The 45734-nt window shown below is 72.4% G+C and carries 36 protein-coding genes, 1 tRNA gene and 1 pseudogene; 25 read left to right on the top strand and 13 right to left on the bottom strand.

Features of this window, described 5'->3' with window-relative positions; translation table 11 throughout:
- Window positions 1-173 precede the first annotated feature (173 nt).
- Window positions 174-836, top strand: coding sequence for a DegT/DnrJ/EryC1/StrS family aminotransferase (locus tag ACFOSY_RS11730; RefSeq protein ID WP_394306708.1), 663 nt, complete (start codon window positions 174-176; stop codon window positions 834-836).
- Window positions 837-910: 74 nt separating this feature from the next.
- Window positions 911-983: transfer RNA gene (locus ACFOSY_RS11725), tRNA-Thr, on the top strand.
- A gap of 73 nt (window positions 984-1056) precedes the next feature.
- Here ACFOSY_RS11725 and ACFOSY_RS11720 read toward each other — a convergent pair.
- Window positions 1057-3810 carry a SpoIIE family protein phosphatase gene (locus tag ACFOSY_RS11720; protein WP_394306693.1) on the bottom strand — a complete coding sequence of 918 codons (2754 nt, stop codon included), beginning with the start codon at window positions 3808-3810 and terminating at the stop codon, window positions 1057-1059.
- Between the two features lie 415 nt (window positions 3811-4225).
- Here ACFOSY_RS11720 and ACFOSY_RS11715 point away from each other — a divergent pair, with 415 nt between their 5' ends.
- From ACFOSY_RS11715 to ACFOSY_RS11670, 10 genes are all read left to right on the top strand, one after another.
- Entirely contained in the window at window positions 4226-9703 is a 5478-nt protein-coding gene (locus ACFOSY_RS11715; protein WP_394306692.1) for a HAMP domain-containing protein, read from the top strand.
- Window positions 9704-10010: 307 nt separating this feature from the next.
- Entirely contained in the window at window positions 10011-10688 is a 678-nt protein-coding gene (locus tag ACFOSY_RS11710) for a response regulator (protein ID WP_006130052.1), read from the top strand.
- A gap of 173 nt (window positions 10689-10861) precedes the next feature.
- Window positions 10862-13636: a DNA translocase FtsK gene (locus tag ACFOSY_RS11705; RefSeq protein ID WP_394306691.1), complete on the top strand. Its 2775-nt coding sequence runs from the start codon at window positions 10862-10864 to the stop codon at window positions 13634-13636.
- Between the two features lie 252 nt (window positions 13637-13888).
- Window positions 13889-14731 carry a helix-turn-helix domain-containing protein gene (locus tag ACFOSY_RS11700; protein ID WP_394306690.1) on the top strand — a complete coding sequence of 281 codons (843 nt, stop codon included), beginning with the start codon at window positions 13889-13891 and terminating at the stop codon, window positions 14729-14731.
- Window positions 14732-14824: 93 nt separating this feature from the next.
- Window positions 14825-16300 (top strand): 30S ribosomal protein S12 methylthiotransferase RimO, encoded by a 1476-nt coding sequence (gene rimO, locus ACFOSY_RS11695; RefSeq protein WP_394306689.1) that lies wholly within the window; start codon window positions 14825-14827, stop codon window positions 16298-16300.
- Window positions 16297-17232, top strand: a complete 936-nt coding sequence (gene pgsA, locus ACFOSY_RS11690) for a CDP-diacylglycerol--glycerol-3-phosphate 3-phosphatidyltransferase (RefSeq protein ID WP_394306688.1) — start codon at window positions 16297-16299, stop codon at window positions 17230-17232. The genes rimO and pgsA overlap by 4 nt, the downstream gene beginning before the upstream one ends.
- Entirely contained in the window at window positions 17229-17774 is a 546-nt protein-coding gene (locus ACFOSY_RS11685) for a CinA family protein (RefSeq protein WP_394306687.1), read from the top strand. Before pgsA ends, ACFOSY_RS11685 begins: the two co-directional genes overlap by 4 nt.
- A 109-nt stretch (window positions 17775-17883) precedes the next feature.
- Entirely contained in the window at window positions 17884-18264 is a 381-nt protein-coding gene (locus ACFOSY_RS11680; protein WP_003993396.1) for a helix-turn-helix domain-containing protein, read from the top strand.
- Between the two features lie 200 nt (window positions 18265-18464).
- Window positions 18465-18935, top strand: a complete 471-nt coding sequence (locus ACFOSY_RS11675) for a Dps family protein (protein WP_394306686.1) — start codon at window positions 18465-18467, stop codon at window positions 18933-18935.
- A gap of 86 nt (window positions 18936-19021) precedes the next feature.
- Complete coding sequence (locus ACFOSY_RS11670; RefSeq protein WP_394306685.1) at window positions 19022-19270, top strand: hypothetical protein; 249 nt, start codon at window positions 19022-19024, stop codon at window positions 19268-19270.
- A gap of 22 nt (window positions 19271-19292) precedes the next feature.
- Here the strand turns inward: ACFOSY_RS11670 and ACFOSY_RS11665 are convergent, their stop codons facing one another.
- Together ACFOSY_RS11665 and ACFOSY_RS11660 are read right to left on the bottom strand one after the other, a co-directional pair.
- On the bottom strand, window positions 19293-20126 hold the full coding sequence (locus tag ACFOSY_RS11665) for an Fpg/Nei family DNA glycosylase (protein WP_394306684.1): 834 nt from the start codon (window positions 20124-20126) through the stop codon (window positions 19293-19295).
- Between the two features lie 33 nt (window positions 20127-20159).
- Complete coding sequence (locus ACFOSY_RS11660) at window positions 20160-25013, bottom strand: ATP-dependent helicase (RefSeq protein WP_394306683.1); 4854 nt, start codon at window positions 25011-25013, stop codon at window positions 20160-20162.
- 73 nt (window positions 25014-25086) lie between these two features.
- On the opposite strand from ACFOSY_RS11660, the pseudogene ACFOSY_RS11655 reads away from it, so the two are divergent.
- The 3 genes and pseudogenes from ACFOSY_RS11655 to ACFOSY_RS11645 all read left to right on the top strand — a co-directional run.
- Window positions 25087-26106, top strand: a pseudogene (locus ACFOSY_RS11655) (AraC family transcriptional regulator); the annotation flags it as partial.
- On the top strand, window positions 25992-26729 hold the full coding sequence (locus tag ACFOSY_RS11650; RefSeq protein WP_394306707.1) for an AzlC family ABC transporter permease: 738 nt from the start codon (window positions 25992-25994) through the stop codon (window positions 26727-26729). The pseudogene ACFOSY_RS11655 and the gene ACFOSY_RS11650, both read left to right, overlap by 115 nt.
- Window positions 26726-27034 carry an AzlD domain-containing protein gene (locus ACFOSY_RS11645; protein ID WP_006130040.1) on the top strand — a complete coding sequence of 103 codons (309 nt, stop codon included), beginning with the start codon at window positions 26726-26728 and terminating at the stop codon, window positions 27032-27034. Before ACFOSY_RS11650 ends, ACFOSY_RS11645 begins: the two co-directional genes overlap by 4 nt.
- Window positions 27035-27080: 46 nt before the next feature.
- Here the strand turns inward: ACFOSY_RS11645 and ACFOSY_RS11640 are convergent, their stop codons facing one another.
- The gene (locus ACFOSY_RS11640; RefSeq protein WP_394306682.1) at window positions 27081-28040 is read right to left on the bottom strand and encodes a hypothetical protein; all 960 of its coding nucleotides are present in this window, start codon (window positions 28038-28040) and stop codon (window positions 27081-27083) included.
- Between the two features lie 80 nt (window positions 28041-28120).
- Between ACFOSY_RS11640 and ACFOSY_RS11635 the strand changes: the two genes are divergently transcribed.
- From ACFOSY_RS11635 to recX, 4 genes are all read left to right on the top strand, one after another.
- Window positions 28121-28315, top strand: coding sequence for a DUF3046 domain-containing protein (locus ACFOSY_RS11635; protein WP_006130038.1), 195 nt, complete (start codon window positions 28121-28123; stop codon window positions 28313-28315).
- Between the two features lie 59 nt (window positions 28316-28374).
- Window positions 28375-29700 (top strand): AI-2E family transporter, encoded by a 1326-nt coding sequence (locus ACFOSY_RS11630; protein ID WP_394306681.1) that lies wholly within the window; start codon window positions 28375-28377, stop codon window positions 29698-29700.
- 242 nt (window positions 29701-29942) lie between these two features.
- Window positions 29943-31055: a recombinase RecA gene (gene recA, locus ACFOSY_RS11625; RefSeq protein ID WP_394306680.1), complete on the top strand. Its 1113-nt coding sequence runs from the start codon at window positions 29943-29945 to the stop codon at window positions 31053-31055.
- Window positions 31056-31058: 3 nt separating this feature from the next.
- Entirely contained in the window at window positions 31059-31895 is an 837-nt protein-coding gene (gene recX / locus ACFOSY_RS11620; protein ID WP_394306679.1) for a recombination regulator RecX, read from the top strand.
- A 44-nt stretch (window positions 31896-31939) separates the two neighbouring features.
- On the opposite strand, the gene ACFOSY_RS11615 is transcribed toward recX, so the two are convergent.
- The 8 genes from ACFOSY_RS11615 to ACFOSY_RS11580 form a co-directional block, all read right to left on the bottom strand.
- Window positions 31940-32377 carry a rhodanese-like domain-containing protein gene (locus ACFOSY_RS11615; protein ID WP_394306678.1) on the bottom strand — a complete coding sequence of 146 codons (438 nt, stop codon included), beginning with the start codon at window positions 32375-32377 and terminating at the stop codon, window positions 31940-31942.
- On the bottom strand, window positions 32374-32919 hold the full coding sequence (locus ACFOSY_RS11610) for a cysteine dioxygenase (protein ID WP_394306677.1): 546 nt from the start codon (window positions 32917-32919) through the stop codon (window positions 32374-32376). The genes ACFOSY_RS11615 and ACFOSY_RS11610 overlap by 4 nt, the downstream gene beginning before the upstream one ends.
- A gap of 98 nt (window positions 32920-33017) precedes the next feature.
- Window positions 33018-33104 carry a putative leader peptide gene (locus tag ACFOSY_RS11605; protein ID WP_323807142.1) on the bottom strand — a complete coding sequence of 29 codons (87 nt, stop codon included), beginning with the start codon at window positions 33102-33104 and terminating at the stop codon, window positions 33018-33020.
- A 164-nt stretch (window positions 33105-33268) separates the two neighbouring features.
- Window positions 33269-34918, bottom strand: a complete 1650-nt coding sequence (locus ACFOSY_RS11600) for an FAD-dependent monooxygenase (protein ID WP_394306676.1) — start codon at window positions 34916-34918, stop codon at window positions 33269-33271.
- 290 nt (window positions 34919-35208) lie between these two features.
- On the bottom strand, window positions 35209-36114 hold the full coding sequence (locus ACFOSY_RS11595) for an amino acid ABC transporter permease (protein WP_394306675.1): 906 nt from the start codon (window positions 36112-36114) through the stop codon (window positions 35209-35211).
- Window positions 36111-36776, bottom strand: coding sequence for an amino acid ABC transporter permease (locus tag ACFOSY_RS11590; RefSeq protein WP_394306674.1), 666 nt, complete (start codon window positions 36774-36776; stop codon window positions 36111-36113). The genes ACFOSY_RS11595 and ACFOSY_RS11590 overlap by 4 nt, the downstream gene beginning before the upstream one ends.
- Before the next feature lie 84 nt (window positions 36777-36860).
- Window positions 36861-37700, bottom strand: a complete 840-nt coding sequence (locus ACFOSY_RS11585) for a glutamate ABC transporter substrate-binding protein (RefSeq protein ID WP_394306673.1) — start codon at window positions 37698-37700, stop codon at window positions 36861-36863.
- An 82-nt stretch (window positions 37701-37782) separates the two neighbouring features.
- The gene (locus ACFOSY_RS11580) at window positions 37783-38559 is read right to left on the bottom strand and encodes an amino acid ABC transporter ATP-binding protein (RefSeq protein ID WP_031022847.1); all 777 of its coding nucleotides are present in this window, start codon (window positions 38557-38559) and stop codon (window positions 37783-37785) included.
- Between the two features lie 298 nt (window positions 38560-38857).
- Between ACFOSY_RS11580 and ACFOSY_RS11575 the strand changes: the two genes are divergently transcribed.
- Together ACFOSY_RS11575 and ACFOSY_RS11570 are read left to right on the top strand one after the other, a co-directional pair.
- Entirely contained in the window at window positions 38858-39544 is a 687-nt protein-coding gene (locus ACFOSY_RS11575) for a response regulator transcription factor (protein WP_394306672.1), read from the top strand.
- Window positions 39545-39553: 9 nt separating this feature from the next.
- Entirely contained in the window at window positions 39554-40987 is a 1434-nt protein-coding gene (locus ACFOSY_RS11570) for a HAMP domain-containing sensor histidine kinase (protein WP_394306671.1), read from the top strand.
- Here the strand turns inward: ACFOSY_RS11570 and ACFOSY_RS11565 are convergent.
- A complete protein-coding gene (locus ACFOSY_RS11565) occupies window positions 40966-41961 on the bottom strand; it encodes a TAXI family TRAP transporter solute-binding subunit (protein ID WP_394306670.1) in 996 nt (331 codons plus the stop codon). The genes ACFOSY_RS11570 and ACFOSY_RS11565 overlap by 22 nt on opposite strands.
- 92 nt (window positions 41962-42053) lie before the next feature.
- Here ACFOSY_RS11565 and ACFOSY_RS11560 point away from each other — a divergent pair, with 92 nt between their 5' ends.
- From ACFOSY_RS11560 to ACFOSY_RS11545, 4 genes are all read left to right on the top strand, one after another.
- Entirely contained in the window at window positions 42054-42455 is a 402-nt protein-coding gene (locus ACFOSY_RS11560; RefSeq protein WP_394306669.1) for a pyrophosphohydrolase domain-containing protein, read from the top strand.
- Window positions 42456-42521: 66 nt separating this feature from the next.
- Window positions 42522-43115, top strand: coding sequence for a hypothetical protein (locus tag ACFOSY_RS11555; RefSeq protein ID WP_394306668.1), 594 nt, complete (start codon window positions 42522-42524; stop codon window positions 43113-43115).
- Between the two features lie 72 nt (window positions 43116-43187).
- Window positions 43188-44714: a tRNA (N6-isopentenyl adenosine(37)-C2)-methylthiotransferase MiaB gene (miaB, locus tag ACFOSY_RS11550; RefSeq protein ID WP_394306667.1), complete on the top strand. Its 1527-nt coding sequence runs from the start codon at window positions 43188-43190 to the stop codon at window positions 44712-44714.
- 60 nt (window positions 44715-44774) lie between these two features.
- The gene (locus tag ACFOSY_RS11545) at window positions 44775-45512 is read left to right on the top strand and encodes a class III extradiol dioxygenase subunit B-like domain-containing protein (RefSeq protein ID WP_394306666.1); all 738 of its coding nucleotides are present in this window, start codon (window positions 44775-44777) and stop codon (window positions 45510-45512) included.
- Window positions 45513-45734: the final 222 nt, after the last annotated feature.

The following is a 45734-nucleotide window of genomic DNA, read 5'->3' as shown; positions in this document are numbered from 1 at the left end:
CTTACAGCGCCGATGGTACTGCAGGGGGGACCCTGTGGGAGAGTAGGACGCCGCCGAACAATTCTTACAAGGGTTGGTCCCTGAACTTCGGTTCAGGGACCAACCCTTTTTTGTTGTCGGTCACTTGACGTTCACGTTGCTTGCGGAGCATCCCCGGCATGGGAACTGCAGCTCTGCTCAGGGCGGCCGGCGTCGGAGCCGGTGACGAGGTCGTCGTACCGGCCTTCGGCAACGTGGAGGTCGCGCGGGCCGTGACACTCGCGGGTGCGCTGCCGGTGTTCGCCGACATAGACCCCGCGACGTACTGCCTCGACCCCTCCGCGGTCATCGCGATGCTGACTCCCCGTACCGCGGCGGTCGTTGTCGTCCACCGGTTCGGACGGCCCGCCGACATGGGGCAGTTGCACGCGCTCGGGCAGCGGCGCGGTCTTCTGGTGCTGGAGCACGCCGAGTCGGACGCCTCCCGCGACGATGCGGCGCGCCGACGGGAGCGGGCCGCCTACCTCGACGCGCGACTGCGTGGGGTGCGGACGCCCCAGGGAGGCGCCGGCCATGACTATCAGCAGTACGTCGTGCGGGTGCCGGGGAACGGGCGGCCCGACCGCGACGCCTTCGCACGGGCCGTACGGGCCAAGGGAGTCGAGTGCCGGATACCCGTGCCGACGCCCGTGCACCGGCTCCCCGAGTTCCGGCGCTGCGTGTCGCTGCCGGAGACCGAGCGGGCCGCCGACGAGACGCTCGCCCTGCCCGTCGACGCGTCTCTGACGAAGCGGGAGATGCACCGCATAGCGTCCGTGTGCAATGCGCTGGGAGGACTGCTCGCGCCGGCCCTCTGAGCGTGGTTGGGAGCACGGCTGTGTTCGGGGTATGATCTATTCCGTTGCCGCGCGGGAAACCGAAGCGACGACAGGCCCCTATAGCTCAGTCGGTAGAGCGTCTCCATGGTAAGGAGAAGGTCAACGGTTCGATTCCGTTTGGGGGCTCAGCCAGAAAGGCCCCGCCCGATTGGGCGGGGCCTTTCTCATGCCCTGGTTTCATGCCTGGCGCGGCGGCGGATCAGTCCTGCTGGAGGCCCGGCACGCGCATCGCGAGAATCGCCATGTCGTCGGACGGCGCGTCCGAGGCGAAGCGTTCCACCGCGCGCATGATGCGGGCCGCGACCGCGCCGGCCGTCAGCCCCGTACATGTCGTCAGCACCTCGGCGAGACCGTCGTCGCCCAGCATGCGGCTGCCCTCGCGGCGCTCGGTGACGCCGTCCGTGACGCAGAGCAGGACGTCGCCCGGGTCCAGGGTCACCGTCTCCTCGTGCAGCTCCAGGTCCTCCAGGACGCCGAGCAGCGGCTGCGGTTCGGCGGCCGGTTCGACCGTGCCGTCCTGGCGCAGGCGCAGCGGCAGGGGGTGGCCGGCGCAGACCACCTTCAGTTCCGCGCTGCCGTCCTCCTGTGGGCGCATCTCGCCGTACAGGAGGGTGAGGAAGCGGCTGCGCTCGCCCTCGTCGAGGATCGCGGAGTTCAGGCGCTCCAGGACCGACGGGCCGCTCAGGCCCTCCCGGGCCAGCAGGCGCAGCGCGTGCCGGGCGAGGCCGGTGACGGCCGCGGCGTTGGGGCCCGTGCCGCAGACGTCGCCGATGGCGAAGCCGTAGGCGCCGTCGCTGATCGGGAAGAGGTCGTAGAAGTCGCCGCCGACCTCGTTGCCCTCGCCGGCCGCGCGGTAGATGACCTCGACCTCGACGCCGTCGATCTGCGGCAGCTCGGGCGGCAGGAGGCTGCGCTGGAGCGACTGGCTGATGGCCGTGCGCTCCGAGTACAGGCGGGCGTTGTCCAGGGCCAGGGCGGCCCGGCGGGACAGGTCCTCGGCCAGTTCCAGGATCTCCTGGCGGAAGTGCTCGTCGGTGGGCTTGCCGAGGGTCAGCATGCCGATGACGCGGTTGCGGGCCACCAGTGGCAGGACCACCGTCTCGCCGCCGACCGCGGAGGCTGTGGCGAGGGTCGGGCCGATGCCGGTGGTGACGTGCCGGGTGGGGCCGCCGCTCAGGCCGAGGCTGCGCATGGAGGTGCGCAGGGCCGCCTGGTGGGCGACCTCCGCGGGCGCCGACCAGACGCGGGCGCCGGGGGTGGGGACCGGGTCCGGCGGGGGCATCTTGGACAGCAGGGACTTGATGCCGTCGATGAGCTCCTCGTCCTCGTGCAGCACGTAGGACAGGTCCGGCTCGGAGGACTGGTCGGCGATCGTGTAGACCGCGCACCAGGTGGCGAGCGTCGGGACGGTCATCTGGGCCATGAGGGCCAGGGTCTGGTCCCGGTCGAGGGTGCCGGCCAGCAGGTCGGAGGCCTCGACGAGGAAGCTGAGGGAGCCGCGGCGCAGCCGCTCCAGCTCGCCCAGGCGGGCGGATTCGACGGCCAGGGCGATGCGGTCCGCGGCGAACTGGAGGCGCAGTGCCTCCTCGTTGGAGTAGCGGCCGGGCGCCTCGGCGGCGACGCCGAGGGAGCCGGTGAGGCGGCCCTCGACCTTCAGGGGCACGGTGACGACCGAGCGCATGCCGGTGCCGTTGAGGAGCGGGACCGCGCCCGGGACGGCCGTGAGGTCCTCGTGGACGGCCGGCATGCGGGCGGAGCCGTAGCGGCCGGGGCCGCCCTCCACGGGGACGCGTGCGAAGCGCTGGCGGGCCGAGGGCAGGCCGGTGGAGGCGCGGACCTCCAGCTCGGTCTCGTCGTCGGTGGCGAGCAGCAGGAAGGCGGAGTCGCCGTCGAGCATGTCGCGGGCGCGCTCCACCGTGCGCTGGAGCAGGCCGTCGAGGTCGTCGGGGGCGGGGGAGCCGATGAAGACCTCGAACGGGTCGGCGCTCTGGCCGTCGGAGCCGCCGGAGGAGTCGGGCGCGGGGCCGCGCAGCGGGGTCTGGAGAACCGCCCGTTCGTGGTCGCGTACCAGGAGACACACGGTTGACGGTTCGCCGTCGGTGTCGCGGACGCGCAGGTGGGAGGCGTACACCGGGATGACGCGGCCGTGGGCGCCCCGGATGCCGTAGGAGCCCTCCCAGCGGGAGAGCTGGAGGGCGTCGGCGATGCCGGTGCCGGTGCCGGGGGTGTGCGGCCAGGCGGCGAGATCGGTGAGGGGCTTGCCCGTGACCTGCTCGGCGGTGTAGCCGAACAGCTCCTCCGCGTCCTCGTTCCAGGCGGTGATGGAGCCGGAGCGGTCGATCTGGACGACGGCGACGCGGACCCGGGTGTCGGCCAGCGGCAGCAGGTGGGCGGGGAGGGCGGGGCCCGCCGTGCGGGTGCCGACCGGGCGCTCGGGGAGGTCGAGCTGGAACCAGACGGTCTTGTGGGTGGGCGTGTAGTCGACGCCCCAGTGTCCGGCCAGGGCGGCGCAGAGCTGGAGGCCGCGTCCGCCCTCGCGGTCGGGGCTGCCCATGTCGACCGGGGAGCCCTGGAGGGGGATCTCACGCTCCGGATACCGGTCGGCCACCTCGATCCGGACGCCGTCCTCGCTGCGCAGGCAGAGCAGCTCGGCGGAGGTGCCCGCGTGCACGACGGCGTTGGTCACGAGTTCGCTGGTCAGCACCACGGCGTCGTCGACGATGTCGCCGAAGCCCCAGCCCTGGAGGGTGTCCCGGACGAAGGAGCGGGCGCTCGCGACGGATCGTCCGACGGGCTCGAAGCTGGCGGCCGCGCGCGCGGTGATCACAGAACTCCTCGACCGGTTCTCGACGGGCATGGCTCCCTGGCCGGCCGGATCGTGCCGCTGCTGCGGCAGGCCGTCCGTCGGCCGTGGGTCCGGGGGCTGTTCCCCCGGGATCAGTCCGGTGGTCATGTTGTGCGGCCGCCCCTCCGATGCCCGCTCGTTCTCGTGCCACCGCCCAGGCCGGACGCGCCGGCGTGGCTGGACAGCCGCATGCAAGGTTACTTACCTTCGCGGCACGAGCGGATGCCGGTCTGCAGTGTTTCCGTCCGAGGTGTTCGCCGTCCGGCGGGTGTGCGGACGATGTGCGAAGCTGCCGAACTGTTATGGCCTGGTTCCGCGGGGGTGAAACACTGGGCAGGCTTGTAGGGAAGGTCCGGGCAGGCAGTGTGGCGCCGGGGCCGGGTGGGCAGCAGCCCCCTGGCGGCGCCTCGGACGTCGGGCAGGGCATCTCGGTCCAACAGGAAAAGCATCAGGAGCAACGGGAGCACCCTGGACGGTGTGACCGGGTACAGCGGTAACGGTCGACCCCTGCGGGAGGGACACAGTGGAGTCTGGCGCAGCGACGCGGAGCACGAAGACGACGCGCGCGAAAGGCGGACAGTCCCTGAGCACGGCGGGGAAGGCCCGGGGCGGCACCGTGACGGTGGAGGCGGCGGCCATGAACCGGCTGCTGGGCGCCCTGGTGTCGATGCGGGACGGGAACTTCCGCAAACGCCTCACGGTGACCGGCGACGGCGTGATGGCGGAGATCGCCGCGGTCTTCAACGAGGTCGCCGACCGGAACCTGCACCTCACGGGCGAGCTGGCGCGGGTGCGCCGCATGGTGGGGCGTGAGGGGAAGCTCACGGAGCGGCTGGAGACGGGGCCCTCGGAGGGCTCCTGGGCGGCCGCGATCGACCATTCCAACGCCCTGGTGGACGACCTCGTACGGCCCGTCTCCGAGGTGAGCCGGGTGCTGTCGGCGGTGGCGGAGGGTGATCTGTCGCCGCGGATGGAGCTGCGGACGCAGGCGCCGGACGGGACCGGGCATCCGCTGCGGGGCGAGTTCCTGAAGGTCGCGCGGACCGTGAACAACCTGGTCGACCAGCTGTCGACGTTCACCGACGAGGTCACGCGCGTGGCCAGCGAGGTGGGCACCGAGGGCAAGCTGGGCGGTCAGGCGCAGGTGCGGGGCATGTCCGGGTCCTGGAAGGACCTGACGGACTCCGTGAACACGATGGCGGAGCGGCTGACGGCGCAGGTGCGCGACATCGCGCTGGTGACGACGGCCGTGGCGCGCGGTGACCTGTCCCGCAAGGTCACCGTGCACGTCGAGGGGGAGATGCTGGAGCTGAAGAACACCGTCAACACGATGGTGGACCAGCTCTCCGCGTTCTCCTCCGAGGTGACACGCGTCGCGCGCGAGGTGGGCACCGAGGGCGCGCTGGGCGGGCAGGCGCAGGTGCCGGGTGTGGACGGTGTGTGGAAGGAGCTCACCGACTCCGTCAACACCATGGCCGGGAATCTCACCGCGCAGGTGCGTGGGATCGCCGAGGTGACGACGGCGGTCGCCAACGGTGACCTGTCGCGGAAGGTGACGGTCCCGGCGCGCGGCGAGGTGGCGCAGCTGGCCGAGACGATCAACCAGATGACCGAGACGCTGCGGATCTTCGCGGACGAGGTCACGCGGGTCGCGAACGAGGTCGGCGCCGAGGGGCGGCTGGGCGGTCAGGCGAACGTGCCGGGTGCGGCGGGCACGTGGAAGGACCTGACGGACTCCGTCAACACGGTGTTCCGGAACCTGACCACCCAGGTGAGGGACATCGCGGCGGTCACCACGGCGGTCGCCAACGGTGACCTGTCGCAGAAGGTCACCGTGGACGTGGCCGGCGAGATGCTGGAGCTGAAGAACACCGTCAACACGATGGTGGACCAGCTGTCCGCGTTCGGCGCCGAGGTGACGCGGGTGGCGCGGGAGATCGGCGTCGAGGGCGAGCTGGGCGGTCAGGCGCAGGTGCCGGGTGCGGCGGGCACGTGGAAGGACCTGACGGACTCCGTCAACACCGCGTTCCGCAACCTCACCGGACAGGTGAGGAACATCGCCCAGGTGACGACGGCGGTGGCCAACGGCGATCTGTCGCAGAAGGTCACCGTGGACGTGTCCGGCGAGATGCTCCAGCTGAAGAACACCGTGAACACGATGGTGGACCAGCTGTCGAGCTTCGCCGACCAGGTCACGCGGATGGCCCGGGACGTGGGCACCGAGGGCCGGCTGGGCGGTCAGGCGCAGGTGCCCGGGGTGTCCGGCACCTGGAAGGAGCTCACCGACTCCGTCAACTCGATGGCCGGCAACCTCACCTCTCAGGTGCGCAACATCGCCCAGGTGACCACGGCCGTGGCGCGCGGTGACCTGTCGCAGAAGATCGACGTGGACGCGCGCGGGGAGATCCTGGAGCTGAAGAACACCATCAACACGATGGTGGACCAGCTGTCGTCGTTCGCCGACCAGGTGACCCGGGTGGCCCGCGAGGTGGGCACGGAGGGCCGGCTGGGCGGTCAGGCGCAGGTGCCCGGCGTGGCCGGCGTGTGGCGGGACCTGACGGACTCCGTGAACGGCATGGCGTCCAACCTGACCGGCCAGGTGCGCAACATCGCGCAGGTGGCGACGGCGGTGGCGCGCGGTGACCTGTCGCAGAAGATCACCGTCGACGCGCGCGGGGAGATCCTCGAGCTGAAGAACACCCTGAACACGATGGTGGACCAGCTGTCGTCGTTCGCGGAGGAGGTCACCCGGGTGGCCCGCGAGGTGGGCACCGAGGGCATTCTGGGCGGCCAGGCGGAGGTGCAGGGGGTTTCCGGCACCTGGAAGGACCTCACGCAGTCCGTGAACGGCATGGCGAACAACCTGACCCTTCAGGTGCGCAACATCGCCGAGGTCACCACGGCGGTCGCCAAGGGCGACCTGTCGAAGAAGATCACGGTGGACGCCAAGGGCGAGATCCTGGAGCTGGTGACCACCGTCAACACGATGGTGGACCAGCTGTCGTCGTTCGCGGAGCAGGTGACCCGGGTGGCCCGTGAGGTGGGCACCGAGGGCATCCTGGGCGGCCAGGCGCACGTGCCGGGCGTCACGGGCATCTGGAAGGACCTGAGCGACAACGTCAACCTGATGGCGAAGAACCTCACCACCCAGGTGCGGAACATCTCCCAGGTGTCCGCCGCGGTCGCCAACGGCGACCTGACGCGGCAGGTCAGCATCGAGGCGCGCGGCGAGGTGGCGCAGCTCGCGGACACCATCAACACGATGGTGAAGACGCTGAGCGCGTTCGCCGAGCAGGTCACCAAGGTGGCCCGTGAGGTGGGCACGGACGGCATCCTGGGCGGTCAGGCGCACGTGCCGGGTGTGGCGGGCACGTGGAAGGACCTCACCGAGTCGGTGAATCAGATGGCGTCCAACCTGACCGGTCAGGTGCGGAACATCGCCATGGTGACCACCGCCATCGCCAAGGGCGACCTGACGAAGAAGATCGACATCGACGCGCGCGGGGAGATCCTCGAGCTGAAGACCACCATCAACACGATGGTCGACCAGCTGTCGTCGTTCGCCGAGGAGGTCACGCGCGTGGCCCGTGAGGTGGGCACCGAGGGCCAGCTGGGCGGTCAGGCGCGGGTGCGGGACGTGGACGGCACCTGGCGGGACCTGACGGAGTCGGTGAACGAGATGGCCGGGAACCTCACCCGGCAGGTGCGTGCCATCGCGCGCGTGGCGACCGCGGTGACCCGCGGCGACCTGAACCTGAAGATCGACGTGGACGCGTCCGGGGAGATCCAGGAGCTCCAGGACTACATCAACAAGATGATCGCCAACCTGCGCGACACCACGATCGCGAACAAGGAGCAGGACTGGCTGAAGGGCAACCTGGCCCGTATCTCCGCGCTGATGCAGGGCAGGCGCGACCTGGAGGACGTCGCCTCGCTGATCATGAGCGAGCTGACGCCGGTGGTGTCCGCGCAGCACGGCGCGTTCTTCCTCGCCATGCCGCTGGTGGACGGCGAGGACCTGAGCGGGGCCGACGAGGAGCAGTTCGAGCTGCGGATGCTGGGCTCGTACGGCTATTCGATGGGGTCCATGCCGACGTCGTTCCAGCCCGGTGAGGGGCTGATCGGGACGGCCGCGATGGAGAAGCGCACGATCCTGGTGGACAGGGCGCCCAGCGGCTACCTGAAGATCTCCTCGGGGCTCGGGGAGGCGCCGCCGGCCCAGGTGATCGTGCTGCCGGTGGTGTTCGAGGGGAAGGTGCTCGGCGTCATCGAGCTGGCGTCGTTCACGCCGTTCACGGCGATCCAGAAGGACTTCCTCAACCAGATCGCCGAGATGATCGCGACGAGCGTCAACACCATCTCGGTCAACACCAAGACCGAGCATCTGCTGGCGCAGTCGCAGGAGCTGACCGAGCAACTGCGGGAGCGGTCGGCGGAGTTGGAGCAGCGGCAGAAGGCGCTCCAGGCGTCCAACGCCGAACTGGAGGAGAAGGCGGAGCTGCTGGCCCGTCAGAACCGCGACATCGAGGTGAAGAACACCGAGATCGAGGAGGCGCGGCAGGTCCTGGAGGAGCGCGCCGAGCAGCTCGCGGTGTCGATGCGCTACAAGAGCGAGTTCCTGGCGAACATGTCGCACGAGCTGCGCACGCCGCTCAACTCGCTGCTGATTCTGGCCAAGTTGCTCGCGGACAACGCGGAGGGGAACCTCTCGCCGAAGCAGGTGGAGTTCGCCGAGACGATCCACGGCGCAGGCTCGGACCTGTTGCAGCTCATCAACGACATCCTCGACCTGTCGAAGGTCGAGGCGGGCAAGATGGACGTCTCCCCGACGCGCATCGCGCTGGTGCAGCTCGTGGACTACGTGGAGGCCACGTTCCGGCCGCTGACGGCGGAGAAGGGCCTGGATTTGTCGGTGCGGATCTCGCCGGAGCTGCCGGCCACCCTGCACACCGACGAGCAGCGGCTGCTCCAGGTGCTGCGGAACCTGCTGTCCAACGCGGTGAAGTTCACCGACTCCGGGTCGGTCGAGCTGGTCATCCGGCCCGCCCGGGACGACGTCCCGCAGGCGATCCGGGAGCAGCTGCTGGAGGCCGGTTCGCTGACCGACCCGGACGCGGACCTGATCGCGTTCTCGGTGAGCGACACGGGCATCGGCATCGCGGCCAGCAAGATGCGGGTGATCTTCGAGGCGTTCAAGCAGGCCGACGGCACGACCAGCCGCAAGTACGGCGGCACCGGCCTGGGGCTGTCCATCTCGCGGGAGATCGCGCAGCTGCTCGGCGGTGAGATCCACGCGCAGAGCGAGCCGGGCCGCGGTTCGACGTTCACCCTGTACCTGCCGCTGCACCCGAGCGAGCTGCCGCCCAACGGCTACCAGCAGCCGCCCATGCCGGCGCTGGAGGCGGGGGACCTGGTGGCGTCGGCCGAGCTGGCCGCGCCGGAGGCCGAGACCCCGGCGGAGGTGTCCTCCTACCGGGAGGCGCGCAACGGTCCGGCGGCGCTGTTCCGGCGGCGGCGCCGGGTCTCGCTCCAGCAGGACCAGCGGCCCTCCGCGGAGCTGGAGGAGTGGCCGGCGCTGGAGCAGGAGCCGCAGGCGGCGCGCACGCCGCGCCGGGGCATCCGCTTCGCCGGGCAGAAGGTGCTGATCGTCGACGACGACATCCGCAACGTCTTCGCGCTGACCAGCGTCCTGGAGCAGCACGGCCTGTCCGTGCTGTACGCGGAGAACGGCCGCGAGGGCATCGAGGTGCTGGAGCAGCACGACGACGTGGCGGTCGTGCTGATGGACATCATGATGCCCGAGATGGACGGGTACGCGACGACCACGGCGATCCGGCGGATGCCGCAGTTCGCGGGGCTGCCGATCATCGCGCTCACCGCGAAGGCGATGAAGGGCGACCGGGAGAAGGCCATCGAGTCGGGCGCCTCCGACTACGTGACGAAGCCGGTCGACCCCGACCACCTGCTGACCGTGATGGAGCAGTGGATGAGGGGGGAGTGAGACCGGCGGCCGAAGAGCGTGCGAAGGTGACGGGAAGCTTCGAAGGACACGCGGAGTTGCCCACGCGTCGTGCGCGAAGTCGTGTAGAAGTGCGGTATACGGGGAACCTTCTGGTCTCCCGCGGCGTTTCCGCTACGTGCACAGTGACATCACGGTGACAGGGTGTGGCGACAGGCGGGGTGCGGCTACGATGACCGGCACAAGGACGGGCGGCGCAAGGGAGTCGCCCTCTGGGGCGGCACCCACCGGTGCTGTGCCAGGTCCTGCGGACAGGGAGGGCCCCAAGCCGGGGCGAGGAGGGCGGGCCATGGTGCAGAAGGCCAAGATCCTCCTGGTCGATGACCGGCCGGAGAATCTGCTGGCGCTCGAGGCGATCCTCTCGGCGCTCGATCAGACGCTGGTGCGGGCATCGTCCGGGGAGGAAGCGCTCAAAGCGCTGCTCACGGACGACTTCGCGGTCATTCTGCTGGACGTCCAGATGCCGGGCATGGACGGTTTCGAGACCGCCGCCCACATCAAGCGGCGGGAGCGGACCCGGGACATCCCGATCATCTTCCTCACCGCGATCAACCACGGCCCGCACCACACCTTCCGGGGTTACGCGGCGGGCGCGGTGGACTACATCTCCAAGCCGTTCGACCCGTGGGTGCTGCGCGCGAAGGTCTCGGTCTTCGTCGAGCTGTACATGAAGAACTGCCAGCTGCGGGAGCAGGCGTCGCTGCTGCGGCTCCAGCTCGAGGGCAGCGAGAAGGACGCGGGGGAGTCCAAGGAGTCCGCGGGGCTGCTCGCCGAGCTGTCGGCGCGGCTCGCGGCCGTCGAGGAGCAGGCCGAGGCGCTCACCAAGCAGCTGAACGACGAGTCGACCGACGCGGCCGCGGTCGCCACGGCGGCCCATCTGGAGCGGAAGCTCACGGGATTGCGGCGGGCGCTGGACGCCCTGGATCCCGGGACCGGGAGCGCGTCGTCGGTGTCCTCGCAGAACTGACCCCGTCCGCGCGGGCCTTGTCCGCCCCCGCAGGCGGGTCGGGTCCTGAGGGGGCGTCAACTTCGCGGTACTCGGGCACCGAGCGTCAGTTTCGCGCCGCGAAGCGGGCGACACGAACGGGTGAAGCATCCGCCACGCGTGTCACGTGCCGTCTCCCCCGGTAACCTCACCCCATGGCCTCACGTCCCTCCGCAGCCAAGAAGCCGCCCGCGAAGAAGGCGGCCGCTTCCGCGAAGGCTCCGGCGAAGAAGGCCGCCGCCAAAAAGGCCCCGGCGAAGAAGGCGCCCGCCCGGAAGGCCCCGGCGAAGAAGCCCGCCCCCGCGCCGGCCCCGAACCCGACCGGCGCCGTCTACCGGCTCGTCCGCGCCCTGTGGCTGGGCCTGGCGCACGCGGTGGGCGCCGTGTTCCGCGGCATAGGGCAGGGCGCCAGGAACCTCGACCCGGCCCACCGCAAGGACGGGCTCGCGCTGCTGCTGCTCGGCATCGCGCTGATCGTCGCCGCCGGCACCTGGGCCGACCTGGAAGGGCCCGTCGGCGACCTGGTGGAGATTCTGGTCACCGGCGCGTTCGGACGGCTCGACCTGCTGGTGCCGATCCTCGTCGCCGTCGTCGCCGTACGGTTCATCCGGCACCCGGAGAAGCCCGAGGCCAACGGGCGGATCGTGATCGGCCTGTCCGCCCTCGTCATCGGCGTCCTGGGGCAGATCCACATCGCCTGCGGCTCGCCCGCGCGCGGCGACGGCATGCAGGCCATAAGGGACGCCGGCGGGCTCATCGGCTGGGGCGCGGCCGCGCCGCTGTCGTCCACCATGACCGACGTGCTGGCCGTCCCCCTGCTGGCGCTGCTGACCGTCTTCGGTCTGCTGGTGGTCACGGCCACCCCGGTGAACGCGATCCCGCAGCGGCTGCGCCGGCTCGGCCAGCGGCTGGGACTGGTGCAGGAGGCGGAGCCGGAGGACTTCGCCGAGGACGACGTGCGCTACGAGGAGCAGTGGCGCGAGGCGCTGCCCCAGGGCCGCCGCAGGCGCCGCCCGGCGCCCCAGGAGTACGACCCGGAGCAGGCGGAGGAGGAGGCGCTGTCCCGGCGGCAGCGCCGCCCGCGCCGGTCCGCCGTGGCGCAGCCCGACGCGAACCGGCCGATGGACGCCGTGGACGTGGCCGCCGCCGCGGCCGCCGCGCTGGACGGCGCCGTGCTGCACGGCATGCCGCCCTCGCCCGTCGTCGCCGACCTCACCCAGGGCGTCAGCACGGGCGACTACGAGCCCACCACCCCGACGCCGGTCCCCGCGGCCCGCCCGCAGCAGGACGCGCCCAGGAAGGGCAAGGCCCGGCGGGAGGCGCCCGCCGGGACCGGGAGCGAGGGCGCCGAGCAGCGGGAGCGGCCGCCCGCGGGCGTGCTCGACATGACCAAGGCGCCGCCGCGCGAACCCCGCGACCTGCCGCCGCGCGCGGAGCAGCTGCAGCTCTCCGGCGACATCACCTACTCCCTGCCCTCGCTCGACCTGCTGCACCGCGGCGGGCCGGGCAAGGCGCGCAGCGCCGCCAACGACGCCATAGTGGACGCGCTGCGGAAGGTGTTCACCGAGTTCAAGGTGGACGCCGACGTCACCGGCTTCACGCGCGGCCCGACGGTCACCCGGTACGTCGTCGAACTCGGCCCGGCCGTGAAGGTCGAGCGGGTCACCGCGCTCACCAAGAACATCGCGTACGCCGTCGCCAGCCCGGACGTGCGGATCATCAGCCCGATCCCCGGCAAGTCCGCGGTCGGCATCGAGATCCCCAACACCGACCGGGAGATGGTGAACCTCGGCGACGTGCTGCGGCTCGCCGAGTCCGCCGAGGACGACGACCCGATGCTGGTCGCCTTCGGCAAGGACGTCGAGGGCGGCTACGTCATGGACTCGCTGGCGAAGATGCCGCACATGCTGGTCGCCGGCGCCACCGGCTCCGGCAAGTCGTCCTGCATCAACTGCCTGATCACCTCGGTCATGATGCGGGCGACCCCGGAGGACGTCCGGATGATCCTGGTCGACCCCAAGCGCGTCGAGCTGACCGCGTACGAGGGCATCCCGCACCTGATCACGCCGATCATCACCAACCCCAAGCGGGCCGCCGAGGCGCTCCAGTGGGTCGTGCGCGAGATGGACCTGCGCTACGACGACCTGGCGGCCTACGGCTACCGGCACATCGACGACTTCAACCGCGCGGTGCGCGAGGGCAAGGTCAAGCCGCCCGAGGGCAGCGAGCGCGAGCTCCAGCCGTACCCGTACCTGCTGGTGATCGTGGACGAGCTGGCCGACCTGATGATGGTCGCCCCGCGCGACGTCGAGGACGCCATCGTGCGCATCACCCAGCTCGCGCGGGCCGCCGGCATCCACCTGGTGCTGGCCACCCAGCGGCCCTCCGTCGACGTCGTCACCGGTCTGATCAAGGCGAACGTGCCGTCCCGGCTGGCGTTCGCCACGTCCTCGCTCGCCGACTCGCGGGTCATCCTCGACCAGGCCGGCGCGGAGAAGCTGATCGGCAAGGGCGACGGGCTGTTCCTGCCGATGGGCGCGAACAAGCCCACCCGTATGCAGGGCGCGTTCGTGACCGAGGAGGAGGTCGCGGCGGTCGTCCAGCACTGCAAGGACCAGATGGCGCCCGTCTTCCGGGACGACGTCGTCGTCGGCACCAAGCAGAAGAAGGAGATCGACGAGGACATCGGCGACGACCTCGACCTGCTGTGCCAGGCGGCCGAGCTGGTCGTCTCCACGCAGTTCGGGTCCACGTCGATGCTCCAGCGCAAACTGCGCGTCGGCTTCGCCAAGGCGGGCCGGCTGATGGACCTCATGGAGTCCCGTAACATCGTCGGACCGAGCGAAGGTTCGAAGGCTCGTGATGTTCTTGTGAAGCCTGATGAGCTGGACGGCGTGCTCGCGCTGATCCGCGGGGAGTCTGAAGGGTAGACGGCGGGTACACGGTCGTCGCGCCGGGAGGTCCGGCCGGGTGATCGTGACCCATCCGTAAGCGATCAACGAGCAACCGTTTCCCGTCGGCACACGTCAAGTTGAACGAAGTGTCAGACAGCAGGACGACCATCGGAATGTCGGGCCATTCCGATGGCGTACAAAGTACGAACGCCCGGTTGCCCCACCCCTTCGTACCCCACCTAGACTGAACATCCAGCACAGGCGGCTACACGCTCGAAAGGCGCCCCCGTGTCCATCGGCAACTCCCCTGAAGACGAGCGTCCGTTCGAAGACGTTTCCGAGGAAGACCGCCCTTCCGTCTCGGTCGGCCGCGCGCTGAAGCAGGCCCGCGTCGCCGCCGGGCTCACCGTCGACGACGTCAGTACCGCCACCCGTGTCCGCATCGCCATCGTCCACGCCATCGAGCGGGACGACTTCGCGCCCTGCGGCGGCGACGTGTACGCGCGCGGGCACATCCGCACGCTGGCCAAGGCCGTCAAGCTCGACCCCGCCCCGCTGCTCGCCCAGTACGAGGCGCAGCAGGGCGGCGGCCGCCCGGCGCCCACCCCGGCCGCGCCCCTCTTCGAGGCGGAGCGCATCCGACCCGAGCGACGCGGCCCCAACTGGACCGCCGCGATGGTCGCCGCGATCGTGGTCGTGATCGGCTTCGTCGGCTTCACCATGGTCAACGGCGGCGACGACGGCGAGGCGAACGTCGCCGGCGACACCGAGCCGACCGCGTCGCCCAAGCCCAGCCCCAGCACCAAGACCGCCAAGCCCGTCGTGCCCGCGCCGGAGCCGTCGGACAGCGCCATCGCCGCGGCCCCGCAGGACAAGGTGACCGTCAAGGTCGTCGCCGCCGACGGACCCAGCTGGATCTCCGCCAAGGACCACAACGGCAAGGTGCTCTTCGCCGAGCTGCTCAAGGAAGGCGAGGACAAGACCTTCCAGGACAACTCCAAGATCGACCTGGTCCTCGGCGACGCGGGCGCCCTCGACCTGTTCGTGAACGGCAAGAAGATCGAGGACGACTGGCAGCCGGGCGCCGTGGAGCGCCTCACCTACACCAAGGGCGACCCCCAGGCCGGGTGACCGGCTCCCCACGACGCGCTCACCACGGGGTTGGCCGGGTCCGGCCAACCCCGTCGACATGGGGCGTCGCCGGGACGAAGTAGTCTTGAGCCCATGCCTGAACGCCGTACCGTCGCACTGGTCACCCTTGGCTGCGCCCGTAACGAGGTGGACTCGGAGGAGCTCGCAGGCCGTTTGGAGGCGGACGGCTGGCAGCTCGTGGAGGACGCCGAGGACGCGGACGTCGCCGTCGTCAACACCTGTGGCTTCGTCGAGGCCGCCAAGAAGGACTCCGTCGACGCCCTCCTGGAGGCCAACGACCTCAAGGGACACGGGAGAACGCAGGCCGTCGTCGCCGTGGGCTGCATGGCCGAGCGGTACGGCAAGGAGCTCGCCGAAGCCCTCCCCGAGGCCGACGGCGTGCTCGGCTTCGACGACTACGCCGACATCTCCGACCGCCTCCAGACCATCCTGAACGGCGGCATCCACGCCTCCCACACCCCGCGCGACCGGCGCAAGCTGCTGCCCATCAGCCCGGCCGAGCGGCAGGAGTCCGCCGCCGCCGTCGCGCTGCCCGGGCACGGCCCGGCCGACCTGCCCGACGGCCTCGCCCCCGCCTCGGGCCCCCGCGCGCCCCTGCGACGCCGCCTGGACGGCTCCCCGGTGGCCTCCGTGAAGCTGGCCTCCGGCTGCGACCGGCGCTGCTCCTTCTGCGCCATCCCCTCCTTCCGCGGCTCCTTCATCTCCCGCCGCCCCAGCGACGTCCTCAACGAGACGCGGTGGCTGGCCGAGCAGGGCGTGAAGGAGATCATGCTGGTCTCCGAGAACAACACCTCCTACGGCAAGGACCTCGGCGACATCCGTCTGCTGGAGTCCCTGCTGCCCGAACTCGCCGAGGTCGACGGCCTGGAGCGGGTGCGCGTCAGCTACCTCCAGCCGGCCGAGATGCGGCCCGGCCTGATCGACGTGCTCACCTCCACGCCGAAGGTCGCCCCGTACTTCGACCTCTCCTTCCAGCACTCGGCGCCCGACGTGCTGCGCGCCATGCGCCGCTTCGGCGACACCGACCGCTTCCTGGAGCTGCTCGACACCATCCGGAGCAAGGCGCCCCAGGCCGGCGTGCGCTCCAACTTCATCGTCGGCTTCCCCGGCGAGTCCGCGTCCGACCTCGCCGAGCTGGAGCGGTTCCTCACCCACGCCCGGCTCGACGCCATCGGCGTGTTCGGCTACTCCGACGAGGAGGGCACCGAGGCGGCCGGCTACGACGGCAAGCTGGACGAGGACGTGGTCGCCGAGCGTCTGGCCCGCGTCTCCCGGCTGGCCGAGGAACTCGTCTCGCAGCGCGCCGACGAGCGGGTCGGCGAGACCGTGCACGTCCTGGTGGAGTCCGTCGACGACGAGGAGGGCGTGTACGGCCGTGCCGCGCACCAGGCTCCCGAGACGGACGGCCAGGTGCTGCTCACGAGCGGCGAGGGACTGAGCGTCGGCCGTATGGTCGAGGCGAAGGTGGTCGGCACGGAGGGTGTCGACCTGGTGGCCGAGCCGCTCTTCGAGGGCTCGCCCGCGCGCATCGAGGAGGCGGGCAGATGACGGGTGTCCCGGCATCGGCGGCAGGTGGCCCCTCCGGCGCCAGGAGGGCCAAGGGCCCCGCGTCCGGAGGCCTGACACCGGCGTCCGGCCGCGGGCTCGCGCGGGAGGCCAGGGACAAGACTCCGGGCGGCTCCGGAGGCGGGAAGGCACGGCGTGACGCGTCGAGCCCCGAGGACGTCCGCGCGGCGGGCGCCTCCCCCTCGTCGTCCCCCTCCGCGTCGCCCTCCTCCGCGTCGTCCTCCTCACCGTCGTCGTCCGAGGACACCGGGACTGCCGGGACCACCGAGGCGCAGGGCTCCACGCGGGCCCCGCGCGGCGCCAAGATCGCGGCGGCGGCCGTCGACCAGGCCAGCGTCTGGAACATCGCCAACCTGCTGACCATGCTCCGGCTGCTGCTGGTGCCGGCGTTCGTCATGCTGATGCTCGCCGACGGCGGCTACGACCCGGCCTGGCGCTCGCTGGCCTGGGCGGCCTTCGCCATCGCCATGATCACCGACCTGTTCGACGGTCATCTGGCGCGCGCCTACAACCTGGTCACCGACTTCGGGAAGATCGCCGACCCCATCGCCGACAAGGCGATCATGGGCGCGGCGCTGATCTGCCTGTCCGCGCTGGGCGACCTGCCGTGGTGGGTCACGAGCGTGATCCTCGGCCGGGAACTGGGGATCACCCTGCTGCGTTTCCTGGTCATCCGGTACGGGGTCATCCCGGCCAGCCGGGGCGGCAAGCTCAAGACCCTCACACAGGGCGTGGCGGTGGGCATGTACGTGCTCGCGCTGACCGGGTGGCTGGCGACGCTGCGGTGGTGGGTGATGGCCGCGGCGGTCGTGCTGACCGTGGTGACCGGCCTCGACTATGTGAAACAGGCCATTGTGCTCCGCAGGCAGGGAATCGCCGAGCGCAAGGCGGCGTTGGAGGAGACGGAAGAGTGAGTTCAACGGCCACCGAGGTGGTGCGACTACTCACCGTGAACGGCGGGACGCTCGCGGTCGCCGAGTCGCTGACCGGTGGCCTGGTGGCGGCGGAGATCACCTCCGTCCCCGGGGCGTCCAAGGTCTTCAAGGGCTCGGTGACGGCCTACGCCACCGAGCTCAAGCACCGGCTGCTGGGCGTGAACGCCACTCTGCTGGCCCAGCGCGGAGCGGTGGATCCGCAGGTGGCGGCCCAGATGGCGGCCGGAGTGCGCACGGCGCTCGGTGCCGACTGGGGCATCGCCACCACCGGGGTGGCAGGCCCCGACCCCCAGGACGGACAGGCCGTCGGCACGGTGTACGTGGCGGTCGACGGCCCCTTCGCGGAGGGCGCCGGTTCCGCCTCTGGCGGAAAAGTGCGCCGTCTGCGGTTGAACGGCGACCGCGCGGAAATTCGTATGGAGAGTGTACGGAGCGTGCTCGCCCTGCTCCTCGCGGAGCTGGCGGGCGAACAGACCGGGAACGAGCGGGCACAGGATACGGAACGGAACGGGGGGTTTTGATGTTTGCAGCCCAGAGTGAACACGACATCGCTCCCCGCACGGCCGCGGCGCGAGGCGGTACGGTGGGGCGAGAAGGATGCGGCTACGCGGTCCGAGGAGGGAGCCACCGATGATTCTGCTCCGTCGCCTGCTGGGTGACGTGCTGCGTCGGCAGCGCCAGCGCCAGGGCCGTACTCTGCGCGAAGTCTCCTCGTCCGCCCGAGTTTCGCTCGGCTATCTCTCCGAGGTGGAGCGGGGGCAGAAGGAGGCTTCCTCCGAGCTGCTCTCCGCGATCTGCGACGCGTTGGACGTACGGATGTCCGAGCTCATGCGCGAGGTGAGCGACGAACTCGCTCTCGCCGAGCTGGCCCAGTCTGCTGCAGCGACCCCCAGCGAGCCCGTACCCACGCCGGTTCGTCCGATGCTGGGTTCCGTGTCGGTGACCGGTGTGCCACCGGAACGGGTGACCATCAAGGCGCCCGCCGAGGCGGTGGACGTCGTCGCCGCCTGAGCCAGGCGTCCGGCGCTCCGCGCGGTGTGAAGGTGTGAGATGCCCCGGTGAGGGCTTCTCCGGAGGAAACCGGAGGGGTGCCGCCGGGGTTTTTCGCGTCTCCGGACAGGCGCGTGGGAGCGGGCGGGGCTGCGTTTGCCGGTGCGGCGGGGGGCCGTCATCGTGGAGACGGAGGCGGGGGACCAGCCACGGAGGTGCGGATGTACGTCGTGAAGAGCCCGTTGTCCGACGAGAACCTGAAGACCGTTTCTGAGGCACTGCAGGGCGCCCTGGTCGATCTGATCGACCTCTCCCTGGTGGCCAAGCAGATCCACTGGAACGTGGTCGGACCGCGCTTCCGCTCCGTCCATCTCCAGCTCGACGAGGTCGTGACCACCGCACGCGGCCACTCCGACACCGTGGCCGAGCGGGCCGCGGCACTGGGCGTCTCGCCCGACGGGCGGGCCGCGACCGTGGCCGTCGGCAGCGGCATCGGCGTCACGCCCGAGGGCTGGGTCGACGACGAGGCGGCGGTGAGCGCGCTGGTGGACGCGCTGGGCGCGGTCATCGCCCGCATGCGGGAGCGGATCGCGGCGACCGAGGAGCCCGACCCGGTGACCCAGGACATCATCATCACCATCACCGCGGACCTCGAGAAGCACCACTGGATGTTCCAGGCCGCGAACGGGTGACACGGGCGCGGGGCGCCGGAGCGGCCGCTGTGGGTCCTGTGGGACTGGTGCGCCCTGCGCGCCCTGTGCGCAGGACCGGGCGCGGGGTGTGCCGGTGGGTCGCCGTTGTGGCGTTCACGGTTCTGTGGTGGTGGGCGGCGGCACGGCTGCTGTTCGCGCCCGACGCCGGCGCCCTGGAGGGCGCGGTCGCGGCCGGCGGGTGGGGCCTGAGCGTGCTTCCGGTGCACTGTCTGCCCAAGGCGCGGGCGGACGGGGCGCTCGCCGCCGGGCGGTGGCGGCGGGCTTGGCGCGCGGGGCGCCCACCAGGCTCAGGGGGCGACCAGGGCGCGAGGTGACGCCTCCTGGGGGAGGTGCCGGTCAGCGGGCGGGGCCCCGGCGGCCTCGCGGCGCGGGTTCCGGGGCCGGTCCCGGCTGGCAGACGGGGCACCAGTACGTGGGACGTTCGCGTGAGCCGTCGCCCTGCTCGGCCACCCGGATCGGCGTGCCGCAGCGCAGACAGGGGCGGCGGGTGCGGCCGTAGACGTAGAGGTCCTGGCCGCGCCGGCCCGTGGTGTTCCGGACGGTGCGGTCACGGTTGAACTCCAGCAGCTTCCTGGCCAGCTCCGGGAGGCTCGCCATGCGGTCGGCCGGGAGTTCGCCGACGGGCAGCCAGGGCGTGACGTTGAGCAGGAAGCACAGCTCGCTCTTGAACACGTTGCCGATGCCCGCGAGGTTCCGCTGGTCCAGCAGCGCCTCGCCGAGCTCGCGGTCGGGGTCCTTGGCGAGGTTGGCGAGCGCGAGGTCGGCGTCCCAGTCGGGACCCAGCAGATCGGGGCCGAGGTGGCCGACCGCGCGGTCCTCCTCGTCCTCGGTGCGGATCAGCTCCAGCACGGGCAGCCGGTAGCCGACGGCGGTGCGTTCGGCGTTGGCGAGGACGGCGCGGATCTGGTGCGCCGGGCCGCCGTTCCAGCGCTGCCCGGGCGCGTAGATCCGCCAGGAGCCGTCCATCCGCAGATGCGAGTGCAGGGTCAGGCCGCCCTCGATCCGGGTCAGCAGGTGCTTGCCGCGCGCCGTGACGTCCAGCACCGAGCGGCCGGTCAGGTCGGACGTGGCGAAGCGGGGCACGCGCAGATCGCTGCGGACCAGCACCCGGCCGGCGAGGGCGTCGTGCAGCCGTCGCGCGGCCTGCCAGACCGTGTCTCCTTCGGGCATGCGTCAAGAGTGACACGGCCCGGCCGTACACGGTCAGGCGCGCAGCCGCAGTCCCCTCGGGGTGGCCACGAAACCCGCGGTCTCCAGGAGGGCGCCCAGCGGGGACGTCAGGGCCGGGGCGCCGTTGACGCGCTCCACGGTGACCGTGCCGAGGGAGCCCGCACGGGCGGCGGTCGCGAGCGCCTCGGCGGCCGCAGGCAGCCTCGGGTCGTCGGCCGGGTCGGCGCCGGGATCGGCGGGCCAGGCGAGCACCGTCTTGCCGCCGCGCTCCATGTACAGCGTCAGCTCGCCGTCCACCAGCACCACCAGGGAGCCCGCCTTGCGGCCCGGTTTGTGCCCGGCGCCGTCCGGCGGCTCCGGCCAGCCCAGGGCCGCCCCGTAGGCGTTGGCCGGGTCGGCGGCGGCCAGCACCACGGCCCGGGAGGCGCGGTCCGGCCCCGTACGGCGGCCGGCGAACGGGTCGTACGACGGCCCGCCGCCGTTCTGCCAGGGCTGCGAGCCCTGGGCGGCGAGGTCGCGCGGCGAGACGTACTCACCGGGCCGCGAGGGCAGGTACGACGCGTCGTCCCGGCCCGGCGCGAGACCGTAGGGGTCGGACGCCGCGCCGAACGGGGCGGGCGCGTCCGGGGCCGTGTGTCCCTCGCCGCGCTCCCGGGCGTTGGCCGCCGCGCGCAGGCGGTCCACGGCGCCGTCCATCGCGAACTGGGCGGCGCCGAGGCCCTCCACCACGTAGCCGCGCCGGGCCTGTCCGGTCTCCTCGAAGGCGGACAGCACGCGGTACACCGCCGAGAAGCCGCCCTCCACGCCCTCCGCGGAGACGGCGCCCCGGGTCACCACGCCGTGCCGGTCGAGCAGCGTACGGGCCAGGGCGTGGGCGCGGACCGTGGTGTCGCCGTCCCGGTCGGGCAGCAGCGACCAGCGGCCGGCGACGGTGGGCGGGCCCGTACGGGAGGCGCTGCGGGCCGCCGCTGTGAGCGAGCCGTAACGCCCGCGCGGCACCGCGCGCCTGGCGCGGTGGGCGGTGGACCCGGCGGTGCGGCCGGAGCCGAGCACGGCGCGCAGCGGGTTCAGCGTGTCGTTGGTGAGCCGCCCGGACCAGGCGAGGTCCCACAGGGCGTCGGCCAGCTGCACGTCGCCCGCCTCGGGGTGCGTGGTGGCGCGGACCTGGTCGGCGATCTGCCGGAAGAAGAGGCCGTAGCCGCCGGACAGAGCGGCCAGCACGGACTCGTGCAGCGCGGTCGTCTCCAGCGGGTGCGGGGGAGGCAGCAGCAGGGGGGCCGCGTCCGCCAGGTACAGGGAGACCCAGCCGTCCTTGCCCGGCAGCGAACCGGCGCCCGCCCAGACCACCTCCCCGGAGGCGGTCAGCTCGTCGAGCATGGCCGGCGCGTAGTTCGCCACCCGGGACGGCAGGACCAGCTTCTCCAGGGCGGAGGCGGGCACGGACGCGCCCTGCAACTGCTCGACGGCCCGCAGCAGTCCGTCGATGCCGCGCAGGGAGTGGCCCTTGCCCAGGTGCTGCCACTGGGGGAGGAACTGGGCCAGCGCGGCGGGCGGGACCGGCTCCAGCTCGTGCCGCAGCGCGGCCAGGGAACGGCGGCGCAGCCGGCGCAGCACCGCCGCGTCGCACCACTCCTGCCCGATCCCGGCCGGGTGGAACTCGCCCTGCACGACCCGGCCTGCCGCCGAAAGGCGCTGCAGGGCGCCCTCGGTGACGGCCACGCCCAGCCCGAAGCGGGCCGCCGCCGTCGCCGACGTGAACGGGCCGTGCGTGCGCGCGTACCGCGCGAGAAGGTCGCCCAGGGGGTCCTTGACGGGTTCGGTGAACGCCTCGGGCACGCCGACCGGCAGCGCCGTGCCCAGCGCGTCCCGCAGCCGGCCCGCGTCCTCGACGGCCGCCCAGTGGTCCTCGCCCGCGACCCGTACGCGGATGGCGCGCCGCGCGGAGGCCAGCTCCCGCGCCCACTGCGGCTCCGCGCCCCGCTCGGCCAACTCGGCCTCCGTGAGCGGACCGAGCATCCGCAGCAGGTCGGCGACGCTCTCCGCGTCCTTCGCCCGCCGGTCCTCGGTGAGCCACTGCAGCTCGCGCTCCAGCTCCGTGAGCACCTCGGCGTCCAGCAGCTCGCGCAGCTCCGCCTGGCCGAGCAGCTCCGCCAGCAGCCGCGAGTCCAGCGACAGGGCGGCCGCCCGGCGCTCGGCGAGCGGGGAGTCGCCCTCGTAGAGGAACTGGGCGACGTATCCGAACAGCAGGGAACGCGCGAAGGGGGACGGCTCCGGGGTGGTGACCTCGACCAGCCGCACCTTCCGGGACTCCAGGTCGCCCATCAGCTCGACCAGGCCGGGGACGTCGAACACGTCCTGGAGGCACTCGCGGACCGCCTCAAGGACGATCGGGAACGACCCGAACTCGCCGGCCACCTGGAGCAGCTGGGAGGCGCGCTGGCGCTGCTGCCACAGCGGGGTGCGCCGGCCCGGGTTGCGGCGCGGCAGCAGCAGCGCCCGGGCGGCGCACTCACGGAACCGGGAGGCGAACAGCGCGGAGCCGCCGACCTGGTCGGTGACGACCTGGTCGACCTCGCCCTTGTCGAAGACGACGTCGGCGGCGCCCACGGGGGCCCGGTCCGCGTCGTACTCGGAGCCGGCCCGCGACGGCTCCTGGTCGAGCAGGTCCAGGCCCATCAGGTCGGCGTCCGGGAGGCGCAGCACGATGCCGTCGTCGGCGTGCATCACCTGGGCGTCCATGCCGTACCGCTCGGAGAGGCGGGCGCCGAGCGCGAGCGCCCAAGGGGCGTGCACCTGGGCGCCGAACGGGGAGTGCACCACCACCCGCCAGTCGCCCAGCTCGTCGCGGAAGCGCTCCACCACGATGGTGCGGTCGTCCGGGATGTGGCCGCACGCCTCGCGCTGCTCCGCCAGGTACGACAGCACGTTGTCCGCGGCCCAGGCGTCCAGGCCCGCGGCCAGCAGCCGCAGCCGGGCGTCCTCGTCGGACAGCGAGCCCACCTCGCGCAGGAACGCGCCCACCGCCCGCCCCAGCTCCAGCGGCCGGCCCAGCTGGTCGCCCTTCCAGAACGGCAGCCGGCCCGGCACACCCGGCGCGGGGGAGACCAGGACACGGTCGCGCGTGATGTCCTCGATGCGCCACGAGCTGGTGCCGAGCGTGAAGACGTCGCCCACGCGTGACTCGTAGACCATCTCCTCGTCCAGCTCGCCGACCCGGCCCCCGCCCTTCTTGGGGTCGGCGCCCGCCAGGAACACGCCGAACAGGCCGCGGTCGGGGATCGTGCCGCCCGAGGTGACGGCCAGCCGCTGGGCGCCGGGACGGCCGGTGATCTCACCGGTCACCCGGTCCCACACCACGCGCGGGCGCAGCTCCGCGAAGGCGTCCGACGGGTAGCGGCCGGCGAGCATGTCCAGCACGGACGTGAACGCGGACTCGGGCAGCGAGGCGAAGGGGGCCGCCCGGCGGACCATCGCCAGCAGGTCGTCGAACTGCCAGGTGTCCATCGCCGTCATCGCCACGAGCTGCTGCGCCAGGACGTCCAGCGGGTTCGACGGGACGCGCAGGGACTCGATGGCGCCCGTGCGCATCCGCTCCGTGACGACGGCGGCCTGCACCAGGTCGCCCCGGTACTTCGGGAACACCACGCCCGTGGACACCGCGCCCACCTGGTGGCCCGCGCGGCCCACGCGCTGGAGGCCGGAGGCGACCGACGGCGGCGACTCGACCTGCACCACCAGGTCGACGGCGCCCATGTCGATGCCCAGCTCCAGGCTGGACGTGGCGACCACCGCGGGCAGCCGGCCCGCCTTCAGGTCCTCCTCCACCTGGGCGCGCTGCTCCTTGGACACCGAGCCGTGGTGCGCCCGCGCGATGACCGCGGGCGCGCCCTGGGCGGCTCCGGAGTTGCCCATCAGCTCTGCGGGGGAGTGGTGCTCGTCCAACGGCTCGCCGGTGACGCGCTCGTAGGCGATCTCGTTGAGCCGGTTGCACAGGCGTTCGGCGAGGCGGCGGGAGTTGGCGAACACGATGGTCGAGCGGTGGCTCTGCACCAGGTCGGTGATCCGCTCCTCGACGTGTGGCCAGATGGAGGGCTTCTCCGCGCCCTCCGAGCTCTCGGAGACCGGTGAGCCGCCCAGCTCGCCGAGGTCCTCGACCGGCACCACCACGGAGAGGTCGAACTCCTTGCCCGACTCCGGCTGCACGATCTCCGTCTTGCGGCGCGGGGACAGAAAGCGGGCCACCTCGTCCACCGGGCGCACCGTCGCCGACAGGCCGATACGGCGGGCCGGCTTGGGCAGCAGCTCGTCCAGCCGCTCCAGGGACAGCGCCAGGTGCGCGCCACGCTTGGTGCCCGCGACCGCGTGCACCTCGTCGAGGATCACGGTCTCCACGCCCGCGAGCGCGTCGCGCGTGGCGGACGTCAGCATCAGGAACAGCGACTCGGGCGTGGTGATCAGGATGTCCGGCGGCCGCGTGGCGAGGGCGCGGCGCTCGGCGGGCGGGGTGTCGCCGGAGCGGATGCCGACCTTCACCTCCGGCTCGGGCAGCCCCAGGCGCACCGCCTCCTGACGGATGCCGGTCAGCGGGCTGCGCAGATTGCGCTCGACGTCCACGGCGAGGGCCTTCAGCGGCGAGACGTACAGCACCCGGCAGCGCTTCTTGGGGTCGGCCGGCGGGGGCGTCGAGGCCAGCTGGTCCAGGGCGGCGAGGAACGCGGCCAGCGTCTTGCCGGACCCGGTGGGCGCCACCACCAGAACGTCCGAGCCCGCGCCGATGGCCTGCCAGGCGCCGGCCTGGGCGGCGGTGGGCGCGGAGAAGGCCCCCGTGAACCAGCCGCGGGTCGCGGGGGAGAAGCCGTCCAGGGAGCGGCGCGGATCGCTGACCATGGGTCCATCGTGCACCCGGCCACTGACAACCGGGCCGGTCCGGGCGCCGGCCGGGCCGCGTGACAATGACGGTATGGCGGAAACGCGCGGGGAACGGGCGCGGCACTGGCGGTACGAGGAACTGCCCGGTGTCGACCTGCTGCGCGCCCGCTACATCCGCAAGTCGTTCGTCCGGCACACCCACGAGCACTTCGTGATCGCCGCCATCGCCGACGGCGTCGAGGTCTTCCACCACGGCGGCGGCGACCAGTACGCGGGCGCCGGCGCCCTCGCCCTGGTGAACCCGGACACGCCCCACACCGGCCGGGCGGGCGTCCCCGAGGGCTGGCGGTACGGGGCGGTCTATCCGTCGCCGGACGTCGTGGCCGCGATCGCCTCCGAGACCACCACCCTGCGCGGCACCCCCGGCTTCGTCACACCGGTGCTCGACGACCCGTACACGGTGCGGCTGGTCCACCAGGTGCTGCGGGCCACCGACGAGGGCAACGCGCTCGCCGCCGACACCCTGCTGCGGGTCGTGGTCACCCGGCTGCTGCGGCTGAACGGCGGCACGCTGCCCCGGCGCGAGGTCCGCACCGCCGGCGCCCGGACCGCGGCACGCGCGCGTGCCGTGCTCGAGGAGCGCATGGCCGAGCCGCCCACCCTGGAGCGGCTCGCCACCGACCTCGGCACCAGCCCGTTCGCCCTGCTGCGCGCCTTCCGCGCCGCCTACGGGATGCCCCCGCACACCTGGCTCACCGACGCGCGCGTACGACGCGCCCGGCGGCTGCTGGACGCGGGGACGACACCGTCCGAGGCGGCCGTCACCGTGGGGTTCACCGACCAGCCGCACCTCAACCGGCATTTCAGCCGGATCGTCGGCGTCCCGCCGGGCGCCTACCAGCGCGAGCGCAAGAACGTACAAGACGCGCGCGGGGACCTTTCCGTAGCGTCCGGGGCGTGGCAGCGGAACGGACAGCAGAGCACGAGTACGCGGACATACGGTCCGGCACCGGAGACGGGCCCTCCGACGGCGGAGCGAAGCCGGACGGCGCCGTCGTACGGGACGCCCTCGGCGTCGGGGTCGCCGTCGGACTCTCCGGGTTCGCCTTCGGCGTGACCTCGGCGGGCAGCGGGCTCAGCCTGCTCCAGACCTGCGCGCTCAGCCTGCTGGTGTTCACCGGCGCCTCCCAGTTCGCCCTGGTGGGGGCGCTCGCGGCGGGCGGCGGCGCCGTCACGGCCGCCGCGGGAGCGTTCTTCCTCGGCGTGCGCAACGCCTTCTACGGGCTGCGGCTGTCGCAGTTGCTGGCGCTGCCCCGCGCGGTGCGGCCGCTCGCCGCGCAGTGGGTGATCGACGAGACCACCGCCGTCTCGCTCGCCCAGCCCACCCGCCGCGCCGCCCGCATCGGCTTCCTGGTCACCGGGCTCAGCCTCTACGTCCTGTGGAACCTCACCACGCTGCTCGGCGCGCTGGGCGCGGACGCCATCGGCGACACCAAGGCATGGGGCCTGGACGCGGCCGGTCCCGCCGTGTTCCTGGCGCTGCTCGCCCCCATGCTGCGGACCGGCACTGAGCGGGCCGTCGCCGCGCTCGCCGTGCTGCTGGGACTCGGCCTGCTGCCCGTGCTGCCCGCCGGCGTCCCGGTCCTGGTGGCCGCGCTCGCGGCGCCCGCCGTCCTGTGGGCGCACGGCCGCAGGAACGCCTCACGCGCCCGCACGAGGGAGGAGGAGCGGTGAACATCTGGCTCGCGATCGGCCTGACCGTCGTCGGCTGCTACGCCGTGAAGCTCGCCGGGCTGCTGGTGCCCGCAGGCGTCCTCGAACGGCCCCTCGTCCGGCGGCTCGCCGCGCTGCTGCCCGTCGCCCTGCTCGCCGCCCTCACGGCCCAGCAGGCCTTCGCGGACGGCCGCGCCCTGGTGCTGGACGCGCGGGCGGCCGGTCTGGCGGCGGCCGCCGTGGCGCTCCTGCTGCGCGCGCCGTTCCTGCTCGTGGTGGCGGCGGCCGTCCTCGTGACGGCGGGGGTGCGGGCGCTGGGCGGGTGAGGGGGGGGCGCCTTGGCCGGGCTTGTCCGGCCCCTTGGTGTCCTCCTCAGGCGAGTGAGCGGCCGTAGGCGGCCAGGGTGCGCAGTGCCTCGATCGTCGCGAGGGGGCGGGCCTCCAGGAGGGCGACCGGGGTAGGTTCCGGAGCGCCCGGACGCGGGCGGACGGGCCAGCCTCCGTCGGCCTGCTGCCCGGCCGCGAGGACGTCCAGGGACCGCTCCATCTCCGCGTCGGTGAACCACGCGCGCGCCAGTGAGCCCGGGGTGCGCGCGTAGTCGTGCGGGAAGTGGGGGTGGACGGGCGTGTGACTGAGGGCGTCAGCGGGAGCGCTCGGCTGCGCGCCCGGGCCGTCCGGGTCCGGCACCACCAGCCCCTCCCGGCGCACCAGACGGCCCAGCCGCTCGGCGGCGGCCTCCGCGCGGGCGCGGTCCGGGGCGTGGTCCAGGAAGAGCACGGCGGCCTGAACGTCCTCGGGGCGCGCCGCCTCCAGCGACTCCACGGTCCGCCGGCAGAAGTCGGTCGCGCGGAACAGCCACGGGTGCCACACCTCGTTGCGGTGCAGCAGCCCCACCACCGGCGCGGTGGCCGACAGTGCGCCGGGCAGGCGGGCCGCCCCGTCACCGCTCCCGGCCGGGCGCACGGCGGGGAACACGGCGGGAAGCGCCCCCTCCGCCGTCGAGACGGACGTCAGATACCGGCACACGTCCTCCGCGCGGCGCGCGTCGCAGCGTCCCACGGCGTCCAGCACGTGCAGCGCGCGTGCGGTGTGCGCGGGGAGGCTGGCCGGTCCGCGCAGGGCGGGCTCCAGGGCGTGCCCGTAGCCCCCGTCGTCGTTCCGGTACGCCTCCAGCGCGGTCTCCACCGGGCCCGCGGCGCCGTCGCGGAAGTGATGGGCGAACAGGCGCTGCTCCAGTACGCGCGCGGTGAGCCACACGAAGCGCTCCGCGCGCGCCAGCGCGCCCTGCGGAGGGGACGTCGGGCTGAGCGGTACGGCTGCGGTGTCGGCCATGGCACCGACCGTAGGGGCAGGGCGGAGCCCCGCAGGGCCCGTGGCACGGAGCCACCCCCGCAGGCGGGATACTGGGTCGCATGCGGTTGACGGTTTTCTGGGAGCGCATGACGGAGTACTTCGGCGCGGGCTACGCCGACACCTTCGCGCGCGACCATGTCATGTCCGAACTCGGCGGACGGACCGTCCACGAGGCGCTGGCGGCCGGCTGGGACGCCAAGGACGTCTGGCAGGTGGTCTGCTCCGTCATGGACGTCCCCCGGGAACTGCGCTGATCGTCACATGACCCCCACGGGGGCGGACAGGTGTCGTCGCCGTGGGTGAGACTTGGGCCGTGGCAGCCACCGACGAGACCGGGCCCGCGGGCCAGAACACGACCGTGCCCGGCACGCCCCCGCCCGCCGGCCCGCCGGTGGATCCCGCGCCCCGGGCGCACGCCCGGATGCCGCGATGGCTGCCGCGCGCCATGGTGCTCGCGCTCGCGCTGATCGCCGTCTTCCAGCTCGGCAGCTGGGCCTTCCACCAGCTCACCGGGCTGCTGATCAACGTGCTGATCGCGTTCTTCCTGGCGCTCGCCGTGGAACCCGCGGTGAGCTGGATGGCCGCGCGCGGGGTGCGGCGGGGACTCGGCACGTTCCTCGTCTTCGTGAGCGTCCTGGTGGTGGGGGCGGGGTTCGTCACGCTGCTCGGCTCGGTGCTCGCGGAGCAGATCATCAAGATCGTCGAGGACTTCCCGCAGTACCTCGACTCGCTGATCAACTGGATCAACGTCCACTTCCACACCGAACTGCGGCGCGTCGACATCCAGGAGAACCTGCTGCGGTCCGACTGGCTGCGCAACTACGTCCAGAACAGCGCCACCGGCGTGCTGGACGTGTCCGCCCAGGTGCTCGGCGGGCTGTTCCGGCTGCTGACCATCGGCCTGTTCTCGTTCTACTTCGCCGCCGACGGACCGCGGCTGCGCCGCACCATCTGCTCCGTGCTGCCGCCGGCCCGGCAGTCCGAGGTGCTGCGCGCCTGGGAGATCGCCGTGAACAAGACGGGCGGCTACATCTACTCGCGCGGCCTCATGGCCCTCGTCTCGGGCCTCGCGCACTACGTCCTGCTGGAGTTCCTCGACGTCCCGTACGCCCCCGTGCTGGCCGTGTGGGTGGGGCTGGTGTCGCAGTTCATCCCCACCATCGGCACGTATCTGGCGGGCGCGCTGCCCATGCTGATCGCCTTCACGGTCGCGCCCTGGTACGCGGTGTGGGTGCTGGTCTTCGTGGTGGTCTACCAGCAGTTCGAGAACTACGTGCTCCAGCCCAAGCTGACCGCCCGGACCGTCGACATCCACCCGGCGGTCGCCTTCGGATCGGTCATCGCGGGCACCGCCCTGCTCGGCGCGGTCGGCGCCCTGGTCGCCATCCCCGCCGTCGCCACGCTCCAGGCGTTCCTCGGCGCGTACGTGAAGCGGTACGACGTCACCGACGACCCGCGGGTGCACGGGCACCGCGGCTCGGGCGGGCCGGGCGCCTTCGGCCGGCGGGTCCGGGGGCTGTGGGCCCAGCGGCGACCGGAGAGCGGCGGCGCCGGGGCGGCCGGCGCCAGGGCGGCTGGTGCGGGGACGCCTGGCGCTGGTGCGGCCGGGGCTCGGGACGGCGGGACGGCCGGGGCGTGAGGGGCCGGGGTCACTGACGTCGAGGGGGCGTGGGTCCTCCGGCGGTGCGGCTTGACACGAAAATCGAACATCCATTCTTATGGGGGAGCCGGTGAGGCTCAACGCCGGGCGTTCCGCCCTAGTTCGGGTGGGTGGATGCCCGGGTTATCCACAGGCCGGACGTGCGTCGGGGCGCGTTGTCAGTGGCAGGCGTTAGCGTCTTTGACGTGAAGCGATCGACTCAAGCAAACCGGGTGGAACCCATGGCAGGAACCGACCGCGAGAAGGCGCTCGACGCCGCGCTCGCACAAATTGAACGGCAATTCGGCAAGGGCGCGGTCATGCGCATGGGTGACCGGACGAACGAGCCCATCGAGGTCATCCCGACCGGGTCGACCGCGCTCGACGTCGCCCTCGGCGTCGGCGGCCTGCCGCGCGGCCGCGTGGTGGAGATCTACGGACCGGAGTCCTCCGGCAAGACGACCCTGACCCTGCACGCGGTGGCGAACGCGCAGAAGGCCGGCGGCCAGGTCGCGTTCGTGGACGCGGAGCACGCCCTCGACCCCGAGTACGCGAAGAAGCTCGGCGTCGACATCGACAACCTCATCCTGTCCCAGCCGGACAACGGCGAGCAGGCCCTGGAGATCGTGGACATGCTGGTCCGCTCCGGCGCCCTCGACCTCATCGTCATCGACTCCGTCGCGGCGCTCGTCCCCCGCGCGGAGATCGAGGGCGAGATGGGCGACAGCCACGTGGGTCTCCAGGCCCGTCTGATGAGCCAGGCCCTGCGGAAGATCACCAGCGCGCTCAACCAGTCCAAGACCACCGCGATCTTCATCAACCAGCTCCGCGAGAAGATCGGCGTGATGTTCGGCTCGCCGGAGACCACGACCGGTGGCCGCGCGCTGAAGTTCTACGCCTCCGTGCGCATCGACATCCGCCGCATCGAGACCCTCAAGGACGGCACCGAGGCGGTCGGCAACCGCACCCGCTGCAAGGTCGTCAAGAACAAGGTCGCGCCGCCCTTCAAGCAGGCCGAGTTCGACATCCTCTACGGCCAGGGCATCAGCCGCGAGGGCGGTCTGATCGACATGGGCGTGGAGCACGGCTTCGTCCGCAAGGCCGGCGCCTGGTACACGTACGAGGGCGACCAGCTCGGCCAGGGCAAGGAGAACGCCCGCAACTTCCTGAAGGACAACCCCGACCTCGCCAACGAGATCGAGCGGAAGATCAAGGAGAAGCTGGGCGTGGGCGTCCGGCCCGAGCAGCCCTCCGCCGAGGCGGGCGCGGACGCCGCCGCTCCGGCCGAGCCCGCGGCGGTGCCGGCCCCGGCGGCCAAGGGCTCCAAGTCCAAGGCCGCGGCGGCCAAGAGCTGACCCGTGACCCGGCGAACCGACTGGGCCGAGTACGAGTACGAGTACGAGTACGAGGCTCCCGGTCACGAGGCTCCCGGTGTCCCACGGGGGAGGGACGCCGTGGGCGGCGAGGACCCGGCCCTGGGCGGTGACACGGCGTACGACGACGCGGACCCCGGCCTCCCGGAAGCGGGCGGTGGCGGTGGCCGGCGACGTGGCGGTCGTACGGCACGGACGGGTGGCTCGCGTGACGGCGGGCCGCACGGTGGACGCGGACGCCGGCGCCGTTCCTTCGGCGAGGCGGCCGCGGCGGACGGAGGCGCCTCCGACTCGGTGAGGGCAGAGCGGGAGGAACCTCCGGGGGACCCGGTGGAGCGGGCGCGGGCGATCTGCCTGCGGCTGCTCACCGGGACCCCGCGCACCCGGAAGCAGCTCGCCGACGCCCTCCGCAAGCGGGAGATCCCCGACGAGGCCGCCGAGGAGGTGCTGTCCCGGTTCGAGGAGGTCGGACTGATCAACGACAGCGCCTTCGCGGACGCCTGGGTGGAGTCCCGGCACCACGGCCGCGGGCTGGCCCGGCGCGCCCTCGCCCGGGAGCTGCGCACCAAGGGCGTGGACTCCGCGCTGATCGACGAGGCCGTCTCCCGGCTCGACTCCGAGCAGGAGGAGGAGACCGCCCGCGAACTGGTCGCCCGTAAGCTGCGCGCCACCCGCGGGCTCGACCGCGACAAGCGGATACGCCGCCTCGCCGGCATGCTCGCCCGCAAGGGCTACCCGGAGGGCCTGGCCCTCCGCGTGGTCCGCCAGGCGCTGGAGGAGGAGGGCGAGGACACCGAGTTCCTCGGCGACGAGGGGTACTGAGCGAGCACCCGGACGCCAGGGCACCCGAACAACCGGGCGCTTCGCTACAGGGCCGCCGTCGTCACCGGAAGTCCCGCCGCCCGCCAGGCCTGGAAGCCGCCGACCAGATCGGTGGCCCGGTGCAGTCCCAGCCGGTGGAGGGACTCCGCCGCCAGGCTGGAGGCGTACCCCTCGTTGCAGATCACCACGATGCGCAGGTCATGACCCGTGGCCTCGGGGAGACGGTGGCTGCCCCGCGGGTCCAGCCGCCACTCCAGTTCGTTGCGCTCGACGACCAGCGCGCCCGGAATCAGCCCGTCCCGCTCCCGCAGGGCGGCGTAACGGATGTCCACGAGGAGCGCCTCGCCGGACCGCCAGGCGTCGTACGCCTCGCGGGCCTCGATGCGCGCGTATCCGGCGCGAACGCGCTCCAGCAGTTCGTCGATGCCGGGCGGCCGTCCATCGTCCCGGGCCGTGTGCTGCTCGGACTCGGCCCCGGTCACTGCCAGTCCTCCGGGCGTTCGACCTGCTCCAGGCGCAGGATTTGGCCTGCGCGGCTGTAGCGGCGGATCCGCGGCAGCGGCGGGTAATAGGCGTGCACGGAGATCGCATGCCGCTCCGTGGACTCGTTCAGCACCTCGTGCACATGGTGGCGGCCGAAGGCGCGGCCCTGTCCTGCCGTCAGCCGGCGCTCCCGGTCGACGCCCTCGGCGAGTTCGAGGGTCGTCCAGCCGTCGGTGGGCAGCCGCACGGCGAGCGCGTTCTCCTTCAGCTCGCCCGACGCGGTCATGAACGCGCCGACGGAGTCCGCGTGGTCGTGCCAGCCCGTGCCGGTGCCGGGCGGCCAGCCGATCAGCCAGGCCTCGCTGCCGCCCGGCCCGTCGAGCCGCACCCACGTCCGCCCCTCGGGGTCGAGGGGCAGCGAGGCGATCAGATCGGCGTCGGCGACGGCACGCCGTACGAAGTCGAGGAGTTCGGCCTGGGTCGGCGCGGATGCGGATGCGCGCGCGGAGACGGAGGCAGGGGCAGCGGGGGAGACAGACATGTGCACCGTCCTGGAGGTGAAGTCGCGGAACGCGCGCGGGGACGACGCCGTCCGGGACGACGGTCAGGGCGCGCGGAAAGAAGGGGGAACGACGCGAATCAACAGGACGGGCGACACACGCAGCCCGCGTAGCGGAGCAGGTCCATGTGGACCCTCCGCCACAGGTGCACGCGGGTGTCGGTCATGGGCGGGAGTACACCACGGGGCCGCGACCACGTTCAACCGCTCGCCACGATGTGGACGCCGGCGTGGCGTGCGCGCCCGCGTTCAGCGCACCCCACTGCTCCGAAGCGCCCCCGTTCAGCACCCTCGCCACCTCACCGAACCGCCGCCAAGCGGCCTCCGCGCCTCACCGCGCCCGAGCCCCCGCGTCCTCCCGGGCCCCCGCCCCCGGCGACCGGCCGTCGGCCCCCGCCTCCGACGTCGCCGCGCCCGACGGCCCGCCCAGGGCCGCTTCCGCCGCCGCGTACAGGTCCGCCGGGCGGACGCCGTTGAGCGCCGTGACGAGGTGGCCGTCGGGGCGGAGGAGCAGGACCGTGTGGGCCGCCGCGCCCGGGTAGCTCTCGGCGACCAGCAGTTCCGCGCGGTGCGGCAGTGCGGAGACCGCCGCCGCGAGCCGCGGCATGATGCCGGCGGAGACCCAGTGGCGGCGTTCCCACACCCCCGTGCCCGGGGCGATCAGCACCACCAGCAGGGCGCCGCGCCCGAGCCGGTCCCGCAGGCGGACGAAGGTGCCGTCCTCGGCGGTGACCGTGACGTCCGTGACCTGGGCTCCCGGCGCCGTGCCGACCGGCGCCTCGCCCTCCAGGCGGCCGGGCGCGAGCGGCGAGCCGGCGTACGTGCCGGGCGCGCCCAGTGCTCCGCGCCCGAGGTGACCGTCCATCAGGAGCGTGTCGAGGCTGCGCGAGGAGCCGGGGACGTAGGTGCGCAGCCCTCCGCCGCCTCGCAGCAGCGGCAGTGCCTGGTCGGCGGCGCGCAGCCGGGAGGCGAGGAGGGCGCGGCGCTCGGTCTGGTAGCTGTCGAGGAGCGCCTCGTGCGGGCCGTGATGCCAGGCCAGGGCCAGTTTCCAGGCGAGGTTGTCGGCGTCGCGCAGCCCCTCGTCCAGCCCGTGCGTGCCCAGCGCGCCGAGCAGGTGGGCCGCGTCGCCGGCGAGGAAGACGCGGTCGGCCCGCCAGCGCCGGGCCAGCCGGTGGTGGACGGTGTGCACGCCGGTGTCGAGGAGTTCGTACGGCGGCACCGTGCCGTTGTTCCAGCCGGCCAGGGTCTCCCGGATGCGGGTGAGCAGGATCTCGGGGGTGACCAGGTCCTTGCCCGGCGGCAGCAGCCAGTCCAGGCGCCACACCTCGTCCGGCAGGGGACGGGCGGTGATCTCCCCGGCGGAGGGGCCGGAGGTGCGCCAGGGCGGTGAGCGGTGCAGCAGGGCCTCGTCCTGCCAGGGGAGTTCGGTGCGCAGGGCGGCGACGGCGTGACGTTCCACCGCGGTGCGGCCGGGGAAGCGGATGTCCTGGAGCTTGCGCACGGTGGAGCGCGGGCCGTCGCAGCCGACCAGGTAACTGCCGCGCCACCAGGTGCCCGAGGCGCCCCGGGTGTGGGCGGTGACGCCGGACCGTTCCTGCTCCAGGGCGTCGAGCCGGCTGTCCACGGCGACCTTGACGAGCCGTTCGTTCTCCAGGGCGGCGCGCAGGGCGCCGGTGAGGACGTGCTGGGCGATGTGCAGGGGAGCGGCCTCGGCGTCCTCGAAGGCCACCTCGTTCGTCACCTGCTTGCGCCGCACCGACCGCCATCCGGCCCAGCGGAAGCCCGCGTGGTCGAGGGCCAGGCCGGTCAGCCGCTCCATCAGCGCGGCGGTGTCCTCGCGCAGCACGACCGTTCGGGCGGGCCGGGGGTCGTCCTTGCCCGGGCCCTCGTCGAGGACCACGCACGGCACGTCCTGACGCGCCAGCGCCAGCGCCAGCGTGAGCCCGACGGGCCCCGCTCCGACGACGATCACCGGGTCCACGGCGCGGCGCTCCCTGCTCGGAGTGACGTCGGGGAGGACGTGGGGGAACAGGAAGGTGGAGCAGGGTGCACGATCACAGAACGTATGCAACCCATTGCCGGTGCTTGCGTCAAGTGACCGAAGGGCGGTGGCGATCATGAGCTGTCGCGGGAGCCGTCCCAGCATGTGACAGTTCATCACATGAGTCAGGGGCGCATCGCTCATCCGTCACGGTGACGACGGCCGGTCACCGGCATGACTGTGGCCCGCCGTTCCCGGCGGGCCACAGTCATGTCACGTGCGGTCGAGTGTCAGACCTTGTCGGTCTTGTGCGGACCGCCGACCTCGGCCGCGTTGATGTCGTCGACGTCCTCGACGCCCAGCACCGCACCCGTGCTGCGCTTGCTGCGGCGCAGGCGCGCCTCGAGCCAGGAGGCGAAGGAGGTGAGGGCGAAGTTGAGCGCGATGAACAGCACGGCGACCACGGTGAAGCTGGCGATCACGTTGGCGCCGTAGTAGCCGCTCATCGTGTTGGCCGAGGCGAGCAGCTCGGGGAAGGTGAGGACGGCGCCGCCGAGGGCGGTGTCCTTCACGATGACGACGAGCTGGCTGACGATGGCCGGGAGCATCGCGGTGACCGCCTGCGGCAGCAGGACCAGCCGCATCAGCTGGTTCTTGCGCAGGCCGATCGCCATCGCGGCCTCGGACTGGCCCTTGGGGAGGGACAGGATGCCGGCGCGCACGATCTCCGCGAGGACGGAGGCGTTGTAGAGCACCAGGCCCGTGACGACCGCGTACAGCGGGCGGTCGTCGGAGCTGACGTTGGTGTACTCGGCGAACAGCGCCAGGCCGAAGATCATCAGTACCAGCACGGGGATGGCGCGGAAGAACTCCACCACGATGCCGGCCGGGACGCGGACCCAGGCGTGGTCCGAGAGCCGGGCGATGCCGAGGACCGCGCCGAGCGGCAGCGCGATGATCACCGCGAGCACGGCGGCCTTCAGCGTGTTCTGCAGACCCGGCCAGATGTACGTGGTCCAGGCCTCGGTGCCGGTGAAGAACGGCTTCCACAGGGCCCACTCCAGCTGGCCCTTGTCGTTGAGGGTGCTGAACACCCACCACAGCAGGGCGGCGAGTGCGAGGAGGAAGACCACCGTGAAGACGGCGTTCCGCCGCTTGGCGCGGGGGCCCTGGGCGTCGTAGAGAACGGAGCTCATCGCTTCACCGCCACCTTCTTGCCCACCCAGCCGAGGAACAGGCCGGTCGGCAGCGTCAGAACCACGAAACCGAACGCGATGACCGCGGAGATCAGCAGCAGCTGCGCCTCGTTCTCGATCATCTCCTTCATCAGCAGCGCCGCCTCGGCGACGCCGATCGCGGCGGCCACCGTGGTGTTCTTGATGAGCGCGATGAGGACGTTCGCCAGCGGACCGACGGACGATCGGAACGCCTGGGGCAGCACCACGAGGCCCAGCACCTGGTTGAAGTTCAGCCCGAGCGCGCGGGCCGCCTCCGCCTGGCCGACCGGCACGGTGTTGATGCCGGAGCGCAGCGCCTCGCACACGAAGGCCGAGGTGTACAGGATCAGACCGAGGACGGCGAGCCGGAAGTTGATCGATTCGAAGTCGTCCGCGCCGAGGTTGACGCCCAGGGTCTGGTTGAGGCCGAGTGACGTGAACAGGATGATGACGGTCAGCGGGATGTTCCGCACGATGTTCACGTACGCGGTCCCGAAGCCGCGCATCAGCGGCACCGGACCGACGCGCATGGCGGCCAGCAGGGTGCCCCAGATCAGGGAGCCGACGGCGGAGAGCACAGCGAGCTGCACCGTCGTCCAGAACGCCCCCAGCAGGTCGTAATCTTCAAGAAAATCGAACACGATCTCCCGCGCTTCCGCGTGTAGGGGTGCATGCCCCGGTGCGCCGCCCCGGACCGGGGGCGGCGCACTCCGTCAGGCGTTGCCTCAGCTCTTGATGTCGCCGATCTTCGGCGCGGGCTCGTTCTTGTAGTTGGCGGGGCCGAAGTTCTCCTTCACGGCCGTCTCCCAGCTACCGTCCGAGACCATCTCCTCAAGGGCCTTGTTGATCTTGTCCTTGAGGTCGCTGCCCTTCTTGACGCCGATGCCGTAGTTCTCGTTCGTCAGCTTGAAGCCGCCGAGCTTGAACTTGCCCTTGAACTGCTCCTGGGCGGCGTAGCCGGCGAGGATCGAGTCGTCCGTGGTGAGCGCGTCGACGGCGCCGTTCTGCAGACCGGGCAGGCAGGCCGAGTACGTCGGGTACGGCTGGAGCTGGGCCTTGGGCGCCAGCTTCTCCTTGACGTTCTGCGCCGAGGTGGAACCGGTGACGGAGCAGAGCTTCGCGTCGTTCAGGTCCTCAGGCGACTTGATCTTGTCGTCGTCGGCGCGGAGCAGCACGTCCTGGTGGGCGAGCAGGTACGGGCCGGCGAAGTCGACCTTCTCCTGGCGCTCCGGGGTGATCGAGTAGGTGGCGGCGATGAAGTCGACGTCACCGCGCTGGAGCATCGTCTCGCGGTCGGCGCTCTTCGACTCCTTCCACTCGATCTGGTCCTCCTCGTAACCGAGCTTCTTGGCGACGTAGGTGGCGACGTCCACGTCGAAGCCCGCGTAGCCCTGCGGGGTCTTCTGGCCGAGGCCCGGCTGGTCGAACTTGATGCCGATCGTGATCTTGTCCTTGCCGCCGCCCGAGGAGGAGCCGCCGTCGCTGTCGTCACCGCCGCACGCGGTGGCGGTCAGGGCGAGGGCGAGGACGGTGGCCGAGGCGGCGGTGACCTTGCGGAGCTTCATGGTGCACATCCTTTGACTGGTGAAGTGATGCGGCCCGGTCAATGTCCGGTGACGCAGGTCGGCAGGGCGCGGGCGCCGCGCCTCAGTGGTGAAGGATCTTCGACAGGAAGTCCTTGGCACGGTCGCTGCGCGGGTTGCTGAAGAACTGGTCCGGCGTCGCCTGCTCGACGATGCGGCCGTCCGCCATGAACACCACGCGGTTCGCGGCCGAACGCGCGAAGCCCATCTCGTGGGTGACGACGATCATGGTCATGCCGTCACGGGCGAGCTGCTGCATGACCTCGAGAACCTCGTTGATCATCTCGGGGTCGAGAGCCGACGTCGGCTCGTCGAACAGCATGACCTTGGGCTCCATCGCCAGGGCCCGCGCGATGGCGACGCGCTGCTGCTGACCACCGGAGAGCTGTGCGGGGTACTTCTCGGCCTGCGCGGCCACGCCGACCCGGTCGAGGAGGGCACGCGCCCGCTCCTCGGCCTCCTTCTTGTCCTTCTTCCGGACCTTGACCTGTCCGAGCGTCACGTTCTCGAGCACGGTCTTGTGCGCGAAGAGGTTGAAGGACTGGAAGACCATCCCCACGTCGGCACGGAGCCGTGCGAGCGCCTTGCCCTCCTCGGGCAGGGGCTTGCCGTCGATCGTGATCGAGCCGGAGTCGATCGTCTCCAGACGGTTGATGGTGCGGCACAGGGTGGACTTCCCGGACCCGGAGGGTCCGATGACCACGACGACTTCGCCACGGGCGATCGTGAGGTCGATGTCCTGGAGAACGTGCAACGCGCCGAAGTGCTTGTTGACGCTCTTCAGGACGACCAGATCGCCGGTCGCGGCCACATCTTCCTTGGCCACCGATACTTCGGTCATCGCTCTCAGGCTCCGTCCTCCTCGGTTTCGGAGGACAGTAGTAACCCTTCAGACCTGCGTCATTACATCTGAGGGGAATCTGAGCATCACGATCCGATAGCAATCGGACACCTGTCGTAGCACTTGTGAGCAGGAACGCGTCCGCGCGAGGCAACGGTACCGAAGCGCAACCGGAACCCTCTTGACGCCGTCCTCCCTCATCGGCGTGACTGCAAGGTGCACCCACGTGTGCCCATGATGAACCCACCTGATGAGTACATCCGACAGGCGTACGGCCGATGAACCGAAGGGGGCCCTGGTGAGACTGCTGCTCGTCGAGGACGACAACCACGTCGCCGCGGCCCTGTCGGCCGTCCTGGCCCGCCACGGCTTCGACGTCACCCACGCGCGCAGCGGCGAGGAGGCCCTCCAGGCGCTCGTCCCGGAGAGCGACGGCTTCGGCGTCGTCCTGCTCGACCTCGGCCTGCCCGACCAGGACGGATACGAGGTCTGCGGCAAGATACGCAAGCGCACCAGCACCCCCGTGATCATGGTCACCGCGCGCTCCGACGTACGCTCCCGCATCCACGGCCTCAACCTCGGCGCCGACGACTACGTGGTGAAGCCGTACGACACCGGGGAGCTGCTCGCCCGCATCCACGCCGTCAGCCGCCGCACCACGCACGAGGAGGCCACCGGCGCCACAGAGACCCGGGTGCTCCTCGGCCCGGTGCGCATCGAGCTGCCCACCCGGCAGGTCAGCGTCAACGGCACGCCCGTCCAGCTCACCCGGAAGGAGTTCGATCTGCTCGCGCTCCTGGCGCAGCGGCCGGGGGTGGTCTTCCGCCGGGAGCAGATCATCAGCGAGGTGTGGCGCACCAGCTGGGAGGGGACCGGCCGCACCCTTGAGGTGCACGTGGCCTCCCTGCGCTCCAAGCTGCGCATGCCCGCCCTGATCGAGACCGTGCGCGGCGTCGGCTACCGGCTCGTCGCGCCCGCGGCGTAGCGGGGCCGGGTGCACACACGACTGCTGCCGCTGCTCATCGTCCTGATGGCGGCCGTCCTGCTCGCCCTCGGCGTGCCCCTCGCCGTCAGCCTCGCCGGCGCCCAGCAGCAGAAGGTCGTCGTCGACCGGATCGACGACACCGCCCGCTTCGCGGCCCTCGCCCAGTTCGTCACCGAGCCCGCCGACAGCTCCGGCGGCGACATCAACGAGCGCCGCGAGACCCTCAGCAGCGAGCTGCGCAGCTACCACGAGGTGTACGGCATCCGCGCCGGCGTCTTCTACCGCAACGACGCCCCCATGGCGCACGCCCCCGACGACTTCTTCCTGCCCCGCGCCGGCGAGGTCCGCGCCGCCTTCGAGGAGGCGCTGCTCAGCCGCCGCAGCCACGACCCCGAGCAGGTGTGGCCCTGGCAGCGGCGCAGCCTGGTCGTCGCCTCACCGGTCATCCGGGACGGCGACGTCGTCGCTGTCGTGGTCACCGACTCGCCCACCGGGCCGATGCGGTCCCGCATCCTCCAGGGCTGGCTGGTCATCGCCGCGGGGGAGGCCGCCGCGATGCTGCTGGCCGTCGGCGCGGCCCTCCGGCTCACCGGCTGGGTGCTGCGCCCCGTACGCGTCCTCGACGCCACCACCCACGACATCGCCACGGGCCGGCTGAAGTCCCGCGTCGCGGTGGCCGGCGGACCGCCCGAGCTGCGCCGGCTCGCGCGTTCCTTCAACGAGATGGCGGACAACGTCGAGAACGTGCTGGAACAGCAGCGCGCCTTCGTCGCCGACGCCTCCCACCAGCTGCGCAACCCCCTGTCCGCGCTGCTGCTGCGCATCGAGCTGCTCGCCCTGGAGCTGCCCGAGGGCAACGAGGAGATCGCCTCCGTGCGCGCCGAGGGCAAACGGCTCGCGCAGGTCCTGGACGACCTGCTGGACCTGGCGCTGGCCGAGCACAGCGAGCCCGACCTCCAGATCGTCGACATCGGCGCCCTGGCCGCCGAGCGGGTCGCCGCCTGGTCGCCGTCCGCCGACGCCAAGGACGTCACCCTGACCGGCGTCTGCCCGGCGACCACCGCGTGGGCGGACCCGGTGGCGCTGTCCAGCGCGCTGGACGCGGTCATCGACAACGCGGTGAAGTTCACCCCGTCCGGCGAGACGGTGGAGGTGACCGTCGCCTCCAACGGCGACACGGCGACCGTCGTCGTCACCGACAACGGCCCCGGACTGACCGACGAGGAGCTGAACCGCGTCGGCGACCGCTTCTGGCGCAGCGGGCGGCACCAGAACATCAAGGGCTCGGGCCTCGGCCTGTCCATCTCCCGGGCGCTGCTCGCCGCGGGCGGCGGCTCCCTGACGTACGAGCGGCACGAGCCGCACGGACTGAGGGTGACCGTGAGCGTGCCGCGCAACGCCCCCGCGGCGGAGGCGGACGGTCAGGGCTTGACGGACCGGTAGTAGCGGCGGGCGCCCTCGTGCAGCCGCAGCGGATCGGTGTAGATGGCGGTGCGCACGTCGACGAGCTGCGCGGAGTGCACATGGGCGCCGATGCCGTCACGGCTCTTCAGCACGATGCGGGTCAGCCACTCGGTGAGCCGGGGGTCGGCGTCCGCGCGCGTGATCAGCAGGTTGGACACCGCCATGGTCGGCACGGACGAGCCGAGCTGACTGCCCGGGTAGGCCGACTCGGGGATGTTCGTGGCGCGGTAGTAGCGGGCGCTCCTGCCCTGGTCGTGCACCTTCGCCACCAGGGAGGCGTCGATCGGCACGAACCGCAGCGCGGACTCCTCGGCGTACTTCTTCAGACCGTCCGTGGGCAGCCCGCCCGACCAGAAGAAGGCGTCCAGACCGTGCCCCAGACGCCCGGGCCCGGTGTCGATGCCGTCCGGGGACGCCACGATGTCCCGCTCCGGGTCGATCCCGGCCGCCCGCAGCAGCCGGTTGGCGATGAGCCGCACCCCGGACTTCGGCGGCCCTATGGCGACCCGCTTGCCCCGCAGATCGGCGACGGTGTCGATGCCCGAGCCGGGCGCGACGGCGAGCTGCACGTAGTCGTCGTACAGGCGCGCCACCCCGCGCAGCCCGTCGGCGCCGGTGCGCCCCTCCTGCCGGTACGTCTCCACGGCGTCGGCCGCCGCGAGGGCGAAGTCGGCCTGCCCGGTGGCGACCCGGCGGACGTTCTCCCAGGAGCCGTCGCTGGTCTCCAGCCGCACCTGAAGCTCGGGCATGTCCTTGCCGAGCGCGGTCCGCAGCAGCTCGCCGTACTTCTGGTAGACGCCCGCACGGGTGCCCGTGCTCATGGTGATCGTCCCGCCGGGCGGCTCCTCGCGCCACGGCGCGACCCACCACAGCAGCAGCCCGAGCACCACGAGACCGGCGGCCGCGCCCCGCAGGGCCCGCCGCCTGCCGATGCGGGACAGCACGTGGGACATGGCCGCGATCCTGCCAGCCCGCCGCCCCGCTGACCAGGGCGGAACTCACAGGACGGCCGCCGGTGTCGGACCCGGCCGCTACAGTCCCCGCCATGAGCGAGTCCCCCGCCGACCTGGTCCGCGAGTTCCACCGTGCCTTCGGGCTCGACGTCCGCGACACCCCGACCGAGATCCCGCCGGACCTCGCCGCCCACCGCGGCGAGCTGCTCGCGGAGGAGGCCGGAGAGGTCGCCGAGGTGTCGGTCACCGGCCCGCTCGACCGGCTCGCCCACGAACTGGCCGACGTCGTCTACGTCGCCTACGGCACCGCCCTGGTCCACGGCATCGACCTCGACGCGGTCATCGCCGAGATCCACCGCTCCAACATGACCAAGCGGGGCCCCGACGGCCAGGTCAGCCGCCGCCCCGACGGCAAGGTCCTCAAGGGCGACCACTACGAGGCCCCGGACGTGGGCGCGGTGCTGCGGCGGCAGGGCTGGCCGGGCCGGCCGTAGCGGCGCACGGCCAGTGAAGTGCGTGAACCCCGGGCCGAGTTGACGCGATCGCTGTAGCCTCCACCGATGACGTCCCCCATCGAGTCCGCGCCGACGCCGCCCGCCTCCGACGCCGAGTGCCTCGCGCTCACCCGGCAACTGCGGCGCCGGGGCACCGTCGTGCTCTCGCTGTTCGCCCTGGCCTGGGCCCTCGCGGGAGCCTCCGGCACCGGCTCGGCGACGGACGCGGTGCCGGTGGCCGTCGAGGCGGCGGCGCTCGCGATCACGGCGGTCGCGCTCCGCCTCGGGCTTCGCAAGGACGCCCGGCCCTCGCCGCGGACGGTGGACCTGCCCGAGAACTGGGCGCGCGGAGTGGGCGTCGTCAACGTCCTCGAACTGCTCGCGATCGTGGCCGTCGTCGCCGCGGCCAACGCCTCCGGACGCCCGGCGTTCGTCCCGGTCGGCATCGCGCTCGTCGTCGGCCTGCACTTCTTCCCGCTCGCCCGGCTGTACGACCAGTGGCAGTACCGGTGGACGGGCGCGCTCATGACGGCGGTGGCGGTCGCCGGCGCCGTGCTGGTCCTGGCCGGTCTGTCCGCCGAGACCGTGCGGGTCGTGGTGGGTCTGGCCTGCGCCGCGGTCCTCTGGGCGTCCGCCTGCCACCTGGCCGTACGCGGCTGAGCCACCTGGCCGTACGGACGCGACGGGCAACACCGGGCGGAGCCGCTCCGGCAAACGCCTACCCTTGTTGCCATGACCAGCAGCAGTGACCGGAGCCCCGCCGTGGACGTTCTCCCGACCAGGACCTACGAGATTCGCACCTACGGGTGTCAGATGAACGTCCACGACTCCGAGCGCCTCGCCGGGCTGCTGGAGGACGCCGGGTACGTCCGCGCCCCCCAGGGCTCCGACGGCGACGCCGACGTCGTCGTGTTCAACACCTGCGCCGTGCGCGAGAACGCCGACAACAAGCTGTACGGCAACCTCGGCCACCTCGCGCCCAAGAAGGCGAGCCGCCCCGGCATGCAGATCGCGGTCGGCGGCTGCCTCGCGCAGAAGGACCGCGACACCATCGTCAAGCGCGCCCCCTGGGTGGACGTCGTCTTCGGCACGCACAACATCGGCAAGCTGCCCGTCCTGCTGGAGCGCGCCCGCGTCCAGGAGGAGGCGCAGGTCGAGATCGCCGAGTCGCTGGAGGCGTTCCCCTCCACGCTGCCCACCCGCCGCGAGAGCGCCTACGCGGCCTGGGTGTCGATCTCCGTCGGCTGCAACAACACCTGCACCTTCTGCATCGTCCCCGCCCTGCGCGGCAAGGAGAAGGACCGCCGCCCCGGCGACATCCTCGCCGAGATCGAGGCGCTGGTCGCCGAGGGCGTCTCCGAGATCACCCTGCTCGGCCAGAACGTCAACGCCTACGGCTCCGACATCGGCGACCGCGAGGCCTTCAGCAAGCTGCTGCGCGCCTGCGGCACGATCGACGGCCTGGAGCGGGTCCGCTTCACCTCCCCGCACCCCCGCGACTTCACCGACGACGTCATCGCCGCCATGGCCGAGACGCCCAACGTGATGCCGCAGCTCCACATGCCGCTCCAGTCCGGCTCCGACCCGGTCCTGAAGGCCATGCGCCGCTCCTACCGGCAGGAGCGCTTCCTCGGGATCATCGAGAAGGTCCGCGCCGCCATCCCGCACGCGGCGATCAGCACCGACATCATCGTGGGCTTCCCCGGCGAGACCGAGGAGGACTTCCAGCAGACCCTGCACGTCGTCCGCGAGGCCCGCTTCGCCCAGGCGTTCACCTTCCAGTACTCCAAGCGGCCCGGCACCCCGGCCGCCGAGATGGACGGGCAGATCCCCAAGCAGGTCGTCCAGGAGCGCTACGAGCGCCTCGTCGCCCTCCAGGAGGAGATCTCCTGGGAGGAGAACAAGAAGCAGGTCGGCCGCACCCTTGAGCTGATGGTCGCCGAGGGCGAGGGCCGCAAGGACGACACCACCCACCGCCTGTCCGGCCGCGCCCCCGACAACCGCCTGGTGCACTTCACCAAGCCGGACCAGGAGGTCCGCCCCGGCGACGTCGTCACGGTCGAGATCACCTACGCCGCCCCGCACCACCTGCTCGCCGAGGGCCCCGTCCTCGACGTGCGCCGCACGCGCGCGGGTGACGCCTGGGAGAAGCGCACCGCGGAGAAGGCGGCCAAGCCCGCGGGCGTGCTGCTCGGACTGCCGAAGGTGGGCGTGCCCGAGCCGCTGCCGGCGGTCACCGGCGGCTGCGCCGTCGACTGACGCCACTGCCCGTACCCGCCGCGACGGGCGGGTACGGGCGGCCGCAGTAGGCTGCTGATCATGCTTGTCGCCGCCGCAGCCTGCCCCTGCCCGCCGCTGCTCGTGCCCGAGGTCGCCGCCGGCGCCGCCCCGGAGCTGGACGCCGCGCGCGCCGCCTGCACGGACGCGCTCGGCGTGCTCGCCGCCGCCCGCCCCGACCTGCTCGTGGTCGTGGGTCCGGACGCCGGCACGCGTGACCATCCGGCGGGCACCCGGGGCTCCTTCCGCGGTTTCGGCGTCGACCTGGACGTACGGCTGGGGGACGGCGACGGTGGCGACGACGGTGGCGCCGGTGGTGATGGCGTGGCCGGCGGGGAACTGCCGTACGGGCTCGCCGTGGGCGCCTGGCTGCTGGGGCGGACCGGGTGGGCCGGCGCGCCCGTCGAGGGGCGGGGCGTGGGGGAGACCCTCGCGCCCGACGCGTGTCTCGCGGAGGGGCGGCGGCTGGCCGGCCGGGCCGACCGGGTGGCGCTGCTGGTGATGGGCGACGGCAGCGCCTGCCGCACCCTCAAGGCGCCCGGCTACCTGGACGAGCGCGCGGCGCCCTTCGACGCGGAGATCGCCCGCGCGCTCGGCACGGCCGACACGGCGGCCCTGCGCGCGCTGGACGCCGGACTGGCGCGCGAGCTGAGGGTGTCGGGCCGCGCGCCCTGGCAGGTGCTGGCAGGGGCGGCCGAGGGCAACACCGGTCTGTCGGGCGCGCTGCTTCATGACGACGCGCCGTACGGCGTCGGGTACATGGTGGCGACCTGGTCGTAGGCGCGCACACGGGAACGGCGCGCACGCGAGCGGCGGCGCGCGGGAACGGCGCGTACGGGAGCGGCGGTGCGCGGGAACGGCGGTGCGCGGGAACGGCGCGTGCGGGAACGGCGCGTACGGGAACGGCGGTGCGCGGGAACGGCGCGCACGCGAGCGGCGGTGCGCGGGAACGGCGCGCACGGGAACGGCGCGTACGGGAACGGCGCGTACGCGAGCGGCGGT

The organism is Streptomyces lusitanus (assembly GCF_042647945.1).
Classification (GTDB): Bacteria; Actinomycetota; Actinomycetes; order Streptomycetales; family Streptomycetaceae; genus Streptomyces; species Streptomyces pseudogriseolus.
Note: the sequence above shows the minus strand (reverse complement) of the source record. Positions and strands in the feature narration are given on the sequence as shown.

Bases quoted from the DNA above. Each gene is read 5' to 3' on its own strand.
- ACFOSY_RS11545 (WP_394306666.1), top strand. From the start codon at position 44,775: ATGCTTGTCGCCGCCGCAGCCTGCCCCTGCCCGCCGCTGCTCGTGCCC.
- ACFOSY_RS11555 (WP_394306668.1), top strand. From the start codon at position 42,522: ATGACGTCCCCCATCGAGTCCGCGCCGACGCCGCCCGCCTCCGACGCC.
- ACFOSY_RS11635 (WP_006130038.1), top strand. From the start codon at position 28,121: ATGCGGTTGACGGTTTTCTGGGAGCGCATGACGGAGTACTTCGGCGCG.
- rimO (WP_394306689.1), top strand. From the start codon at position 14,825: ATGCCTGAACGCCGTACCGTCGCACTGGTCACCCTTGGCTGCGCCCGT.
- miaB (WP_394306667.1), top strand. From the start codon at position 43,188: ATGACCAGCAGCAGTGACCGGAGCCCCGCCGTGGACGTTCTCCCGACC.
- ACFOSY_RS11675 (WP_394306686.1), top strand. From the start codon at position 18,465: ATGTACGTCGTGAAGAGCCCGTTGTCCGACGAGAACCTGAAGACCGTT.
- ACFOSY_RS11720 (WP_394306693.1), bottom strand. From the start codon at position 3,810: ATGACCACCGGACTGATCCCGGGGGAACAGCCCCCGGACCCACGGCCG.
- recA (WP_394306680.1), top strand. From the start codon at position 29,943: ATGGCAGGAACCGACCGCGAGAAGGCGCTCGACGCCGCGCTCGCACAA.
- ACFOSY_RS11585 (WP_394306673.1), bottom strand. From the start codon at position 37,700: ATGAAGCTCCGCAAGGTCACCGCCGCCTCGGCCACCGTCCTCGCCCTC.
- pgsA (WP_394306688.1), top strand. From the start codon at position 16,297: ATGACGGGTGTCCCGGCATCGGCGGCAGGTGGCCCCTCCGGCGCCAGG.
- ACFOSY_RS11605 (WP_323807142.1), bottom strand. From the start codon at position 33,104: ATGACCGACACCCGCGTGCACCTGTGGCGGAGGGTCCACATGGACCTG.
- ACFOSY_RS11660 (WP_394306683.1), bottom strand. From the start codon at position 25,013: ATGGTCAGCGATCCGCGCCGCTCCCTGGACGGCTTCTCCCCCGCGACC.
- ACFOSY_RS11565 (WP_394306670.1), bottom strand. From the start codon at position 41,961: ATGTCCCACGTGCTGTCCCGCATCGGCAGGCGGCGGGCCCTGCGGGGC.
- ACFOSY_RS11580 (WP_031022847.1), bottom strand. From the start codon at position 38,559: ATGACCGAAGTATCGGTGGCCAAGGAAGATGTGGCCGCGACCGGCGAT.
- ACFOSY_RS11560 (WP_394306669.1), top strand. From the start codon at position 42,054: ATGAGCGAGTCCCCCGCCGACCTGGTCCGCGAGTTCCACCGTGCCTTC.
- ACFOSY_RS11705 (WP_394306691.1), top strand. From the start codon at position 10,862: ATGGCCTCACGTCCCTCCGCAGCCAAGAAGCCGCCCGCGAAGAAGGCG.
- ACFOSY_RS11710 (WP_006130052.1), top strand. From the start codon at position 10,011: ATGGTGCAGAAGGCCAAGATCCTCCTGGTCGATGACCGGCCGGAGAAT.
- ACFOSY_RS11665 (WP_394306684.1), bottom strand. From the start codon at position 20,126: ATGCCCGAAGGAGACACGGTCTGGCAGGCCGCGCGACGGCTGCACGAC.
- ACFOSY_RS11595 (WP_394306675.1), bottom strand. From the start codon at position 36,114: ATGAGCTCCGTTCTCTACGACGCCCAGGGCCCCCGCGCCAAGCGGCGG.
- ACFOSY_RS11680 (WP_003993396.1), top strand. From the start codon at position 17,884: ATGATTCTGCTCCGTCGCCTGCTGGGTGACGTGCTGCGTCGGCAGCGC.
- ACFOSY_RS11610 (WP_394306677.1), bottom strand. From the start codon at position 32,919: ATGTCTGTCTCCCCCGCTGCCCCTGCCTCCGTCTCCGCGCGCGCATCC.
- ACFOSY_RS11640 (WP_394306682.1), bottom strand. From the start codon at position 28,040: ATGGCCGACACCGCAGCCGTACCGCTCAGCCCGACGTCCCCTCCGCAG.